This is a genomic window from Mesorhizobium metallidurans STM 2683, assembly GCF_000350085.1.
In the GTDB taxonomy this organism is placed as follows: Bacteria; Pseudomonadota; Alphaproteobacteria; order Rhizobiales; family Rhizobiaceae; genus Mesorhizobium; species Mesorhizobium metallidurans.
In genome coordinates, this window is sequence record NZ_CAUM01000005.1 from 1 (window position 1) to 53,865 (window position 53,865).

Annotated in this window: 38 protein-coding genes and 1 tRNA gene; 21 read left to right on the plus strand and 18 right to left on the minus strand. The window is 62.4% G+C overall.

Annotation, left to right across the window (positions count from 1 at the left end; genetic code table 11):
- The 5 genes from MESS2_RS30135 to MESS2_RS33180 all read right to left on the minus strand — a co-directional run.
- Nucleotides 1–674 (minus strand): hypothetical protein (locus tag MESS2_RS30135; protein WP_157357568.1); only part of this gene is annotated, 674 nt, incomplete at its 3' end.
- Entirely contained in the window at nt 671–1,117 is a 447-nt protein-coding gene (locus tag MESS2_RS00720; protein WP_040591731.1) for a hypothetical protein, read from the minus strand. The genes MESS2_RS00720 and MESS2_RS30135, both read right to left, overlap by 4 nt.
- 403 nt (nt 1,118–1,520) lie before the next feature.
- Nucleotides 1,521–4,991, minus strand: coding sequence for an ATP-binding protein (locus MESS2_RS00725; protein ID WP_008872099.1), 3,471 nt, complete (start codon nt 4,989–4,991; stop codon nt 1,521–1,523).
- The gene (locus MESS2_RS00730) at nt 4,988–6,247 is read right to left on the minus strand and encodes a metallophosphoesterase family protein (RefSeq protein WP_008872100.1); all 1,260 of its coding nucleotides are present in this window, start codon (nt 6,245–6,247) and stop codon (nt 4,988–4,990) included. Before MESS2_RS00730 ends, MESS2_RS00725 begins: the two co-directional genes overlap by 4 nt.
- A gap of 534 nt (nt 6,248–6,781) precedes the next feature.
- Complete coding sequence (locus MESS2_RS33180; RefSeq protein ID WP_244439830.1) at nt 6,782–7,015, minus strand: hypothetical protein; 234 nt, start codon at nt 7,013–7,015, stop codon at nt 6,782–6,784.
- On the opposite strand from MESS2_RS33180, the gene MESS2_RS00735 reads away from it, so the two are divergent.
- The 4 genes from MESS2_RS00735 (at nt 7,007) to MESS2_RS00750 (ending at nt 17,656) form a co-directional block, all read left to right on the plus strand.
- The gene (locus tag MESS2_RS00735; RefSeq protein ID WP_244439832.1) at nt 7,007–12,565 is read left to right on the plus strand and encodes a DUF3320 domain-containing protein; all 5,559 of its coding nucleotides are present in this window, start codon (nt 7,007–7,009) and stop codon (nt 12,563–12,565) included. The genes MESS2_RS33180 and MESS2_RS00735 overlap by 9 nt on opposite strands.
- Nucleotides 12,566–12,701: 136 nt before the next feature.
- Nucleotides 12,702–16,664: an AAA family ATPase gene (locus MESS2_RS00740; protein WP_008872103.1), complete on the plus strand. Its 3,963-nt coding sequence runs from the start codon at nt 12,702–12,704 to the stop codon at nt 16,662–16,664.
- Between the two features lie 84 nt (nt 16,665–16,748).
- Nucleotides 16,749–17,135: a hypothetical protein gene (locus MESS2_RS00745; RefSeq protein ID WP_008872104.1), complete on the plus strand. Its 387-nt coding sequence runs from the start codon at nt 16,749–16,751 to the stop codon at nt 17,133–17,135.
- Nucleotides 17,132–17,656, plus strand: coding sequence for an RES family NAD+ phosphorylase (locus tag MESS2_RS00750; RefSeq protein ID WP_008872105.1), 525 nt, complete (start codon nt 17,132–17,134; stop codon nt 17,654–17,656). The genes MESS2_RS00745 and MESS2_RS00750 overlap by 4 nt, the downstream gene beginning before the upstream one ends.
- 748 nt (nt 17,657–18,404) lie before the next feature.
- Here MESS2_RS00750 and MESS2_RS00755 read toward each other — a convergent pair.
- From MESS2_RS00755 to MESS2_RS00765, 3 genes are read right to left on the minus strand one after another with little or no spacing between them, the layout of a single operon-like run.
- Nucleotides 18,405–19,289, minus strand: a complete 885-nt coding sequence (locus MESS2_RS00755) for an alpha/beta hydrolase (protein WP_040591733.1) — start codon at nt 19,287–19,289, stop codon at nt 18,405–18,407.
- A 19-nt stretch (nt 19,290–19,308) separates the two neighbouring features.
- On the minus strand, nt 19,309–21,360 hold the full coding sequence (fhuB, locus tag MESS2_RS00760; protein ID WP_008872109.1) for a Fe(3+)-hydroxamate ABC transporter permease FhuB: 2,052 nt from the start codon (nt 21,358–21,360) through the stop codon (nt 19,309–19,311).
- Nucleotides 21,353–22,267 (minus strand): ABC transporter substrate-binding protein, encoded by a 915-nt coding sequence (locus MESS2_RS00765; RefSeq protein ID WP_008872110.1) that lies wholly within the window; start codon nt 22,265–22,267, stop codon nt 21,353–21,355. Before MESS2_RS00765 ends, fhuB begins: the two co-directional genes overlap by 8 nt.
- 160 nt (nt 22,268–22,427) lie before the next feature.
- Here MESS2_RS00765 and MESS2_RS00770 point away from each other — a divergent pair, with 160 nt between their 5' ends.
- A complete protein-coding gene (locus MESS2_RS00770) occupies nt 22,428–22,925 on the plus strand; it encodes a TonB-dependent siderophore receptor (RefSeq protein WP_008872111.1) in 498 nt (165 codons plus the stop codon).
- Nucleotides 22,926–23,254: 329 nt separating this feature from the next.
- Nucleotides 23,255–23,599, plus strand: coding sequence for a hypothetical protein (locus tag MESS2_RS33920; RefSeq protein ID WP_008872112.1), 345 nt, complete (start codon nt 23,255–23,257; stop codon nt 23,597–23,599).
- 337 nt (nt 23,600–23,936) lie between these two features.
- On the opposite strand, the gene rhaI is transcribed toward MESS2_RS33920, so the two are convergent.
- Together rhaI and MESS2_RS00785 are read right to left on the minus strand one after the other, a co-directional pair.
- Nucleotides 23,937–25,229, minus strand: a complete 1,293-nt coding sequence (gene rhaI, locus MESS2_RS00780; RefSeq protein ID WP_008872114.1) for an L-rhamnose catabolism isomerase — start codon at nt 25,227–25,229, stop codon at nt 23,937–23,939.
- Nucleotides 25,230–25,318: 89 nt separating this feature from the next.
- A complete protein-coding gene (locus MESS2_RS00785) occupies nt 25,319–27,421 on the minus strand; it encodes a bifunctional rhamnulose-1-phosphate aldolase/short-chain dehydrogenase (protein WP_008872115.1) in 2,103 nt (700 codons plus the stop codon).
- A 187-nt stretch (nt 27,422–27,608) separates the two neighbouring features.
- Here MESS2_RS00785 and MESS2_RS00790 point away from each other — a divergent pair, with 187 nt between their 5' ends.
- The 8 genes from MESS2_RS00790 (at nt 27,609) to MESS2_RS00825 (ending at nt 36,274) form a co-directional block, all read left to right on the plus strand.
- Nucleotides 27,609–28,418, plus strand: a complete 810-nt coding sequence (locus MESS2_RS00790; protein WP_008872116.1) for a DeoR/GlpR family DNA-binding transcription regulator — start codon at nt 27,609–27,611, stop codon at nt 28,416–28,418.
- A 54-nt stretch (nt 28,419–28,472) separates the two neighbouring features.
- On the plus strand, nt 28,473–29,468 hold the full coding sequence (gene rhaS / locus MESS2_RS00795; RefSeq protein ID WP_008872117.1) for a rhamnose ABC transporter substrate-binding protein: 996 nt from the start codon (nt 28,473–28,475) through the stop codon (nt 29,466–29,468).
- A gap of 116 nt (nt 29,469–29,584) precedes the next feature.
- The gene (locus tag MESS2_RS00800) at nt 29,585–31,138 is read left to right on the plus strand and encodes a sugar ABC transporter ATP-binding protein (RefSeq protein ID WP_040591746.1); all 1,554 of its coding nucleotides are present in this window, start codon (nt 29,585–29,587) and stop codon (nt 31,136–31,138) included.
- On the plus strand, nt 31,135–32,112 hold the full coding sequence (locus MESS2_RS00805) for an ABC transporter permease (RefSeq protein ID WP_008872119.1): 978 nt from the start codon (nt 31,135–31,137) through the stop codon (nt 32,110–32,112). The genes MESS2_RS00800 and MESS2_RS00805 overlap by 4 nt, the downstream gene beginning before the upstream one ends.
- Nucleotides 32,109–33,104: an ABC transporter permease gene (locus tag MESS2_RS00810; RefSeq protein ID WP_008872120.1), complete on the plus strand. Its 996-nt coding sequence runs from the start codon at nt 32,109–32,111 to the stop codon at nt 33,102–33,104. The genes MESS2_RS00805 and MESS2_RS00810 overlap by 4 nt, the downstream gene beginning before the upstream one ends.
- Nucleotides 33,104–33,421 (plus strand): L-rhamnose mutarotase, encoded by a 318-nt coding sequence (gene rhaM / locus MESS2_RS00815; RefSeq protein ID WP_008872121.1) that lies wholly within the window; start codon nt 33,104–33,106, stop codon nt 33,419–33,421. The genes MESS2_RS00810 and rhaM overlap by 1 nt, the downstream gene beginning before the upstream one ends.
- On the plus strand, nt 33,418–34,797 hold the full coding sequence (locus MESS2_RS00820) for an FGGY-family carbohydrate kinase (protein ID WP_008872122.1): 1,380 nt from the start codon (nt 33,418–33,420) through the stop codon (nt 34,795–34,797). The genes rhaM and MESS2_RS00820 overlap by 4 nt, the downstream gene beginning before the upstream one ends.
- A gap of 94 nt (nt 34,798–34,891) precedes the next feature.
- Entirely contained in the window at nt 34,892–36,274 is a 1,383-nt protein-coding gene (locus tag MESS2_RS00825; RefSeq protein ID WP_008872123.1) for an IS1380 family transposase, read from the plus strand.
- A gap of 150 nt (nt 36,275–36,424) precedes the next feature.
- On the opposite strand, the gene MESS2_RS00830 is transcribed toward MESS2_RS00825, so the two are convergent.
- Nucleotides 36,425–37,675 carry a D-amino acid dehydrogenase gene (locus MESS2_RS00830; protein WP_008872124.1) on the minus strand — a complete coding sequence of 417 codons (1,251 nt, stop codon included), beginning with the start codon at nt 37,673–37,675 and terminating at the stop codon, nt 36,425–36,427.
- 107 nt (nt 37,676–37,782) lie between these two features.
- Nucleotides 37,783–38,778: a UDP-glucose 4-epimerase GalE gene (gene galE, locus MESS2_RS00835; RefSeq protein WP_008872125.1), complete on the minus strand. Its 996-nt coding sequence runs from the start codon at nt 38,776–38,778 to the stop codon at nt 37,783–37,785.
- 275 nt (nt 38,779–39,053) lie between these two features.
- On the opposite strand from galE, the gene hemA reads away from it, so the two are divergent.
- A complete protein-coding gene (hemA, locus tag MESS2_RS00840) occupies nt 39,054–40,331 on the plus strand; it encodes a 5-aminolevulinate synthase (protein WP_008872126.1) in 1,278 nt (425 codons plus the stop codon).
- Between the two features lie 27 nt (nt 40,332–40,358).
- On the opposite strand, the gene MESS2_RS00845 is transcribed toward hemA, so the two are convergent.
- Entirely contained in the window at nt 40,359–41,525 is a 1,167-nt protein-coding gene (locus MESS2_RS00845) for a pyridoxal phosphate-dependent aminotransferase (protein WP_008872127.1), read from the minus strand.
- A gap of 108 nt (nt 41,526–41,633) precedes the next feature.
- Entirely contained in the window at nt 41,634–42,053 is a 420-nt protein-coding gene (gene mscL / locus MESS2_RS00850; protein WP_008872128.1) for a large conductance mechanosensitive channel protein MscL, read from the minus strand.
- 233 nt (nt 42,054–42,286) lie between these two features.
- Between mscL and MESS2_RS00855 the strand changes: the two genes are divergently transcribed.
- Nucleotides 42,287–45,775 (plus strand): PAS domain-containing hybrid sensor histidine kinase/response regulator, encoded by a 3,489-nt coding sequence (locus MESS2_RS00855; protein WP_008872129.1) that lies wholly within the window; start codon nt 42,287–42,289, stop codon nt 45,773–45,775.
- A 3-nt stretch (nt 45,776–45,778) separates the two neighbouring features.
- On the opposite strand, the gene MESS2_RS00860 is transcribed toward MESS2_RS00855, so the two are convergent.
- Both MESS2_RS00860 and MESS2_RS00865 read right to left on the minus strand, forming a co-directional pair.
- Nucleotides 45,779–46,438, minus strand: a complete 660-nt coding sequence (locus tag MESS2_RS00860; protein WP_008872130.1) for a response regulator transcription factor — start codon at nt 46,436–46,438, stop codon at nt 45,779–45,781.
- 127 nt (nt 46,439–46,565) lie between these two features.
- Complete coding sequence (locus MESS2_RS00865) at nt 46,566–47,003, minus strand: hypothetical protein (RefSeq protein WP_008872131.1); 438 nt, start codon at nt 47,001–47,003, stop codon at nt 46,566–46,568.
- A 103-nt stretch (nt 47,004–47,106) separates the two neighbouring features.
- Between MESS2_RS00865 and MESS2_RS00870 the strand changes: the two genes are divergently transcribed.
- Both MESS2_RS00870 and MESS2_RS00875 read left to right on the plus strand, forming a co-directional pair.
- The gene (locus MESS2_RS00870) at nt 47,107–47,457 is read left to right on the plus strand and encodes a DUF952 domain-containing protein (RefSeq protein ID WP_008872132.1); all 351 of its coding nucleotides are present in this window, start codon (nt 47,107–47,109) and stop codon (nt 47,455–47,457) included.
- The gene (locus MESS2_RS00875; RefSeq protein WP_008872133.1) at nt 47,454–48,530 is read left to right on the plus strand and encodes a quinone-dependent dihydroorotate dehydrogenase; all 1,077 of its coding nucleotides are present in this window, start codon (nt 47,454–47,456) and stop codon (nt 48,528–48,530) included. Before MESS2_RS00870 ends, MESS2_RS00875 begins: the two co-directional genes overlap by 4 nt.
- A 358-nt stretch (nt 48,531–48,888) precedes the next feature.
- Here the strand turns inward: MESS2_RS00875 and MESS2_RS00885 are convergent, their stop codons facing one another.
- A complete protein-coding gene (locus MESS2_RS00885) occupies nt 48,889–50,226 on the minus strand; it encodes an MATE family efflux transporter (RefSeq protein WP_008872135.1) in 1,338 nt (445 codons plus the stop codon).
- Between the two features lie 126 nt (nt 50,227–50,352).
- On the opposite strand from MESS2_RS00885, the gene MESS2_RS00890 reads away from it, so the two are divergent.
- The gene (locus tag MESS2_RS00890; protein WP_008872136.1) at nt 50,353–51,255 is read left to right on the plus strand and encodes a histone deacetylase family protein; all 903 of its coding nucleotides are present in this window, start codon (nt 50,353–50,355) and stop codon (nt 51,253–51,255) included.
- A 3-nt stretch (nt 51,256–51,258) separates the two neighbouring features.
- Here MESS2_RS00890 and MESS2_RS00895 read toward each other — a convergent pair whose 3' ends face one another.
- On the minus strand, nt 51,259–51,522 hold the full coding sequence (locus tag MESS2_RS00895) for a DUF6460 domain-containing protein (RefSeq protein ID WP_006335992.1): 264 nt from the start codon (nt 51,520–51,522) through the stop codon (nt 51,259–51,261).
- Between the two features lie 316 nt (nt 51,523–51,838).
- Between MESS2_RS00895 and MESS2_RS00905 the strand changes: the two genes are divergently transcribed.
- Together MESS2_RS00905 and MESS2_RS00910 are read left to right on the plus strand one after the other, a co-directional pair.
- Nucleotides 51,839–53,710, plus strand: a complete 1,872-nt coding sequence (locus MESS2_RS00905) for an acyltransferase family protein (RefSeq protein WP_008872138.1) — start codon at nt 51,839–51,841, stop codon at nt 53,708–53,710.
- A 77-nt stretch (nt 53,711–53,787) separates the two neighbouring features.
- Nucleotides 53,788–53,861: transfer RNA gene (locus MESS2_RS00910), tRNA-Gly, on the plus strand.
- Nucleotides 53,862–53,865 lie beyond the last annotated feature (4 nt).

Here is a 53,865-nt window from a genome sequence, read left to right on the forward strand (position 1 = left end):
TGACGACTGTCCTTAGCAACATAGTTGCGGAAGACCTCTTTGAATTTCGCTTCAAGATCTACTGCCTGGGCCGCAGTCGGTGACGAAAGGTCGAACTCCCAACCGGCCCTGTGATAGGCGATCATCTTTGCCGCGGAATCGGAGGTAGTGTTGGTCACCAGCAAGCGATTTTGCTTGCTGAGTTCTTCGGCGAGTCCGAGATACGCTCGAGCCAAACCCAACTGCAAGGTGCTGGCGTAAAACTTGCATTCGGCCGCGATTAGGACCTTGCTAGCACGAGGATGCACCTTTTCGCTGCGACAGACGCGCGCTTCGTGTCGGTCGATCACGGCGACATCGCATTCGTGTAGGACGCCTGAGCGCCCCGACACCTTCACGCCGATATGCGCCTCGACCGGCTGGCAGCTTGGCAAGCTTATAATTGCGTGGGTGTATTTTCTCTTAGGGCTGAAGATATCGCCCGGCGAGGTCCGGAAAATCAGGTTGGTGGTAGTCTTTCCATCGTTCGCCTCGAAAACGACGGTGGCCCCTGCGGCACGGGCGGCACTCACGACGATCGCGAGCGTATAGCCTTCGAACACGTCGTTGGCGTCCGACGCCGCGGAGTAATTCATGCCATATGCTGGACTGAGGATCGCGGCGATCTGTCCGACGAGAGTCGATGCGGTCATCATGCGGCGGTTACTCCAGCTTTCTGGCGCATTTCCCGGAAGCGGTCGCGGGCTGTCTCCTGCTGTTGACCTGCGTTGCTGAGCAAGCTGTGGCCATCATCTCCTGCTCGTTCGGAAACGAATGTCACGCTCTCTGCTTCCAAGATCTTCAGCACACCGGTTGAGAACTGCGGGAGAGCCAATATGCGCTCGATGGCATCAAGAAAAAGATCTAGGCGCTCAGTGTTAGAAAAGGGCTGAGTCGTGACGAAATCCTGCATTTGCCGTCGGCCGCGTCGCTGACCAGCGACTTGATCATCGATGAACTCGCTGGCGTCAGCTTTTCTGATGACCGTCTTCCCGAGATTGATGCTTTCCTCAACTTGCTCTAGTACCCAATTTAATCCGGCCGCTCGAAGCACATCCGAGAGTCCGTCATAAGCACTCATCGCTTCTTCTTCATTCATCGCATTTCGCCCCAAGGCTGCTGTTGTGTCACGCCGCTAGAGCAGCCGCGCTGCTTACCTCTCCTCAAGGCGGGGGAGAGATCAAGTACCCGGAGGCCTTAGTACCAGTCTGTGTGTCACTATCTTACAAATTCAATGCCGCTTGTAAGCGAGCGGCAGCATCCGGGATCCGAGCGAGGCCCCAACGCGAATCAACAATGCCTGGTCCTGCCGAAATTGCCATGGGCATGACCCACTTGGATCACGGCTTTATCCCGGCGAAGGCGCTAGGGGCTCGCCGCCGAGACCTTGGAGGAATGACCGGTTTCGGGCGAAGCGCGTCGTCCGAATGATTGAGCCGCGAAGCCGCCGTTGGCAATGCGATTTGCCTCGCGAGAGCCGACCAGCAACACTGCCGCTTGAATTACCCGAGCTCGTGGATCGCGACGTTGGGAATGACCACCCTGGCAATGTCGCATAGGTGCTGGTGATGGGTGAGATAGATCACCTGGCCTACACTGGCCATCTCGCCGAATAGGCGGAAGACTTCCTCCGACCTGAGATGGTCGAAGGTCTCCATGATGTCGTCGGCGATGAACGGAACAGCGTGCCTGAGCTTGGCAAACTCATAATATCCGGCGAGCCGCAGAGCCAGATAGAGCTGGAAACGCGCGCCTTTCGACAGAGCGTCTGCGACCTTGGACTGGCCATCCCGCTGCGTCGCTATGAGGACCTCGCCGCCCTTTACCGGCTGGGTCGTCAAGCCTGTGTACTGGCCTCGCGTGATCAGTGCGAAGGCGTCGGATGCCTCGCTCATCATTCCAGAGCGGTGACGTTCGCGATAGACCCGAAGCGCGCTTGCCGCCGACATCACCCCAAGCTTCAATTCGATATAGCGGACGGCCTTTTCCTCGATTTCCAGAAGGACGGTGCGACGATCGGCATCGATCCGGGCAACTGCGCTGTCGCCGCCGATCGCATCGAGCTTGTCGGTCGCCCGGGTTCGCCGGACGAGTTGCTGTTGCAGTGATTCATCGAGGTCGGCGAGGCGCCGCTCGACTTCAGCCTTTTCAATTGCGAGCCCATCGACATCTTGGCCTTCCAGCAACGACTGCGCCTGGATGAAGTCGTTGCTGGCGAGCTCGATCGTGAGTCGTTCTTCAAGCTTGGCCACGGCACTCTGCAGGCCGTCTCGCTCGCGAAGCTGTTCATCGCGCTCCACGACCTCCGGCAGAGTCTTCACCCCAAAGGCATCAAGCACTTCCTGCTTTGTCGTCTCGTGTGCCGCGAATTCAGCGTTCAGTGCCTCTCGAACGTCCTGCAAATTGTGAACATCAAGGAGGAGATTTGCCCTCGCCTCACAGGCACGCTCGGCTTGCTCTAGACGCTCAGTCAGCCTGACGCTCACCTGTTCTGGCGCCTCGTCGCTTGGGCGCTCGCCGGCCTGCGCACCAAGGCGGGCCACCTCTTCAGCAAATGCAGTCCTATCCGCCTCCATCTTGCGGATGCGGATGCGCATGGACTCACGATCCTGCAGGGCCTTTGACAGTTCAGATAACTGATCGAGCACGCTGCCGAGCCCAGTCCCGACGATGCCTTCTTCGAGCCAAGTGCCCTTCAGCGTTTCCTTGACCTCGGCCTGCCATGCCTCCTCTCGCCGCTCGGCGATTTCAACAGCGAGCCGCCTGGCGGCCAGCTCCTCTTCCTTGGCGGCCACGCTCCTCAGCGCCTCCGCTTGTTCTGCATCGACCTTCGCCTGCCTGTCCAGAAACCGGTCAGCGGCGACCGCCATTACTTCCAGAGTCTCCCCGGCCTCCGAGGCTATTCCAACGCTTTGAAGAGCCGAGGCCAATCCGAGATGGATCCGCTCTCCTTCGGCTGTTTCGCGTTCGATCTTGACGCGTGCGAGCACGATGGCGTCCCAGGCGGCAAGCGCGTCGGCGCGGGCGGCAATGCGTTCATCGAGAAGTCCGATCAGCAGGTCGAGCGTCTGCTCCTGGCAATCCTCAAGCAAGGCTTTTGCCGTTTCCTTGACTTCAGCTGATGCCATTTCTGCGCGCTTTTCCACCCCGGCAAGTTGACAGCTGATGCGCTCTACGGCGGCTTCCGTCTCGGCCGCCTTCTGTTTGATAGCTCGAAGATCGGCCAGCTCGCCTGCACGAGACAAACGGGCCGCGCCAACATGATCGTCCCTGGCCAGTACTGTGGCAAAGACATCGGCCGTTTCGGCCCTAAGGTCCGCCCGGTGATTTCGCCAGGCCTCGTCTCTCTCACGTCGTGTGGCTGCGGCTGTGTCATCGTCGGCGAGATCGGCCGCGTCGCGGACAGCAGCCAGGCGTGACGAAGTAGATACTCGGTTTTGTTCATGCTCGGTCAGGCGCTCGGACAGGACTGCCTTGTCTTTTTGAAGGCTCGCGGCCAGTGTTTTCCACGCAGCCATCTGCGTCAGTGACGGAACCGATATCTTCGAAAGTGCGTCGGCATCGCCCGACCATGGCTGGAGGCGCCGCATCGCACCGGCCAGCCTTGTTTGCCGCTCGTCCTCCAAGGCGCGCGCCTCTGTGATCTCCCGTGTGTGACTACTGGCCTTCGCCTGCGACACGGCTGCTATCAGCCTGGCTCTTGCGGGCTCGGGCACGGCCCTCTCCTCGCCAACGCGACCTCGTGCAGCGTTGAGCCCGTCGAGCGCGGCAGCGGCTTCGTCGCGGGCCATCCGCAGGCTCGCCGTGATCCCGGAGCGTTGTTCGACCATGTTGCGAAGCGTGCCGACCACAAAGGCAGGTAGGATGAGCCGGGATGGATCCTGTTCGGCCGACTTTCCGAGCGCGGCGAGAGAGTTCGCCACCGTCTGGTCAAGCATCTGGACTTCCATTTTGCGGGTCGGCAGATCCATCCCCGCGGACGCATATCGCGCCTTGCGATCGGCGAGTCCTCGCACCTGTTCGGAGATCGCCAGCAAAGCTTCGTCGACAGCGATTGCTTCGATCTTTGCGTTCGCCCGATCGATTTCATCGGCATTCGCCTGGAGACGGGTTCTCAGCCGCGCGTCCGGATCGATCAATTCCGCGACGCTGCCACTCCAGGTCCTGGGAGGAGACGGGATGTCGGGCAGCTCAGCTAGTCTGCTCGCCTTGCGTTTGATTTCGGCCAGGAGCGGCGCGGCGCGCACATATCGGTCGATTGTTGCCAGTCGCGCCGACAACACCGAGCGTTCAGCGAGGCTGCGATCGTACTTGTCCTGGGCTTCCACCCGTTCCGCCTCGAGCGTCTCGAATGTCGAGGCCAAGGTGTCGATCTGCTCCTTGCGTGACCTGAGTTCCGCGAACCGCTTCTTCAGCAACGCGATTTCAGTGGTCTGGGCCTGTTTTCGGTGAAGTCCATCTGCCTCCGTCTCCAGTGCGGCCAAGACATCGCTCGCATGACCAAGCCCGGCGCTGGCGGTGAAAAGGAGCTTGCCGAGATCACCACGCGATTCAAGGATCGCCTTGCCCCCTGCTTCCAGCGTCTCGTCATCCAGTGAGAACATGCTGCTGTAGGCATCGCGGGACAATCCGGTGAGGTGAGCCGAAATGGCAATCTCGCTCAGTGGCCGACCTTCGGCATCGTGCAGCGAGTTGCTGCGACTCTTGGTGCGTGAAACGGCAAGCGTCTGCGCCTCAAATTCGAGCAGCCCGCCGATGCGCATGGAGCTATATTCGTGCAGGAAATTGTAGCGACTGCGCTCTTCGATGCCGAAGAGCAGGTCGAGATAGGCAGAAAGCGCGGTCGATTTGCCGGCTTCGTTCAAGCCAAACACTATATGCAGATCAGGCCCTGAACTCGGCTTGGGTCCGAAGTCAATCGCCTTGTCGGTGAACTTGCCGTAACGGGTGAGATCGAGCCGCCGCAATCTCATCGCGTGCCGCCTGCCTTGAGGCGAGCCGTGACCAGGTCGACGCCACGTGCAAGCACGTCATCGAGGAATGCCTCCAACGCCGCCTCGTCCTTTCCTGCGAAGTCTCGCGCATCCGGCGGCAGGTCCGCGATGGTCTTCAACACCAATTCCCTGGCGTCCGAACGGAATGCGTCCGATGTTGCGTTGGCGCGCATTGACTCGGCTAGCTCCAGGGTCGGATCCGCGACGTCTTCGGACTTCCCAGTTCCGGGAGCAGAGAGATTGAGTTCGACCTTCTCCACCCAGGTGTTGCCCACCTGCTCTGCCGCCTGTTCGGCCTCGGCAAGCACCAAATCCTTATCGCGGATCATCATCCATGACAGCGCGGAAGCGCCGACCAGGCCGAGGCGGGCGATGAGGTATTGCGATCTGGCGGCAGTCCGGGATTGTTCAAGCGCAGACCGGATGCGGCCGACGGCCTGGGGCAGTTCGGATGTTCCTGCCAGGTCGACACTCACGCGCTCGAACTGCGCAACGCTGGTCAGCCTCTCCTCAATGTCGACAGACCGATCGTCGTTTATGGTCGCCAGGGTGACCGATTTCTCACCAGCCTCATTGATGTCTCTGCCCTGAGGGATTCCAGGCATCACGAGCGTGCTTGCGCCGGGATAGACCTTGCGAACGTGAATATGGCCAAGGGCCCAATATTCAAAGCCGTGACCTTGCAGGTCGGCGACGCTGCAAGGCGCATAGACGTCGTGGCCGGGCGAGCCGGCCAAGCTGGTGTGCATGATGCCGATGTTCGCGGCGCTCTCTCGGGGGCCGGCATATTTGGGCTGCAGGCTTTCGGCCGCCTGGGGGCTGGCGAAGCTCAGTCCGTGAAGCACGACGTCCAGCCCGGCGCCCGACTGGATCACGGACTGCGTTCGGCCACTGAAAATCGTCACCGTGTCCGGCAGGACGAGCTGTTTAGAGATTCGAGACATGGCGTCGTGGTTGCCGCGGATCATGTAGACCCTGACACCGGCCTGGTGCAGACGCATCATTTGCGAGGCCAGGAAGCGCGCCGTCTTCATCGATGTCTGATCGCCATCGTAAAGATCGCCCGCAATGACAAGCGCATCGACCCGCTCCGCAAGACACAGGTCCACGATCGAGATGAAAGCCTGGCGGCTGGCATCTCCCACCAGTTCGGCGAGTTCGGGATTGCGCAACGCGAGCGTGCGCAGCGGTGAATCGAGATGGATGTCGGCTGTATGAACAAATCGAAATGCCATCTGGCGCGCTCTCCCGGCCCGAACAGACGTTCAGGCAACATTGCCCATCAAGTCAAATCGCTCAAAACGTCGCAGCGAGGCGGCGAAGGCGTCCCCATCCCGGTTAGCAAAGTGCGCCGGCGTTCGGCAACGGTATCTGTGAGTTGAGGCCTCGAAGTCAGGATAGGGTGTCCTGCGACCTTCTTGTGAGGGAGCATTGACAGGCCTGACCTCCCTGTTGCGAGCCTCAACTATCGCGTGGATAAGCGAAGGTTTTGTATTCATCCGTCAGCCAAGAGCCTTTTATATCCGCAAGAAATTGCTTAATCTCCACGCGGGGGTATGGGGTCAATGCAATCTGCAGATAGTTCAGAGTTAGTAACAAATGATAGTGTTGCCGGTAGGCCACCTGGCTCGACCATAGTTGCCGACGTCGCGTCCAGCTTCACTTATGCATCCTATCAGAATGCGATTCCGGTTATCCGGTCCATCCGCCTCGATAACGACACCGCTCGCAGTTTTGAGAATTGCCGGCTGGAGCTTACGTCGTCACCGTCATTCCTGCGGCCGAAGACCTGGACGGTAGACCGCCTCATCCCAGGCGACCGGCTCCAGCTGAGTGACCGCAAGGTAGAGCTTGACGCTGGATATCTCGCCGGCCTGAACGAGGCTGAGCGAGGTGAGATTACCTTGCGCCTGTCTGCGGCCGGTGAGGTCCTGGACGAAAAGCGAGTGACGGTGAGGCTGCTTGCGCGCGACGAGTGGGGTGGCGTCGCCGACATGGCGCAACTGCTTCCGGCGTTCGTGATGCCTAATGATCCCGGCGTTGCGCCGATCCTTAAGGCAGCGGCCGAACGGCTTGCCGCGCACGGGCATCCGAGTGGCCTCGACGGCTATCAATCGCAAAGCCCGCAACGGGCATACATGCTGGCTGCCGCAATTTATTCGGCGATGGCCGGCATGGGGCTGCATTATGCCGAGCCTCCCGCAAGCTTCGAGAGCCGTGGCCAGAAGGTCAGGCGCCCCACGACGATTGCCGAGGAGCGCCTCGCGACCTGCCTGGATACCTCGCTTCTCTTCGCAGCGGCCTTGGAGGCAGCCGGTCTCCATCCCGCCGTCCTGATGTTTGATGGACATGCGGCTGCGGGGGTCTGGCTGGCCAAGCGCACTTTTGCCAATGCGGTTGAGCAGGATCAGATGGAGGTCCGTAAGGCGCTGGCCTCGCGCGAATTCATTGCATTTGAGACCACAGGCGTCACGCACCGGCCTGCGCTGACGCTAGAAGCCGCGCAGAACGCGCTCAGTGTCCGGCTTGCGGAGGCGCAGGCACATACCTTCGTCGCAGCCATAGACGTGCGGCGATCACGCAGCGGCGGCATCACACCGCTCGCCTCGCACGAGCCGGTCCGACGCGATGTCGCCGACGAAGAGTCGGCAACTGCGGTTGCGGCTCTGCCACTTCCGGCGGCGCCAGCAATCGGCGAGATGCCGGCTGAGGCCGTTGAGATCAAGCCCACCACAGCGGCAGGGCGCATCGACCGCTGGCAAAAGAAGCTGCTCGACCTGACGCTCAGGAACCGGCTGCTTAATTTCCCCGATTCGAAGAAGACAATTCCCTTCCTGTGCACCGACGTCGCCTATCTGGAAGACAGGTTGGCGAACGGCGCCGCGGTCCGTCTTATTTCGCTGCCAGAGCAAAACCCTTTGGGAGAACGCGATGCGGAGCTTTATCGGGATGTCCACGGTCGCGATCTGCAACGCGGGTTCGCGGCTGAAGCGCTGCTCAGGGATGAGCTCGCCTCCACGTTGGATGCCCGCCAGCTTGAAGCGAGGCTGATCGACCTCTACCGGCAAGTGCGCAACGACTTCGCTGAGGGCGGAGCAAATACGCTGTTCCTCGCCGTCGGTTTCCTCCGCTGGAAGAAGAAACCGGAGGATGAGCGCAGCTACCGGGCGCCGCTGCTGCTGGTGCCGGTCCGGCTTGAGCGGCGTAGCGCAAGCTCGCGCTTTACGATCCGCTTCCATGAGGACGAGCCACACTTCAATGCCACACTTCTTCAGTTCCTGGAGCGGGATTTCGAACTTCGTCTTCCTCAATTTGCCGGTGACTTGCCGCTCGACGACAGCGGGATCGACGTGCCGCGGATCCTGTCCTCGATGCGACAGGCGGTGCGCGATGTTCCTGGCATGGAGGTGATCGACGAGACCGCGCTGTCGACATTTTCCTTCGCCAAGTTCCTGATGTGGAAGGATCTTGTCGAACGCACCGACGCGCTTCGTCAAAACAGGGTCGTTCGTCACCTCATCGATACGCCCCAGCAGGCGTTCGAGAGCTCAGGCGGACAGTCGGCCTTTCGCGATGAGGCAGAGCTCGATCATGCGTATGAACCTTCAAGCATCATAAGCCTGCTTCCCCTGGATTCCTCGCAAACATCGGCAAGCATGGCAGCGGCCGAGGGACGTGACTTCGTCATCGTCGGGCCGCCCGGGACCGGAAAGAGCCAGACGATAGCCAACATGATCGCCAACTGCCTTGGGGTCGGCAAAACAATCCTTTTCGTGGCCGAAAAGACTGCCGCGCTCGATGTAGTCTACCGCCGTTTGCGCGAACACGGACTTGGAAATCACTGTATTGAGCTGCATTCGAATAAGGCCGATCGCAGGCATTTTCTCACCCAGTTGAAGGCATCATGGGAGAATGGTGGCCGGGCGGACGCCTCACAGTGGATTGCCATTAATGAGCGGCTTCGCTCGCGCCGGGACGAGTTGAACGCCTATGTCGCGGCGCTTCACAAGCGCTACCAGAACGGTTGGACGCCCTATCTGGCATTGGGTATTGCACTCAAATCGAACGACCATCCGGCACCGGAGTTCACGTGGCAGACGCCGGACTCGCATGACGCACAAACGCTGCTGGCGCTGGAGGATCTGGCCGCGCAGGTCGGCCTGGTCTTCGCGTCGGTTGAACGTCGGCCGGAGTTGGACCTGATCGATGTTGGAGAATGGAGCAGCAATTGGCAACTGAGGTTGCTTGCTGTAGCGACGTCTCTGCACTCCGCCATCGGCCAGTTGACTGCATCGATACGGGACTATCAGTCCCGTCTAGGTCTTGCCCCCAGTGAGCCATTGTCGCATGCCGAAATCCAGTCGCTCGTGGGGTTGGCGCAGGTCATGGCCCAGGCCCGCAGTCGCGATATCTCGATAGCATATGACCGGGATTTCTCGACTTTCGCGGATGCGGTCATCGCCTTGGAGCGCTCGATCGAGGGATATCGAGAGACCGAGCGTAGGCTCTCCGCCACCTATGAGATTGCGACTGTCCGTGACCTCGATCTGGATGTCATGGATCGCCAATGGCGTGATGCTCAAGCGTCGTTCTGGCCAAGATCGGCGATCGGCAAAAGCAAGATCCAGAAACTGCTTCAAAGCCGAGCACAACGTGGCACCGCCGACCCCGGCAAGGAACTTCAGCTGCTCCGTCGGATGAGAGAGTTTCTGGCTGCGGTCGACCAAAGCCCGTTGGCAGGCAAGCCACTGCCGATCGAAGGTCTGGCAACGGACGTAAAGGCCATCGCCGGCACCCTCGATCTTGCTCGACGGCTTCGCGTATCACTTCGCATTCCTGGCCGCAGCCCGGACGAATTTCGGGCCGTCGTCCGTTCTGTCGCGCCAAGTCTGCGCGGCACCCTTGAAAACGACCAGCTGCGCGAGGCCGGCGATCAGCTGCTGGCGGCGGTCAAGGAACTTGAGGCCGCGCGCCTGGCATTCGGCGAGGTTTCGGCACGGGAGGTTGCCGATACTTCGGACGGTCCTGGCCTTGAAGCGCTTAGGGCAAAGCTGATTGCGCTAGCGGATGCTCGAAACCTGTTTCGCGATTGGGCAGCCTGGTGCCAGGTGAAAAGACAGGCGATCCAACACCATCTTGCGCCTCTTGTTGGGCAAATCGAGACGGGAACGATAGCCCCCGAACAAGCACGGCCGGCCTTTCGTTCGGGTTATGCCAGATGGTGGTTGCCGAAGGTTCTCGACGGCGATCCCGTATTGCGAAGCTTCCGCAGGTTCCAGCACGAGAACGCCATTACGGAATTTCGCGAGATCGACGACCTGGTGCGCACTCATGCGACCCAGCGGGTCGTCAGCGCGCTTGCCCATGGACTTGCGCCGGTACAGAGCGTCTCACGCAACTCCGAACTCGGCTTGCTGCGACATCAAATGGAGCTTCAGCGACCGAGCCAGTCCATCCGTGACATGATCGGCAAGATGCCGCAGAGTTTTGCCAAGCTTGCCCCGTGCATGCTGATGTCACCACTTTCCATTGCGCAATACCTTCCCCCGAACCAGGCTTTGTTCGACGTGGTGATTTTCGACGAAGCCTCGCAGATCACCACCTGGGATGCAGTCGGCGCCATAGCCAGAGCGCGGCAGACAATCATCGTGGGTGATCCCAAGCAACTGCCGCCGACCAACTTCTTCGGCCGCAACGAAGACGAAGAGGCGATTGCGGATCACGAGAAGGACCTGGAGAGCATTCTCGATGAAGCAAGGGCGTCCGGGATCCCGGTGCGCGACCTCAGATGGCACTATCGCAGCCGAAGTGAATCGCTGATCGCGTTCTCCAACTATCACTACTACCACAACCGCCTGGTCACGTTCCCCTCGCCTGCTGTCGATGACCGCGCGGTTCGCCTGCACCGGGTTCCTGATGGCGTCTATGACCGTGGCAAGAGCCGCACCAACAAGGTCGAGGCCATGGCGGTCGTGCGCGAAGCAGTCACCCGGATGATGGGCTGGCTTGCCCTGCCGGAGAACGGTCGCCCGACTTTGGGCATGATCACCTTTAATGCGCAACAGCAGTCACTGATCCTGGACCTGCTCGATGCCGCACGCCGAGACCATCCGGAACTCGAATGGTTTTTTGCCGAAGACCGGGTCGAGCCGACGATCGTGAAGAACCTGGAGAACGTCCAGGGCGACGAGAGAGACGTTATCCTGTTCTCGATTACATTCTACAAGGATGTCTCCGGGAGGCCGCCAGCGATGGACTTTGGGGCGTTGAACCGAGACGGTGGCGAGCGCCGCCTCAACGTCGCGGTAACACGCGCCCGCCAGGAACTGATCGTCTTCTCCGGTTTCACCGCGGACCAGATTGATCCATCGCGAAGCAAGGCGATCGCAGTCCAGCATCTGAAGACCTTTCTCGACTATGCCGAACGCGGCCCAATTGCATTGCCCGCCCAGGATCTTGGATCGGTGGGCGGCTTCGATTCCCCGTTCGAGGAAGCAGTCGCCGATCATCTTGAGCAGCGCGGCTGGACAGTCGTTCCGCAAGTCGGGATTTCCGACTTCCGGATTGATCTGGGAATTCGCCACCCGGATCTGACTGGGGCCTATCTCGCGGGCGTCGAGTGCGATGGAGCGACCTACCACCGATCGGCGACGGCAAGGGATCGCGACAAGGTTCGCGAGCAGGTTCTGACCGGGCTCGGCTGGACCATCCTTCGTGTCTGGTCGACGGATTGGTGGTTTGACGCAAAGAGCTGCGCGGATCGCCTTCACGCAAGCCTGGAGACCCTGCTTGAGGAAAGCCGGGCGCGTCATTCAAGCGAGCAGACGGGGGAGGTGACAACGCGTTGGGAAATGGGTCAGCAGCTCGGGCCGACAGGAGAACCGGAGGCCCAGACGCCGGCCCCAATCGAGGAGCCCCTGCCCCTCCCGACCACGTCCGAGGTTGAGCTGGTTTCGGCAAGTGTTGCCACAGCACCCGAGCCCTCGGGCTTTGCAGCATTTTCAACAATGGACGGCGGGCCAACCCAAAACCAGGGCGAGCAAAGACGTTATCGTGTCACGGATCTAACGGACTTTCGGCCGGACCCCGAGCAATTCTTCGAGTTTAGCTACGGCACCACGCTGCGGGGGATGATCGAAGTCGTCGTTGACATGGAGAGCCCGTTGCGCTCCGACGTTCTCGCCCAGCGCATTGCACGGGTTCACGGTTGGCTGCGCACGGGCGGCCGCATCCGCGAGAGGATCGACCTGCACCTGCGAAATCTGGATCGCACGCAGGAATCGAGCGGCGAATTCATTTGGAAAAAGGGCGGGCTCTCGGATCTCCTTCCCTATCGTCAGCCGGTCAACGAGGAAGCGCGACGTTCAATTGCCGACATACCGTTGGCCGAGCTTGCCTCGGTCGTGATCGACAATCCCGGACTTCTCGACATGCCCGATCCTGCACACGACATGGCCCATCTTCTTGGAGTTGAGCGCCTTGCCGCGGTATCGCGCGCGCGGCTGGACGAGGCGATCGCCAGGGCGAGACAGCTCTTAATCCAGATCGAATAGCGATCAGAAAAACGTTGTTATCATCGAATCGCGCTCTGAAAGCGCCCACGCGAAGTTCGGCACTGACCGGCCAGCGAGAGCTAGAGCAGGCTCAACCAGTGTTTCAAATATTGGAAAAGCGTTTGGGGATTCTGCTATGGCGGTAAATATCGCGGACCTGTCTCTGGATGAGGTTGTTCAGCATCTGGCGACAGGCGATGTTCTGCATGTATCTGGCGGCACCGAATTTTCACTTCCCCTGGAAGACAGTCGCACCTTGCTTGCCTTCTACAACCAGAATCGGCAGGCCTATTGGAACCCCGACAAGGACACCAATATCTTGGATGGCGAGATTGAACGCCTATTGGACGCGTTGGACAAACCCTCCAAGGTGACCGCTCCGGCGACACGGCCGGCTAGCCAACGACAACGCTGGCAGTTGGTAACGATTACGGCGCATCGTTTCCGCGGACTTCACCGCCATTGCGATGACAACGGGGCGGACCCGAAGCTCTTCACGCTTGATCTTTCCCGGCATGCCACACTCTTTCGCGGTTTCAACGGCGCGGGCAAAACTTCGCTGATCAGCGCCGTTTGCTGGTGCTTGACGGGTTATGGGCATCGCTCCCAGGGCCTTCCCTCTCCCTTGCACACGCCCATCACGGTTCAGATCGCCAGCGATGAGGACAGCGCCGCCCCCAACCCCTCGTTCGAGCTGCCGCCGATTGTGCCGATTCCCACGGAAAAGGAGCTGCTGGCTGTCGGCGGACAGCCGCAGGTGGATACGTGGGTGCGCCTGAAGTTCCGATCGTTGGTCGACGGAACCGAAGCCGAGGTCGAACGCCGCCTCGAGCGAGACGGCAAGAAGGCCTTCAGTGCGACCGCCAGTGGGCTGGACAAGCTCGGATTGTCGGATCTGGCGCTCCAGGTCGGCACGTTGATGCCCGGGATAGCCGCGGCGACCCGTTTCGATGACAAGACGACGCTGTCGCAGGCGGTGTCGGCCCTGACCGGGTTGCGGCCATTGGCCCATTTTGGAACCCGAAGCGGTCGCCTCCACGAGCGTTTGACAGGGAAATATCCCAAGCAAGCCACCGAGGATAAAGAGCGGTGCGAGGGCGACGCCGCCAAGCAGGTGACCACGCTGACGGATCTTCTCAAAGATGGCGAGGAACTGCCGGACCTGAACTGCGTCGCCGCCCCCAAAGATACCGCTCCGGATGAGTGGAAGGACGGTCTCAAGCGAGCCGAGGAAATTCTGAAGGCGGCCGAGGATCAGGCTGCTGCAGATGCCCGATTGATTCTTGGAACCCTGCCGCCACTCACGAATGACAACGAAATCAAGCGCTTTGACGGAGCTGTCAAGGCGGCGGAGAATTGCTTCAGCAACGCCGCGCTCAAGGGCCTGCCCTCGATGCAGCTCGCGCAGAGGCTTGGCGAGCTGAGCGAGGAGGATCTGAGGGACGCCGAGACCGTACTACTGGACATCGAACGCGAGGCGGCGGCTCTCGTGGCGCAGCTTTCACACGCGGATCGCGCCGATCGGGTTCGCCTCTATGGCCTGGTGGCGAGGTGGCACGATGCGGCTCATCCGGGTCGTGCATTCGTCGCCTGCCCCGTTTGCGAGCGCGGCCTCCTGCAGCCCGGCGCGATTCCCACCGACGCCCTGCTAGACAAGTCGGTGGCACAGGCGTTGGAGGACGCGCGCAAGGCCGACGCCGCGATGTTGAAGACAGCGGCAGAGTGGGAGCGCGACACGAAGAAGGGTCTACGCGATCGCCTACCCGAGAAGCTGCGCCGGTTCGTCGACGACGACGTCCCTGATGATCTGGCGTCAGTATACGGCGCAGCCCTGTCGAAGGAGGTCTTCCAGCTTGCCGATTTTCCGCAGCCTCTGAAGCCAATGGCAATAGCCGTCGCCTCCCTTTGCGCTGCGGCCTGGAAGGACGCCCCCGAGCGCGAGCCGCTGCCAGGCGTCGATCTGCCGTCCGAGATTCCCGACAATGAGAACCTGCGCGCCGCGATGCGCAGCGTGCGACGGGCAATGGCGCTTTCCCGCTATCGCATCGCGCGTGCCGAGTTCGCGCAAGGCGCTGTCCTCAAAGTGGTGCGGACCGAAGCGGATGAAACGGCGCTTGCAGCCAACGAGCGGACCATCCGCGGGCAAGTCGGTATCCTGAAGGCTTACCTCGATGCGGCCACCGATTTCGCCGGCATTCGCCGCCAGTTAGGCCAGATCAAGGATACTTGCGAGAGGTGGGCCAAGGCTCGGGCGCGGATCGAGAAGCTAACGCGGGCGGCCAAAGCGGTCGAGCCGTTCAAGAGTTTCCCGGAACTCGTACATAATCAGGTCGCCGGCCTGATCACGGATCTTCAGGCGAAGGCGACCTCTTGGTCCCAACGTATGTACAGGGCCCATTTCGTCCAGGCGCCGGAATATGCGGGATTGGACGCCGCCAAGAGCGACGGCTTCACGTTCCTCGCGGCCCATGGCAAGCACCTGGTCGAGGCTCATTATGTGATGAACGCCTCGGCCCTGCGGGCCTTCCTCTCCGCCTTCGTCCTGGCGCTCTGGCAGCAGGTCTGGTCCCGGTCGGGCGGCATTTCCGCCATGCTCATGGACGACCCGCAGGATCTGCTCGATCCCGGGAACGTCGCCAATCTTGCCGCCACAGTGCCAGCGATGATCGCTGAGGGAATAAATCCGATCATCGTCAGCAATGATTTCGGATTTATTCCCACAATCGAGGCATTTGTGGCCGCCGACAAGCGCGTGGTGGGGCAGGCTCGGACTGAAACCTGGGAATTCTCCGCTATCTCAACCTCGAAGTGCACGGTGAGCCTTGCCCCGGTGGCCGACGAGGTCCGTGTTCGGTGCGAGCACTGGCAAAAGACGGACCCGAACAACACCGGGCTCGCCCGCGAATTCGTCTATCCTGTTCGCGTGCGTATCGAGATCAAGCTGTGGGATCTGCTTGCATCGGATCCAGCTGTTCTGCATGACCCGACAATGGGCGATCTGCTCGGCAAGATAGCTAACGCTCGCAACCGCGGCGAACCACCGTTCAACGAAGAACCGTTCCGCCGGCTGCTTGATCTGCCATCACTCAAACCAGGTGCCTCTTTTAGAGAGGTCATCAACAAGGCGCACCACGGGCGGGCCGATCAGATCACGCCAGTCGAGGCTGAGATCGTCAGGCAGGGGTACGAGGACGTCTTCTCGGCAATCGACGCATGCTGGCTCGCCTATGCAAGGTTCATGGGCAGGTTGCCGCCAGAGGAGGCTGTGGCGGAAGCCCAGAAAGCTACTCCGGATATTAAGCTCGTCGCGCTGCGCAGCACGCCAATCTCTGTCGTCGGCCGATTGGCCGCCCGCGCGGCCGGTGCCCCGCTCACGACGATCGACCAGGCGATGGAGCGATTAGACCTGGCGTCACTCGGTGACGTGTCACTATTCACCCTGAGGGCTCCGACGCTGGGCCTGGTCGCATTCCCGGGCCAGACCCTCATCGTATCTGCAACGGCCGAGGTGAAGAATGGTGACTTCGCGGTCGTTCGCACCCCCGGCAAGACGTACGCGAGGAGAATCGGGCTCGACAAATCGGATCGCTCGCGGATCGCGCTGGAGACTATGCCATCGACAAACCCGCGCTCCCCGCCGACTCACTTCATTCAGCGCAGCAGCGCACACCTGAGCAAAGTAATCGGGGTGCTGTTCGATGAAACCACGCTTGCGAAGTCACAGGACGAGGCCGTCGAGGCCGATCGCTCGCCGATTCTTGAGCAGGTAGTCGCTGCTGCAGGCGTTGTGGGCGATAGCGCTTTTCCCGTCGCGCTGGACGCGGGTTATGTCCTCCTAGGAGCCGCTCCGGACCTGGCGCTACTCGACGGGCGCATCTTGGCAGTCGTTACCAGAGCCGACGAGTTTTCGACCGAGCACTTTGCCTATCTCAAGCGGCTCGGAAAGGTGATGCCCGGTTCGCAGACGATCTATTATCTTGAGAATGTTGGTCAGGCTGGTGAGGGGGAATTCGTGCAGTTTCCGGTCAGTGGAGTATCGCCGAGCGCCGGCGTTCCGGTTGTCGAACAGACTTGGAAGGTTCTCGGGACGCTTTTTTAGTTATACGCCGCCGACGCACCGAAACGTCTGGGCACTTGCTGTGTGTTGAAATGTGCGTATATTGTGCGTATGAGAGGTTTTGTCATGACCCACGCACAGCTCGCACATTCCAGGGTGGTCTCAGGCTTTGTCGATAGCCTGCAGGAGCCGCGCACGCCCTATATCTCGCCGAAGCGCCTGTCGCGGGCGCTGGGCGTGAAGGTTGCCAACCTGGCGCAGTTGACCGGCGTCCACCGCAACACGCTCCGCAATCCCTCATCTGAGCGCCTGCAGGGCCGGATGCGCGAGATGGTGAAGGTGATCTCGGCCGCGACGGAGCTCACCGGCGACGTCGACAAGGCAATCTACTGGTATCGCAATGAGCCGATCGCCGACTATGGTCATCGCACGGCGGCCGAACTTGTTGCGGACGGCCAGGTCGAAGCAGTCCTGGCCTTCATCCGGGATCTCGAGAACGGGGCGCGCGGGTGAAGGTCACCCGCGTCGGGCCGGACGAGATCTTCCATCGCTATCTGACACCCAAATGGGCCTTCCAGCCCACCAGTGGTGCAGGCGCGGCGATCGACGGCGGTCGTTTCAACCGGCCAGGCGTCGAAGCACTTTATCTGTCCCGTTCGACCCAGACGGCTCTTGATGAATACAAGCAGGGCGCCAGCATCGTCCCGCCGGCAACGCTTGCCGCCTACAAGATCACGCTCGGCCAAGTGGCCGACCTTTCGCAGGGATTCGACCCGGACATCTGGGACGGCGCCTGGCAGGAGTGGGATTGTGTCTGGCGCCAGGTCGCTCGCATCGATAAGAAAATCCCGCCGTCGTGGAAGCTCGCGGACCTGATCATCACGGCCGGGCTTCGCGGCATCCTGTTCCCGTCGCTGCGTCACGCCGGTGGCACCAACCTGGTGATCTTTCCGGCCAATCTTGTCGACGGCGATCATGTCGCGGTTCACGATCCCGATAACCGGCTGCCGCACGACCAGTCGTCCTGGTCCTGAGTCATCGACTGTCTCTGTGGTCGCAACGCGACAACGCCCGCTCACGACGATCGAGAGGACTTATCTGGACCAAACTCGAGTAACGACAGCAATGGGCTTTTGAGATAAGGTTGGGACGCGATGGCATTGAGCGAATAGAGCGATATCCGGGAACCGAAACAATCCACAGAAATATTTTGTTGGTATTTTTGTTGGCTAGTCCTGCTATAGCGTGAGTCCTAACCATTTGGAAACAGAGAGAGTTTTCCATCGTTTGGATTCCGCCTCTGGCACCATCTCATCTTGGTCCATTCTCGAGCAAAAACGGCGGCTTAAGCTTCCGCCAATTGTCCAGGGCTCGCCCCCCGCTTCCCCGCAAGGCTGCCGGAATACAATAAATTTTTTCCTGCGCGAAACGTTTGGCTTAGTTGCCTCGTATTTATCTGGAGGGAGTCCAGATGGTGATTTTAAGCTGGCTTGGCGTGCTGACAATTTTGTATGCCGTGACTATCGTCCCGCTGCCGTCGACGAATGAGCTGGCGCGTGCGCCCGTTCCAAAGGACAGACATCTCCAGCGATTTGGAATTCTCCTTGCGCTGGGTAACGGGATTTTGCTTTTTCGGCCTTTTTGGCGCGGAAGGATTGTAGGCTGGCCGACCAGCAAGCGCAGGCTGTAGGGCAGCTTTGCGCGAGGCGAAGAACGGCTTGCAGGCCTCGGCAGGAGCTTGCCACCATAACCCACTCCAAATCGAGCAGCGTCAGTGGCTGGTCAGGTCGAGACGCGCGCCGCAAACGCCGCCTGCACCGCGCGGTTGACCGTGACCGGCAGGATCGACATGTGGTTTTCGCCGGCATGAAGTTCGAAGCCGGCGCTCAGGCCCGGGGTGGCGTCGAGGCGCTCGGCCATCAGGCGCGCGAATTCGTCGGTGCGCGTCACCTTTTTCTGCTCAAGGCGTTTTGCCTCGTCCGCAGCACCTATCTGGAAGGGCGCCAGCTTCTGGGTCTCGTATTCGCCGGCCGACAGGATCACCTGCGCTTTCAGCCCCTCCGGCACGGCAGCTTCGAAGCGCTGGAGAAAGCGGTCGATGGCGCGATCCTCCCAGTAGATGGCGGGGCTCGCCGCAACCCAGGTCTGGAAGGCGAGCGGGCGCGCGAACAGGGTGTAGAGCGCGAACAGGCCGCCGAAGGAGTGGCCGTACAGCGATTGCCGGCCGGTGTCGATCCTGGCGTGGCCCGCCACAAATGGCTTCAGCTCATCCTCGATGAAGGTGAGGAATTTTTCCGCCCCGCCGGTCCTGACCTCGGGGCCGCCATCATGAAAGGGCGGGTAGGTCTTGCCGGGCGGCGGGCCGAGATCCCATGAACGCCTGAGCGAATCGTAGGCGCCTGCCACGGGATAGCCGATGGCGACGATGACGCCGTCCTCGACATTGGTGCCGAGCGGATAGCCCGCTTGCGCGCGCATGGCATCGACGGCGGTGCCGATCACCGCGTTGCCGTCGGTCATGTAGAGAACCGGCCAGCCGGCCTCCGGCGCCGGCTTTGCCGGCACGTGGAGGAAAATCCGCCAAGGGTCGCCACCATGCGCCGGGACGAGGTCGTGGACCGTGGTGTCGGCGATCAGAGCGGGCGTCGAGGGTTTGGACATCGGCATTTCCTGCAAAATGAAGGGGTCAGCGGCGGCGCAGCAGCCACATCAGCACCGGGCCGCCGATCAGCGTGGCGACGAGCCCGGCGGGGATCTGGCGCGGGAAGATGGCGGTACGGCCGATCCAGTCGGCGGCGACCATGATCAGCGCTCCGGCCAGCACGGCGCCGGCCGCCTGCGGCCACGCACGGGCGAGACCGAGGCGCCGGGCAAGATGCGGCGCCATCAGGCCGATGAAGGTCAGCGGCCCGACGATCAAGGTCGATGCGGCGGTGAGCGCAGCGACCATCAGCAGCACAAGCAGCCGGGTTTTGGCCACATCCATGCCAAGGGCCTGTACCGCCGACGGGCCAAGCGGCAGCACATCCAGCCAGCGCATAAAGAGCGGAGCGAGGATGAGCAGGACAATGGCGATGGCGCCGGTCAGAAGGGCAGCGTTCGCATCGACGCCATAGGTCGAGCCGGTGAGCCAATTGAGAAGCAGCATGGCGCGCGGGTCGCCGGTGGCGGTCAGCACCAGGATCAGCGCGTCGAACAGCGCCGTCAGAGCCACGCCGGCCAGAAGCAGGCGTTCCGGCGCATAGGCGGCGCGGCGTCCGATTGCCAGCGAAACGAGCAGCGCGGCGAAAGCGCCGACGGTTGCCGCCGCGGTCTGGACCGGACGGCCCGCGTCGGACAGGGAAAACAGCGCCACCATCATGCCGAGCGCCGCACCGGCGCTGATGCCCAGCACCTCGGGGCTTGCCATCGGATTGCCGGTCAGCCGCTGCATCATCAGCCCGGCAAGCGCCAGCATGGCGCCGGCGGCGAACGCAGCCGACACCCGGGGCCACCGCCATGACAGCAGAGGCTGTAATTGATCGCCGACGGCGACTGTCCAGCCATGCGGCCCTGGCCCGCAAAGCAAGGCAAGTCCGAGCAGCAGAAGCAGGGACAGACCGAGCGCTGCCAGCACGAGGCCAGGCCGGCCTGTTCTGGGCAGGCGTTCGGTGGTGAGCGCCGGGATCTCCAGGCCGAGAGCAAGGCGGGGCAGCAGCCAGAGCAGCAGCGGGGCACCGAGAAGCGCGGTGATCGCGCCGGTGGGCAAAAGGTCGCCCTGCGGCCCGGTCGCCATTTGCACCGCCTGGTCGGCAGCCCACAGAAGGGCTGCCCCGATCAGCGGCGCCATGACCAGCCTCTGGCTAAGTCGGCGCGCGCCGCCGATGCGGGCAAGAGAAGCGGCCGCCAGGCCGACGAAGCCGACCACGCCAACGGCGGCGACGACGAAGGCGGTGAGCGCGACGGCCGCCCCAAGCCCGGCAAAACGGTAGACACCGAGGGGCACGCCAAGGCTGCGCGCGCCTTCGTCGTCAAGGCCAAGCAAGGTCAGTGGCCGCACCATCAGGCCGATCGCCAGCGCAGCGGCGCCGATGCGCGGCAACAGCCAAAGCGTCGTCGTCCAACCCTGCTGGCCGAGCGAACCGGCGCCCCAGATGAACAGGCTGGCCAGCCATTCGTGCCGCAGTACGACCAGAGCCGCGCCGATGGCGCCTGCATAGAGGCTGACGACCAGTCCCGCCAGCACGACGGAAAGCGGCGACAGCCCCCTGTGCCAGGACAGGACAAAGACTCCAGCAATAGCGATGAAGGCACCCGCAAGCGCTGCCCATTCGCGGCCAAAGGCGAGCAATGAGGGCGCCAGAAGTGTCGCCAGGGCCAGCGCCAGATAGGCACCGGCCGAAACGCCCACCGTTTCCGGTGAGGCCAGCGGGTTGCGCAAGACTTGCTGGAGGACGGTTCCAGCAAGGCCGAGTGCCGCACCACACAAAAGGCTGACGGCCAGCCGGGGCAGGAAGGCATAGTGGACGAGCACCTGCCGCATGTCCTCGATGTCGGGAGCGACGAGCGATTGGAGCCAGAGCGCCGACGGCAGTTGCACAGCGAGATTGGAGACGGTTGCCGCAATAGCGGCAGCCGAGAGCACCAGGCAGAGCAGGATCACGCCCACCGGCCGTTTGGTGAAACTTCCATGCGGCAAGGCCTGGCCAGCCGGGGCGAGTGTGCCGTCTCGTAACGTCGTCGCCGTCTCCTCAGCCACGGGCAGCTTCCGCCGTCATCGCCTTGGCCAGGACCCGCGCGAAACGACTGGCGGACGGAAGCGCTCCGAACATCAGGACGGCGGGAAGACGCATGATCGACCGGTTGCGCACGAAGGGCATCGCATTCCAGACCGGGCTTTCGGTCAGCGTACCGCCGGCGCCCTCAGGCAAGGGTTCGAGATAGGCGAGGCGCGCGTCGCTCGCTGTCGCCAATCCGTCGATGCCAACGGTCGAAAAGCCCCAATAATTGGTTTCCCCTGTCCAGGCGTTGCGGAGCCCGATGCGGTCGAACACCTCCTGAAACAGGCTTTTCCTGCCATAGACGCGCACATTGCGCGGATCCATGAAATGGACGACATAGATCGGCCGCGCCGCAAGCGGCGCCAATTCCTGGCGGATCCCCTGGAAAGACGCCTCCGTCGCTGCGATCAGCGCCTCGCCCTCCGCCTCTTTGCCGACAAGCCGGGCGACCTGCCGCGTCGCCTCGGTGGCGCGTCGAAGAGGCTGCCCTTCCTCGGTGTAGATACCGATCGTCGTCACCGGCGCGACGCGTTCGAGCAGCGGCTTGATACCGTCGAGATACGGAATGGCAAGGATGATGTCGGGTCTGAGCTGCTGCAGGAATTCGAGATTGGGTTCCAGCAGCGTGCCGACATCGGCGACCTCCGCCGGCAGCGGCGGCTCGACCACCCATTTTTCCCAGACCTCGCGATCGGCGATGGCGACCGGCCTTACCCCGAGCATCAGCAAGGTCTCGGTCAGCCCGTCGTCCAGGGAGACGATGCGCAGCGGTTTCGCCTCGACCAGCGAGGTGCCGGCAAAGGGCAAAATGAAAAGCCCGAACGCCGCGCGCCGGGTCATCCGGCTGCGGGTGCGGAAGGCCGTCTGAGTCTGGCTGTCGGGCACGGTCTTCGGTCTCTCTCCAACTTCGTACGTGTTTCCAGAAACTGGCGGATGGCGGCCTGTGCCCGGTTGACTATGAAACCTGACTTTACTAGTCAACATTGAAGTGGACTAAAAAAGTCAACAATTTGTCGCGCCGGCCGCAACGGCCTGCCTCTCGACGTTGCTTTGCGCATCGGCCTTCGCGCAGGAAACCGCGACCGAGCCCAGCCCCATTGAGGTACGCCATCGCGGCCTGGAGATCGAAGCCAATGCCGATCTCGCTTCCGGCCTGAGCATGACCGCTGCCTACACCTATCTCGACGCCGAGATAGTCAGGGACGATCCCTTGGTCATCGGCAACCGCCCGTCGCTGGTGCCGGAACACCAGGCCTCGCTGTGGGCCAATTACGAGATCGGCCACGGCATGCTCGAGGGCTTGAGCGTCGGCGCCGGCGTGCGCTATATCGGCGCAAGCTTCGGCGACAACGCGAACACGGTGAACGTGCCCGGCTATACGCTGGTTGATGCCGCGCTGCGGTACAAGAAGAACGGCTGGCAGGCCGCGCTCAACGTCTCCAACCTGTTCGACAAGACCTATTATTCGACCTGCTATCCCGGTTCCGGCTGCATCTATGGCGAAGGCCGTGTCATCAAAGGCAGCCTCAGCATGAAATTCTAGACGCAATCCGGCTCGGGAGCGGCGGACCTGTCGATTCGTACCGCCGCTCCAGCTTTTTGTCCGGGCATCGGATTTCCCCAAACCGGCACCCACTTTTGGATCTGACGCTTTGGCATCATTTTTCCTCCACGAACGCATTGCATGTTGAGCCGGCGATTCAGCCGGACAGATCGCCTGTCGCGGCAGGACGATCAGGGCACCGATCCCAAAAAACTGGTGGCAAGCCGCCACCAGAAGGTGTTGAAGACGGTGCCGATCGCATTCAGCGCGGTGCGAGCCGGTTGCGCTCGGCGAGGCTTGATGATTTGTTGCCACCACATGGAGAGCGAATGATGCGAGAGCCTGCCGGTCAAGACGAATACGGGTCGACCAACCCCTTCGACCCGGACGACTTTTCGACGTTGAACACGATGGGGCCAGCTGTGGGCAGCAACGACTTCGAGAAATACGCTGTCGCCGTGATCATCGTGTTCGGCGCCCTCATCATCGGCGGGCTGATGGCCGCGGCGATGACCTTCGGCCACCGCAACGGCTTTCTTTTCGCGCTCGGCGGCGCCACGGCGGCCTGGATATCCGGCAATGCGCTTTTACTCGACCGGCCCCGCATCTACGCCCTGTTCGTCGGCATTGCGGCCCTGATGCTGGTCGCATCCACCCTGACGCTGGTCCTCTGATTCGACTGAGAGAAATTCAGTACCCTATAGCCTCGCCGGACGCGGCGCGGCTGTCGATGGCGCCCTTCACCCGCTTGCCGTCCTTGTCGAGATACATGGTCCTGGTCGCCGCCAGCGGCGCCCGCTCGCGGAAAGTAGGAAGCGAGAAAACGCCAATCGTTGCGCTGGCGTGCCGCGCCTCGTTTGGCGTTGCACCTCTCCCCCATGCTTCACGCTTCAGCCGTTTTGTTCTTGCTTTGTGCTGGCAATTATGCTAGTGATTCTCGCATGGTGCTGATTTGCGCCGCGACCCGCCTCAGGCGGGTTTTTCGTTTCAGTCCAACTTGAAACCCTGACATCAGACAATGCCGCCGCCGCCGCTGGCGACCGCCGGCCGTTCCGCCGCGACCTTCGCCCGATAACCGGCCGCGCGGTAGGCGGCGACGGGGTCGATGGCGCCGCCAGTGTTCAGCCGTGCCATGGCCAGGATCGGCTCGACATCGGTGCGGTAGGCCACTTTCAGTGTCTGCGTCGCCATCAGTGCGTCGTTGGCGTCCTGGTAGCCTGCCAGCGCCTTGCGATCGACGAGCAGCGCCTGCGCATAGGCGCGCAGCACCTCGACCGCAGACAGCATCAGGCTCTCGATCGGATCGGTGACGTTGTGGCTTTGGTCGAGCATATGCGCGGGATCGAAGCCCTTTGCACCCGAAAGCTCGGCATCGACCAGTTCGTTGAAAACCAGGAACAGCCGGTAAGGATCGATAGACCCGGCGTCGAGATCGTCGTCGCCATATTTGGAATCGTTGAAGTGGAAGCCGCCGAGTTTCTTGAACTGGATCAGCCGCGACACGATCATCTCGATGTTGACGTTGGGCGCATGATGGCCAAGATCGACCAGGCAGAAGGCCTTGTCGCCGAGTTCCTGGGCGATCATGTAGTTGGTGCCCCAGTCCTGCACGACCGTCGAATAGAAGGCCGGCTCATACATCTTGTGCTCGGTGAACAGCTTCCAGTCGTTAGGCAGCCCAGCGTAGATCTCCTTCATGGCGTCGAGATAGCGCTCGAAGGCTCCGGCGAAATTGACCTGGCCGGGAAAATTCGAGCCGTCGCCGATCCACACCGTCAGCGCCTTGGAACCCAACGTTCTGCCGATCTCGATGCATTCGAGATTGTGCTCGACCGCCTGGCGGCGCGTTGCGGCATCGGCATGCGATAGCGAGCCGAATTTATAGGAAAGCTTCTGGTCCTTCGCGTCGGAGAAGGTGTTGGAGTTCATGGCGTCGAAGCCGAGGCCGAAGCGCGATGCGGCCTGTTTCAGCCGGTTCGGATCGGCCTTGTCCCACGGGATGTGCAGCGAGACGGTCGGCGTGGCCTGCGTCAATTGCTGGATGACGGCGCAGTCCTCGATCTTGTCGAAGATGTCGCGCGGCTCGCCGGCGCCGGGAAAGCGGGCGAAGCGGGTGCCGCCCGTGCCGACGCCCCAGGACGGGATCGCGACCGCGAATTTCTCGACCTTGTCGCGGATGGCGTCGATGGCGATGCCGCGGCGGTCGAGGCGTTCGCCGAGCGAGGCGTAGTCGCGCTCGAGGTCGGCCTTGCGCACGGCATTGTCTTTCTCGACGATGTCATCCGAAATAATCAATTCAGACAATGCAATTCCTCCCGGTACTCGTTCGGCTGGCGCCGTCCCTCATCCGCCCTTCGTGCACCTTCTCCCCGTAGAACGGGGAGAAGGAAGGCTTATCGCGTAAAGCTTTGGGCGTTGCCCGCGTCCACATTGAGGATGTTGCCGGTCGACTTGGCCGACATGTCGGAGGCGAAGAAATAGATTGCCTCGGCGATGTCTTCAGGGAAGACCGAGCGCTTCAGCATCGAGCGCGAACGGTAGTGCTCCTCCAGGTCGTCGGTCGACATCTTGTAGGCGGCGGCGCGCTGTTCCTTCCATTCGCCGGTCCAGATCTTCGAACCGCGCAGTACCGCGTCGGGATTGACGACATTGACCCTGATCTGCGCTTCCGCGCCTTCCAGCGCCAGGCACCGCGCCAGATGGATCTCGGCAGCCTTGGCCGTGCAATAGGCGGCGGCATTGGGCGATGCGGCGAGCCCGTTCTTGGAGGCGACGAAGACGACGTTGCCGCCGATCTTCTGGGCGCGGAACAGCCGGAAGGCCTCGCGCGACACCAGGAAATAGCCCGTGGACAGGATGTCCATGTTCTTGTTCCACAGCGCCAGCGTCGTTTCCTCGATCGGCGCCGCGGAGGCCAGGCCGGCATTGGAGACCAAAATGTCGATGCCGCCGAATTCGACCGAAGTCTCGGCGAAACCTGATATCACCTGGTCCTCTGATGTGACGTTGATCAGTACCGGCCGGACAAAATCCTTGCCATAGGCCTTGGCCAGCTCGTCATTGGCGCTGGCGAGCGCAGTTTCGTCGATGTCGGCCAGCACGACGCAGGCGCCTTCGCGCAAGAGCCTGTTAGCGGTGGCGCGGCCGATGCCGCCGGCGCCACCGGTGACCAGTGCGATCTGGCCGGCCAGCGCCTTCGGCTTCGGCAGGCGCTGCAGCTTTGCTTCCTCGAGCAGCCAATATTCGATGTCGAACGCCTCCTGGTCGGGCAGGCCGACATAGGACGAAACGGTCGAGGCGCCGCGCATGACATTGATGGCGTTGACGTAGAACTCGCCCGATATGCGCGCGGTCGCCTTGTCCCCAGCAAAGGTGAACATGCCGACGCCGGGCATCAGATAGACCACCGCGTTGGGATCGCGCACGGGTGGCGAATCCGCATGCTTGCACTTGTCATAATAGGCCTGATAGCCGACACGATAGGCGGCAATATCGCCGGCGAGGCGGGTAACGACCGCATCGACATCCGGCTTGGCCGGATCGAACTCGATGACCAGTGGCCGGATCTTGGTGCGCAGGAAATGATCCGGGCAGGACGTGCCAAGCGCTGCCAGCGGCCGCAGATCCCTGGAATTGACGAATTCCAGCACGGCCGGCGAATCGTCGAAGTGGCCGATCTTGTGGCTCTTTTCCGAGATCAGGCCGCGGATTCTCGGCATCAGCTTCGCGGCGACGGCGCGACGCGCCTCAGTGTCGAGCGATTTGACGACTTCGCCGCCGAAGATCGCCACGCCTTCGGAGCGCCGCTCGAACCACGCAATCGCCTGGTTGATCACCGAGATCGTCGTCTCGTAGCACTCCTTCGGCGTTTCGCCCCAGGTAAACAGGCCGTGGCTTGCCAGCACGACACCCTTGGCTCCGGGGTTTTCGAGGCAGAATCTCTCCAGCCAGAGGCCAAGCTCGAAACCCGGCCGCTTCCACGGCAGCCAGCCAATGGCGTCGCCGAAGATCTCCCTGGTCAGCGCCTTGGAATCCTTGGCCGCGGCAATGGCGATGATGGCGTCGGGATGCATATGGTCGACGCAAGGCTTGGGGACGAAAGCGTGCAGCGGCGTGTCGATCGAGGCCGCGCGCGGGTTGAGGTTGAAGGTGCAGTGCGGCAGATAGCCGACCATCTCGTCCTCATGGTCGAGGCCGCGATAGAGGCCCTTCAGCGCGCGCAATTTGTCCATGTAGAGGGTGGCGAAGCCGTCGAGCCTGATCGAGGCGCTGTCGCCGCCCGAGCCCTTGACCCAGAGCACTTCCACGCTCTCGCCGGTCAGCGGATCCTTCTGCCGGATCTTGGAGGAGGTGTTGCCGCCGCCATAGTTGGTGACGCGCTTGTCGGAACCGAGCACGTTGGAGCGATAGACGAGAAGCTCCGGGTCGCTCATCCCTTTGGCCTTGGCATCGTCCCACAGATTGGCGAGGCGCGTGCCGGAGCGCTTGTCGAGCATTTGAATATCCTCCCGTGAGACGCGCAAACGATGCGGTCGATTATGCCCAAATGTCCACGGAAGCACCGGCGTTGTCAATCACAAACGATCAATATCAATCATATTGCACTGCACAATGAAATTATCTGATCGGAAATGATTGACACTGCGCGTTTTGGGTGCCTAGATGATCAGGCAGGGAGGAACCATGCACGAGAAAGAGCGCCATAGGATCATTCTGTCCGCCGTCCAGGAAAAGCCTGTGGTGACAGTGCAGGAGATGGTCGACCTGACGGACTCCTCCGAGGCGACGATCCGGCGCGACATCGCCGCGCTTCATGTGCAAAAACGCCTTCGCCGGGTGCGTGGCGGCGCCGAAGCAATCGCGCCGCCGCAGTTCATCGGCCTTGCCGGCCGGCCCTTTTCCGTCAACGAGACTCTCAATGCTTCACAGAAGCGGGCGATCGCCAGGGAGGCGGTGGAGCTGTGCAAGGATGGTGAGCCGATCATCATCAATGGCGGCACCACCACCTTCCAGATGGTGCATTTCCTGACCGGCCGCCGCATGCCGATCTTCACCAATTCCTTCCCGATCGCCGAACATCTGCTCAAGCATTCCAAGAACACGGTGATGCTGTCGGGCGGCACCATCTACCGCGAACAGAACATCATCCTGTCGCCCTTCGACAATGACGTGACGCGCAATTTCTATGCGCGCCGCATGTTCATGGGCGCGCAGGGGCTGGGGCCGCTCGGCCTGATGGAAGGCGATCCGCTTTTGATCCAGGCCGAGCAGAAACTGATCGACCAGGCCGACGAGCTGGTGGTGCTGGTCGATTCCTCGAAGTTCCGCAAGCGGTCGAGCCTGATCCTGTGCGGCCTGTCGCGCATCGCCACCGTGATCACCGACGACGGCATCGAGGACCGCGAAGCCAAGATGCTGGAGACCGCTGGGGTGGCGCTGATCGTCGCCCGCAAGACGGCAAGCAATAAGGAAGAATCTTCACTGCAGGCCTGAGACAAACTCACGCCGCAGCGGCGATGGAATGCAACGCTCAAGGGAGGATATTCGATGAGCTTTCTTAGGAAATTGATGGTTACGGCGGCATTTTCGGCCGCCATGTTCGTGAATGCCGCCTATGCCGAGAACGTCAAGATCGCACTGGTGGTGAAGTCGCTCGGCAACGGCTTCTTCGACGCCGCCAACAAGGGCGCCGAAGAGGCGGCCAAGGAACTGGGCGATGTTGACATCATCTACACCGGCCCGACCAAGGCGACCGCCGAGGCGCAGATCGAAGTGGTCAATTCGCTGATCGCCCAGAAGGTCAACGCCATCGCCATTTCGGCCAATGACGCCGACGCACTGGTGCCGGCGCTGAAGAAGGCGATGGAACGCGGCATCACCGTCATCTCGTGGGATTCGGGCGTCGCGCCGGAAGGCCGCCAGCTTCACCTCAACCCGTCCGACACCGGCCTGATCGGCGAGACCATCATCAAGCTCGCCGCCGACTATCTGCCGGAAGGCGGCGACGTCGCCATCCTGTCGGCTTCGTCCACGGCGACCAACCAGAACGCCTGGATCGATGCTGCCAAGAAAATCCTGCCGGAGAAGTTCCCCAAGATCAATCTCGTCGCCACCGTCTATGGCGATGACGACTCGGCCAAGAGCACCGACGAGGCCAAGGGCCTGTTGAAGTCGTATCCGAACCTCAAGGCGATTATCGCGCCGACCACCGTCGGCGTCGTTGCCGCCGCCCAAGTGGTGACTGATGAGAACCTGATCGGCAAGGTGAACGTCACCGGCCTGGCGCTGCCGTCGGAGTTCAAGAAGTTCATCGACAATGGCTCTTCGCAGGCGGTGGCACTGTGGAACCCGATCGACCTCGGCTATTCGGCCGTCTACCTCGCCTACGACGTGGCGGTGAAGAAGGAAGAAGCCAAGCCGGGCGCGACGCTGTCGATCGGCCGTGTCGGCAAGGTGACGCTCGACGACACCAACTCGGCTGCGATGGCTCCGCCCTTCCAGTTCGACAAGACCAACATCGAGAAGTTCTCCAAGATCTATTGATCTCGGGCGCTCGCACCACCCTCCCCCTTGTGGGGAGGGTCGGCGAGCCGGCTTCGCGAAGCGATGCAGGCGAGACGGGGTGGGGTGGCGACATCTCCATGTGCCAGGACCTTGATATGCTAGTAGACCCCCACCCCGCTCACGTCGTTCGCGACCCTCCCCACAAGGGGGAAGGTAAGGCTCCACGCCTGACGCTGTCCGGCATCTCAAAAAGCTTTCCCGGCGTGCGCGCGCTGCACGATGTCAGCCTGTCGCTCTATCCCGGCCAGGTGACCGCGTTGATCGGCGAAAACGGCGCCGGCAAGTCGACGCTGGTCAAGATCATGACCGGCATCTACCAGCCTGACGCCGGCATCATCAGCATCGACGGCCAGCCCGTCACGCTGCCCAGCGCCCATGCCGCCTTCGGCCACGGCATCACCGCCATCCATCAGGAAACCGTGCTGTTCGACGATCTTTCGGTCGCCGAAAACATCTTCCTCGGCCATGCGCCGCGCACCCGCTTCAAGACCATCGACTGGCGCACCATGCGCAAGAACGCGAAGGAAGTGCTGGACACGATGGGCGCCGGCCATATCGACGCCGACACGCGGCTGAAGGATCTTGGCATCGCCAACAAGCATCTGGTCGCGGTTGCCCGCGCCATGTCGATCGACGCCCGGATCGTCATCATGGACGAGCCGACGGCAGCGCTTTCGATGAAGGAGATCGAGGAGTTGTTCCTGCTGATCGAATTCCTGAAGAGCGAAGGCAAGGCGATCCTGTTCATCAGCCACAAGTTTGACGAGATCTATCGCATCGCCGACCGTTATACGGTGTTCCGCGATGGCGAGATGGTCGGCGAAGGCCTGATCAGGGATGCCGGCCAGAGCCAGATCGTGCGCATGATGGTTGGCCGCGCCGTCGATCATATCTTTCCGCAGCGCAAGGCCACAATCGGCGCGCCGGTGCTCACCGTCTCCGGCCTGTCGCATCCGACCGAGTTCGACGACATCGGCTTCGAATTGCACAGGGGCGAAATCCTCGGCTTCTATGGCCTTGTCGGCGCTGGCCGCAGCGAGGTGATGCAGGCGATATCAGGCATCACCCGCACCAGCAGCGGCACGATCGCCCTGGAAGGCAAACCGATCGCGCCGAAATCGGCGGCGGATTCGATCGAGGCCGGCATCGTCTATGTGCCGGAAGAGCGCGGCAAGCAGGGCGTGGTGATCGGCCTGCCGATATTCCAGAATGTCTCGCTGCCCTCGCTCAAGCGCACATCCAAAACGGGCATATTGCGGCTGGCGGAAGAATTCGCGCTGGCCCGCGCCTTTACCGAGCGGCTCGACCTGCGCGCCTCCTCACTCAGCCAGGATGTCGGCACGTTGTCGGGGGGCAACCAGCAGAAGATCGTCATCGCCAAATGGCTGGCGACCGCACCAAAGGTGATCATCCTCGACGAGCCGACCAAGGGCATCGATATAGGCTCCAAGGCCGCCGTGCACGGCTTCATGGCCGAACTCGTCGCACAAGGCCTGTCGGTGATCATGGTGTCGTCCGAACTGCCCGAAATCCTCGGCATGTCCGACCGCGTCGTCGTCATGCGCGAGGGCCGCATCGCCTCTGTCTACGACAATAAGGAGCTCGACGCCGAAACGCTGGTCAGGACGGCAGCGGGGATCGCGGCATGAAGAATTTCCTTAGGTATCGTGAGATCTGGCTGCTGGCGGCAATCGCCGTGCTGATCGGGCTGATCTCGATGCGCTTCCCGGGTTTTTCGGATCCGGCCAATCTGCGCCAGGTGTTCAACGACACCTCGATCCTGATGATCCTGGCGCTGGGGCAGATGGTGGTGATCCTGACCCGCTCCATCGATCTGTCGATGGCTTCCAACCTCTGTTTCACCGGCATGGTGGTGGCGATGCTGAACGCCGCGCATCCGGCCATCCCGATCCCGCTGCTGATCGTCGCAGCTCTTCTTGTCGGGCTGGTGCTCGGCGCCATCAACGGGCTGCTGGTTTGGCGGCTGAACATCCCTTCGATCGTGGTGACGCTGGGCACGCTCACCATCTATCGCGGCGCCACCTTCGTCATCTCCGGCGGCGCCTGGGTCAATGCCGACCAGATGAGCCCGGCCTTTATCGGCCTGCAGCGCGCAGTCTTCCTTGGCATTCCGGTGCTCTCATGGATCGCCCTGCTGGTCATCGCGCTGTTCTTCCTGTTGATGACGCGCACGGCGCTCGGCCGCTCGATCTACGCCGTCGGCGTCAACCCGACTGGGTCGGTCTATGCCGGCATCGATGTCGGCCGCACCAAGTTCATCGTCTTCTGCATTTCCGGCATGATCGGCGGGCTCGCCGGCTACCTCTGGATCTCGCGCTACGTCATCGCTTCGGTCGAGGTCGCCAACGGCTATGAGCTCAACATCATCGCCGCCTGCGTCATCGGCGGCATTTCGATCGCCGGCGGCATCGGCTCGGTCGGCGGCGCGGTGCTTGGCGCGCTGTTCCTCGGCATCATCGCCAACGCGCTGCCGGTCATCAACATCTCGCCCTTCTGGCAGATGGCAATCTCGGGCAGCGCCATCATCCTGGCGGTGGCGCTCAATGCGCGCGGCGAACGCCGGCAGGGCCGCATCATCCTGAAGAAGGCGGAAGCGGCATGACCGACACCCCTGCCCCGCGCCACATACCGGACCGGCTGGACAAGCCGCTCTCTTCAGCGATCTTCTCGTGGGAGGCGCTGCTGGTCGTGGTCGCGGTGGCGATCTTCGCGGTCAACAGCTTCGCCTCGCCCTATTTCCTCGACCCGTGGTCGCTGTCGGACCTGACCTTCAATTTCACGGAAAAGGCGCTGATCGCTTTCGCCATGGCGCTGCTGATCATTTCCGGCGAGATCGACCTGTCGGTCGCCGCCATCATCGCGCTCGCCTCGACCATGATGGGCATGGCGGTGCAGGCCGGCGCCGGCACACCGGTGCTGGTGGCGGTCGGCATCCTCGTCGGGCTCGGCTGCGGCGCCTTCAATGGCCTGTTGGTCACAAGGCTCGGACTGCCTTCGATCGTCGTCACCATCGGCACGATGAGCCTGTTTCGCGGCGTTGCCTTCATCATCCTCGGCGACCAGGCCTACAAGGGTTATCCCGCAAGCTTCGCCTTTTTCGGCCAGGGCTATGTCTGGTGGGTGGTGTCGTTCGAACTGATGCTGTTCCTTGTCGCGGCAATCATCTACTGGTTCGTGCTGCACCGGACGAGCTTCGGCCGCCGCGTCTTTGCCATCGGCAACAACCCTATCGCGGCGCAATTCTCCGGCGTGCGCGTCGACCGCATCAAGTTCATCCTGTTTTGCCTGACCGGGCTGATGTCGGGCATCGCCTCTGTACTGATCACCTCGCGGCTCGGCTCGACGCGGCCTTCGATCGCGCAAGGCTATGAGCTGGAAGCCATCACCATGGTAGTGCTCGGCGGCGTCAGCATTCTGGGCGGCGCCGGCAGCATACTCGGCGTCGTGCTTGCCGCCTTCATCATGGGGCTGGTCACTTTCGGCCTGGGGCTGCTCAACGTGCCCGGCATCGTCATGTCGATCTTCATCGGCCTGCTGCTGATCATCGTCATCGCATTGCCGATCCTCTGGCGGCGGCTGCGCGGGGGACGCTGATGCCTGAGAAATACGCGTTCAAGATGAAGCTCAATCCCGGCATGAAGGCCGAATACAGGAAGCGCCACGACGAGATCTGGCCGGCGCTGGTCGCACTGCTCAAACAGGCCGGCGTTTCCGATTATTCGATCCATCTCGACGACGAGACCAACATTCTCTTCGGCGTGCTGTGGCGCAGCGACAGTCATGGCATGGATGATTTGCCGAAGCATCCGGTGATGCAGCGCTGGTGGGCGCATATGGACGACATCATGGAAACCAAAGCAGACAACGAGCCGGTGGCGGTGCCGCTGGAAACCATGTTCCATATGGAATGACTGCTCTTCGCCACATCGCCGTCATCGATATCGGCAAGACCAACGCCAAGGTGGCGCTGGTCGACCTCGCGACCATGCGCGAGGTCACCCTGCGCCGTGTAGCCAATGCGGCTTCCGCTGACAGTCCTTACCCGCATCATGATGTCGAGGCCCTGTGGGCTTTCATCCTGGACAGCCTCGCCACAATCCATCGCGACCAGCGCATCGACGCCATATCGATCACCACCCATGGTGCGACGGCGGTGCTGGTCGATGCCGCGGGCGGCCTGGCGTTGCCGGTGCTCGATTATGAATTCGCCGGGCCTGACACACTCGCCCAAGATTATGACGCGACGCGTCCGCCCTTTGCCGAGACGGGTACGCCGCGCCTGCCGGCCGGCCTCAACATCGGCGCGCAGCTCTTCTGGCAGCAGAAGCTGTTCCCGGCCGAATTCGCCCGGGCAGCCACGATTCTGATGTACCCGCAATATTGGGCCTTGCGGCTGACCGGTGTCGCCGCCAACGAGGTGACATCGCTCGGATGCCACACCGATCTGTGGAACCCGTGGCAAGCCGACTTTTCGTCACTGGTCGACAAGATGGACTGGCGCAGGCTGATGGCGCCGGTGCGGCCTGCGAAAGACCGCCTCGGCCCGATCCTTCCCGCTCTCGCCAGACAAACCGGGCTCGATCGGCAAACGCCGGTATTTTGCGGCCTGCACGATTCCAACGCATCGCTGCTGCCGCATCTCCTGTCTGACAGCCCGCCTTTCTCGGTGGTCTCGACCGGTACCTGGGTGGTCTCGATGGCGGTCGGCGGCACCAAGGACGCGCTCGATCCTGTGCGCGACACATTGGCCAATGTCAACGCGCTCGGCGATCCTGTGCCTTCGGCCCGCTTCATGGGCGGGCGCGAGTTTTCTCTGCTGACGGAAGGCCAGTCAGAAGACTGGACCGAACACGATATCGCGGCTGTGCTCGCGCAAAAAACATTCCTCTTGCCGTCGACCCAGCACGGGTCGGGACCGTTTCCGCATCACACCGCCGCCTGGCTCAATGCCGAGACCATCACGCCCGGTCAGCGCTTCGTCGCCATCTCGTTCTATCTGGCGCTGATGACGGCGACCTGCCTCGACCTGATCGGCGCCGCCGGCCCGACAATTGTCGAGGGGCCCTTTGCCCGCAACCGGCTCTTTACCCGCATGCTCGCGGCGGCGACGGCACGCGCCGTCGTTGCGTCCGAAGCTGCAACCGGCACCAGCATCGGCGCTGCCCTGCTGGCATCGGAGGGCGGCGCGGTCGGGGGCAAGGGGGAAAGGACCGAGCCACCTGACGACCCGGCCTGGGTGGATTATGTGCGGTCGTGGCGCGTGGCAGTCGATGCGGGCAATGTCTAGCCCGAATATCTCACAGAGTTGAGGTGCATCGGGGCTCCGAATCATGGAAAATGCTTCTGCTACAAAGACTTACCCGAGGCAGAGGTGCTCCCCGATGCAAACAGAGTGTAGCGCGGAACGGTTTGATTTTGCAGCCGTTGAAAAGCGCGCCGTTGTGGCTGGTTTCGACGGCGGAACGATCACTTCGGATGCCGGCGCGCTTCTGCTGGGGCTGACGGACCGGGCGATCGGACTGGTCGGCCGCTTTGCCCGTTGCTTCGCGGACGCGCGCAATCCGGCGTTGATCGAGCATGAGGTGAAGACACTGGTTTCGCAGCGGGTCTTCGCGCTTGCGCTCGGCTATGAGGATATCAACGACCATGACGAGCTGCGCCACGATCCGGTGATGGCGGTGCTGGCCGGCAAACTCAAGGCGCGGCGTCACAAGAAATGCGCGGCCGTGGCCGGCAAGTCGACGCTCAACCGGCTGGAGCTGAGCCGGGGTGAGCCTTCGCGCTATCACAAGATCAGCCACGATCCGGCGGCGATCGAGGCACTGTTCGTCGAGTTGTTCGTGGGTGCACACGCTGCCGCGCCCGAGGAGATCGTGCTGGATCTGGATGCCACCGACGATCCCCTGCACGGCAACCAGGAGGGGCGCTTCTTCCACGGCTACTACGGCCACTACTGCTACCTGCCGCTCTACGTCTTGTGCGGCAATCACTTGCTGTGCGCCAAGCTGCGGCCCGCCAACATCGACGCCGCCGCCGGCTCGGTTCAGGAGATCGAGCGCATCGTGCACCGGCTGCGCGGCCGCTGGCCCAAGGTCCGCATCGTGCTGCGCGCCGATTCCGGCTTCGCCCGCGAGGAGCTGATGGCCTGGTGCGAGAGCAATGCCGTCGACTACCTGTTCGGCCTGGCCCGCAATGTCCGGCTGGTCCGGCACATCGGGGCTGAGCTGGGGCAAGCCAGAGCCGAGAGTGCCTTCACCAACCGACCGGCCCGCCGCTTCAAGGACTTCCTGTGGACCACCCGCAAGAGCTGGAGCTGCCGGCGCCGGGTCGTGGCCAAGGCCGAGTGGACGCAGGGCGAGGCCAACCCGCGCTTTGTCGTCACCTCGCTCGACGCCGAGGCCTGGCCGGCACGGAGCCTTTATGAAGACCTCTACTGCGCCCGCGGCGAGATGGAGAACCGCATCAAGGAATGCCAGCTCGACCTGTTCGCCGACCGCACCTCGGCCGCCACCATGCGCGCCAACCAGCTCAGGCTGTGGTTCGCCTCCATGGCCTATGTGCTGGTCTGCGCGCTGCGCCGTATCGGCTTGGCCAACACCCGCCTCGCCAGGGCGAGTTGCGCCACCATCCGCCTCAAGCTGTTCAAGATCGGCGCCCTGGTCAGCGTCTCGGTGCGCCGCATCAAGCTGGCCATGAACTCCGCCTGCCCCTTCCAGCGCGAATGGGCACTGACCTACGCCCGACTATCGGCAGCCGCCGCCTGAGCGCCCCCATCCACCCCGCCCGTCAACTGCAAGGACATCGCCGAACCTCAACAACCGCTCCGCGCGGGCGACAGCCCTTGCCCGCAACTCATGCGCTCGCAAAAATGCCGCACACAGACCTACCCCGGAAGACAGTGTGAGATATCCGGGCTAGCCGGTATAGGTTAGTCCTTGCGGATCGATCTCCGGTTTGCGGCCGGCGACCAGATCGGCCAGGAACTTTCCCGAACCGCAGGCCATGGTCCAGCCGACATGGCCGTGGCCGGTGTCGAGATAGAGATTCTCATAGCGCGCCTGGCCGATGACCGGCACGGAGCTCGGCATCATCGGCCTGAGGCCAGCCCAGAACACAGCCTTCTTCTCGTCGAAGGCGCCTGGGAAGAGATCCTTGCCGGTATTGATGATCGTGTTGAAATCGCCGGGCTTGAAAGTACGGTCGAAGCCGGTGAATTCCGCCGTTGAGGACATCCGCAAGCGGTTGCCCAGTCTGGAATAGCCGATCAGCCGATCCTCGTCGGCACCGCCCATGGTCGGCCCCTTGCTTTCGTCCTCCAGCGGAATGGTCGCGGTATAGCCTTTCACCGGATAGACCGGCAGGTCGATGCCGTAGCGGCGGCCGAGCAGGCCGCTTTCCGGCCCCATTGAGATCACCACGGCGTCGCAGGCGACCGGGCCAGCGGAGGTGATGACCATGCGCACCCGGTCGCCGTCGATGTCGAGGCCTTCGACCGTCGTGCCGTAGAGAAATTTCACGCCGAGTTTTTCGGCGGCATGAGCAGCGAGATTCTGGGTGAACTGGCTGGAATCGCCGGTCTGGTCGATCGGCGAATAGACGCCGCCGGCAATCTTCTCCTTGACCCCGGCAAGGCCTGGTTCGAGCTCGACCAGCCGGTCGCGGCCGACGATCTCGATCGGCAGGCCGTGCTCGGCGAGATAACGGTAATTGTCGGTCCCGGTATCGAGGCTCTGCTGCGAGCGGAAGAAATAGAGAATGCCCTTCTTGCGCTCGTCATAATGGATACCGGTATCCGCCGAGATGGCGTTGATGCAGTCGCGGGAATAGAGCGCCAGGCGAAGCTTGATCCGGCTGTTTGCGCGCAACCGCGCCTGCGTGCACTGCCTGAGGAAACGCAGGCTCCAGGCGAGAAAATAGGGATCGAAGCGCAACCGCACCTTGATGCCGAGATCGTGGTTGTAGAGCCCGCGCAGGAACGTCTTCAGCGCTGCGGGTGAGGCCCAGGCGGTGGCGTCGCCGGGTGAGACCAGACCGGCATTCGACTGGCTGGTGCCCCGAGCCGCCGCCTGGTGGCGCTCGATGACGGTGACGTCGTGGCCGTCGCTGGCCAGGTAATAGGCGGCCGCCGTGCCGACCACGCCGGCCCCCAGCACCAGGATCTTCATGCCATCCCCCAAGGCTCGACGCGTGCAGCACCTTCACGCGCCGCCGCGAGCCCTTCATAGCGCGTCCATGGCGAGCTTTTCGAGCCCGCAGCCGAAGAACCGGCGTATCAGGCCCGTGCCGAATTCTTGCCGGTCAGGATGCGCTCCCAGGCGAGCGCATTGGCGACGATCAGGTCGAGATCGTCGCGCTGCGGGGTCCAGCCGAGTTCGCGGCGCGCCAGCTCCGAATTGGCGACCACCGCGGCAGCATCGCCCGGGCGGCGCTCGCCCATCCGCACATCGAAATCATGGCCAAAGACGCGGCGCACGCTGTCGATGACTTCAAGCACCGAATAACCGTGGCTGTAGCCGCAATTGGCGACGAGGCTGGTGCCGCCGGCGCGCAGCCGCTCGAGCGCCAGCCGATGCGCCGCCGCGAGGTCGCTGACATGGATATAGTCGCGCATGCAGGTGCCGTCCGGCGTCGGATAGTCGGTGCCGAACACCTGCATGAAGGGGCGCTTGCCGAGCGCCGTCTCGCAGGCGACCTTGATCAGATGCGTGGCGCCCGGCGTCGACTGGCCGGTGCGGCCCTTGGGATCGGCGCCAGCAACGTTGAAATAACGCAGCGCCGTGTAGTGCAAGCCGTAGGCGATCGCAGCGTCGCGCAGCATCCATTCGCTCATCAGCTTGGACAGGCCGTAGGGCGATTCCGGCGCCAGCCGCGCATCCTCGCGCACCGGCTCCAGCCCGGCGCCGCCATAGACGGCGGCGGTCGAGGAAAAGATGAAATGGGGCACGCCCTCGCGCACCGCGGTTTCGATCAGCGTGCGGGTCTTGCAGGTGTTGTTCTCGTAATAGCCAAGCGGGTCGGCGACCGATTCGGGAACCACGATCGAGCCGGCGAAATGGATGATCGCGTCGACATGATTATCGCGGATGATGGAGCCGACCAATTCCTTGTCGGCGACATCGCCGACGACCAGCTTCGCCTCCGGCGCCACCGCCCATTCGAAGCCGGTCGAAAGCCGATCGAGAACGACAACGCTGTCGCCGGCATCCAGCAATTCCCAGACCATGTGGCTGCCGATATAGCCGGCACCGCCTGTCACCAAAACCGTCATCCGTATCCTCACACCTTCTGATTTATCGGAAACTGTCTCAACAAGCGCCTTACTGGAAAGCCTGCCGCATGGCCAATAGAGTCCTGAGTGTTAAATCGGTAACAGTCGCTCCGCCCGCGGCATGATACCGAAACAAAATTGATCCACATCAAGGGAATAGGCCACGATCCGTGGTCGTTAGGAACAGGTCCGGGGCGTGGCATTTTGACCAAACAGGTCCGGTGGACGCAGAATGGGGCAATGATTATTATCCCGCGCAAAATTGGGAAACCGACATGAACTATCAGCGGTTCTTCGAGGAAGCGATCGACCAGCTCCATGCAGAGCGGCGCTATCGCGTCTTCGCCGATCTCGAGCGCATCGCGGGCAAGTTTCCGCGCGCCATCTGGCGCTCGAACGGCCGCGCCGAGGAAATCACCGTCTGGTGCTCCAACGACTATCTTGGCATGGGCCAGCATCCTGATGTCATCGCCGCGTTCCAGAAGGCGGCCGGCAAGATGGGCTCGGGGGCCGGCGGCACCCGCAACATTTCCGGTACCAGCAACCCGCTGGTTGCGCTGGAATTGGAGCTGGCCGACCTGCACGACAAGGAAGCCGCGCTGGTCTTCACCTCCGGCTTCGTCTCCAACGAGGCGTCGATCTCGACCATCGCAAAGCTCCTGCCCAACTGCCTGGTGCTTTCGGACGAGCTGAACCACGCCTCGATGATCGAGGGCGTGCGGCGCTCGGGCGCGGAAAAGAAGATCTTCCGCCACAACGATGTCGCACATCTGGAAAGCCTGCTGCAGGCCGCCGGCCGCGAGCGCGCCAAGCTGATCGTCTTCGAAAGCGTCTATTCGATGGATGGTGACATCGCGCCCATCAAACAGATCGTCGATCTGGCCGAACGCTACAATGCCATGACCTATATCGACGAGGTCCATGCCGTCGGCATGTATGGACCGCGCGGCGGCGGCATCACCGAGCGCGAAGGTCTGGCCGACCGTATCGACATCATCGAGGGCACGCTGGCCAAGGCGTTCGGCACGCTCGGCGGCTATATCACCGGCACAAGTGCGGTGATCGATGCCGTGCGCTCCTATGCGCCGGGTTTCATCTTCACCACGGCGCTGCCGCCGGCCATTGCCGCTGCCGCCACCACCTCGATCCGCCATCTCAAGCGCTCGCAGGCCGAGCGCGACGCGCAGTCACGCCAGGCGACGCGGACCAAGCAGGTTCTTGCCGCGGCCGGCCTGCCGGTGATGGAATCCGCCACACACATCGTGCCGGTGCTGGTCGGCGATCCCGAGCTCTGCAAGATGGCCAGCGACCGCCTGCTTGGTGTCCACGGCATCTACATCCAGCCGATCAACTACCCGACCGTGCCGCGTGGCACCGAGCGGCTGCGCATCACGCCGACGCCGTTCCACTCCGACGCGCTGATCGCGGCGCTGCAGGACGCTCTCGTCGAGACCTGGGACGCGCTGGGCATTCCCTATGGTTCGGCTGGTCGGCCATCCGTGACCAAGAGCGACCGGATTATTCCGCTGCTGGTGCCCAAATCGGGCGGATAAAGTCAGGCGGCTGAAGCCGCCGCCTGCTCAAACAGTCTTCATCCATTTCGCCAGCCGGTGCGCCGCTTCCTCGATCTGATCGAGGCGGCGGTGGAAGCACAGCCTGAGGAAGGCTTCGCCACCGGGGCCGAAGGCGGTGCCGGGCGCCAGGCCGACATTGGCCTTGTCGACTATGTCGAAAGCGGCAGTGCGTGAATCCGTGATGCCGTCGACGGTGAAGAACAGATAGAATGCGCCCTGCGGCACGGTGAACCGGGCTTTGCCGGTGGCACCAAGGATGTCGCATACCAGATCGCGCGCTGCCCGCGCCCGCTCCACCTGTTCGGCAATGAAGGCGTCGCCTTCATCAAGCGCGGCGACGGCGCCGCGCTGCATGAACTGGGCAACGCCCGAGGTCGAATACTGGATCAGGTTCTCGAACACCTGCTGCAGCGCGGGATGCGTCTTGATCCAGCCGACGCGCCAGCCGGTCATCGCCCAGTTCTTGGAGAAGCTGTTGACGAACAGGATGCGGTCCTCCCCCGTCGCGATGTCGAGGAAGGACGGGGCACGACCATGACCATAGTGGAACAGGGAATAGATCTCGTCGGCGATGATCCAAAGGTTGCTGGCGCGGGCGAGATCGAGGATCGCCCGCAAGGTCTCATGATCGGCGGTCCAGCCGGTCGGGTTCGACGGCGTGTTGATGAACAGAGCCTTGGTGCGCGGCGTGATGGCGGCGGCAATTTTCTCGACGTCGCAAGACCAGCCATTGCCGGAATGATCGAGCGAAACCGGCACCGGAACGGCTCCCGATATCGCCGCGGCAGCGTCGAAATTCGGCCAGGCCGGCGACAGATAGACAATTTCGTCGCCGGCGCCGGCGAGCGCGTCGAGCGCCAGCTGGATGGCATGCATGCCGGACCCGGTGACGATGAATTCCTCTTCGGGGAAGGTCTTGCCGAAATGCCTGGCATAGTAGCGGGCAAGCGCCCGCCTGAGATCAGGGATGCCCTTTTGCCAGGTGTAGAATGTCTCGCCGCCGGCCAGCGCCTTTGACGCGGCATCGGTAATGAATGCGGGCGTCGGCAGATCGCCCTCGCCGGCCCAGAGCGGGATCATCCCCTCGCGCAGGCGGCCGTAGTTGACGACGGCGACAATGCCGCTTTCGGGCGCCGCGCGGGCTTCGGCGCGCAGGGTCTCGATCAAGGTCATGGATGTATCCGGTTCGTTCTCTCGACTGCTAGCGTGTTTTGCGGCGGCCGAAAACAGAAAACCCCGGCCGCGGGCGGCCAGGGTTTTGGTCCAGAAATCTGCCCGGCGCTACTTCCTGGCGAGAAGATCGCGAATTTCAGTGAGCAGGGCGACATCGGCCGGCGGCGCGGCCGGGGTGGCTGGCTTTTCCTTTTCCAGCCGCCTGCGCAGATTGTTTACCGCCTTGACCATCAGGAAGATGATGAAAGCGAGGATGACGAAGTTCAGCGCCACTGTGATGAAGCTGCCATAAGCGAAGACGGCGCCCTGCTTCTTGGCATCAGCCAGCGATGTCGCGTTGACGGCAGAGGAGAGACCGAAGAAATAGTTGTTGAAGTCAAGTCCGCCGAAAATTGCGCCCACTATCGGCATGATGATGTCGTTGACCAGCGAATCGACAATCTTGCCGAAGGCAGCGCCGATGATGACGCCGACGGCCAAGTCCATCACATTGCCCCGGGAAATGAATTCCTGGAATTCTTTCAGCATTCGACCCTCCTGTCCTGACCGGCCGTGCCGCCGCCGCTCAGTCCGACGCCCGACCCGCAGGCAGCATAACAAAAACCTGCGGTTGCAACATGGGCAAAAGACCGGTTTCCACCGGCCAGGTTGTGCCCAAAACCGCTGTTATCATGCACCGAAAGCGGTGATGGACTTGCCTCTCAAGCTGTGATTGCCTCTGAGAGGCCGGAGGAAAACCGGCAAGGGAGGATTTCTGGGCCGTGCAGGGCTGGTTCATCGTCATCATCGCGATCGCCTATGTGACGTTGCTCTTCGCCATCGCCAGCCTCGGCGACCGGCGCTCGACGATGTCCAGGCCCGACCGGGCCCGACCCTTGATCTATGCGCTCAGCCTGGCGATCTACTGCACCTCGTGGACGTTCTTCGGCTCGGTCGGCCTTTCCTCCGAACGCGGCCTAGAATTCCTCGGCATCTATATCGGTCCGGTACTGGTCTTCGTGTTCGGCTTTCCGCTGCTGCAACGCATCGTCAGGCTGGCCAAAACTGAGAAAATCACCTCGATCGCCGATTTCCTCGGCGCCCGCTACGGCAAGAGCTTTGCGGTCGCGGCGATCGCCACGCTGATCGCGACGATTGGCGCAGTGCCCTACATCGCGCTGCAATTGAAGGCGATTTCCGGCTCGGTCAGCCTGATGGTCGAGCACTATACCGGCTCGCCGCCCTCGTTTGACCCCTTCGTCAGCGACATCTCGCTGGTCGTCGCCATGCTGCTGGCGCTGTTTGCGGTGCTGTTCGGCACACGCCACGCCGACGCCACCGAGCACCAGGACGGGCTGGTGCTGGCGGTCGCGGTCGAAACCGTGGTCAAGCTTGCCGCCTTCCTGGCGATCGGCCTGATGGTGACCTTCCTGATCTTCGGCAGCCCGGGCGACATGATCGACAAGCTCGCGCAGAATGAGCAAGTGCGCCAAGCGATGAGCTACAACACTTCGCTCACCACCTGGCTGGTGCTGACCGGCCTTAGCGGCTTCGCCATCATCATGCTGCCGCGCCAGTTCTACGTTACCATCGTCGAGAATCGCAGCGAAGCCGAACTGCGCACCGCGACATGGGTGTTTCCGCTCTATCTGGTGGCGATCAACCTGTTCGTGCTGCCGATCGCGCTGGCCGGCCTGTCGCTCGTCGGCAGCAGGACCAGCAGCGATCTCTACGTCTTGTCGCTGCCGCTGCTCAACGGCCATGATGTGCTGGCCATGGCAGCCTTCATCGGCGGCCTGTCGGCGGCGACCGCGATGGTGATCGTCGAAAGCGTCGCGCTGTCGATCATGATCTCCAACGACCTCGTCATCCCGCTGTTCGTGCGCCGCCTGCTCAAGACCACGACCTCCCAGAACGAGGACTGGTCGACGCTCATCCTCAATGTGCGGCGCGGCGCTATCTTCATCATGCTGTTCATCGCCTTCCTCTATTACCGCGAGAGCACCAACAGCGCGCGGCTGTCCTCCATCGGCCTGATGTCGTTTGCAGCCATTGCCCAGTTCGCGCCGGCGCTGATCGGCGGGCTGGTCTGGCGCGGCGCCAATGGCAGGGGCGCCGCACTCGGCATGGTCGCCGGCATCCTCGTCTGGAGCTATACGCTGCTGCTGCCGTCGCTCGCCGCACCCGATACCGGCATCGTTGTCCATGGCCTGCTCGGTTTCGAAGCGTTGCGGCCGCAGGCGCTGTTCGGCACCGTCGCCGAGCCGCTGAACCACGGCGTCTTGTGGAGCTTGTCGATCAATACGCTGTTTTTCGTGCTCGGCTCGCTGTCGCGCGCGTCGGTGCCGCTGGAACGCATCCAGGCGGCGATCTTCGTGCCGCGCGACGCCGGTCCGATGCCCAGCCTGCGCCGCTTCCGCACCACCGTCACCGTCAACGATCTCAAGGACACCATCGCGCGCTACCTCGGTGTCGAACGCACCGAACGCTCCTTCCAGTCGTTCGAAAACAGCAGTGGGACCTCGCTGCACGGCAACGAGCAGGCGAGCATGGACATCATCCGCTTCTCCGAGCAGCTTTTGGCGAGCGCGGTCGGCTCGTCTTCGGCGCGGTTGATCCTGTCGCTGCTTTTGCGCCGCAACGACCGCGAATCCAAGGATGCTTTCCGCCTGCTCGACGACGCCACCGAAGCGCTGCAGCACAATCGCGACCTGTTGCAGATCGCGCTCGACCAGATGGAACAGGGCATCACAGTCTTCGACCGGGATTTCCGGTTGATCTGCTGGAACCGCCAGTACCGGGCGCTGTTCGACCTGCCAGACGAGATGGGCCAGGTCGGTGTCTCGCTCGATCGCATATTGCACCACCTCGCCCAGCGCGGCGACATCCCGGCGGACCAGCGGGTGGCGATGCTCAACCGCCTGACCAGTTTCGTCAGCCCGTGGCAGATGGAGCTGAAGACCAGCGGCCGCATCCTCGAATTGCGCTCCAACCCGATGCCGGATGGCGGCATCGTCGCCACCTATGCCGACATTTCCGGACGCGTCGAGCAGGATCTGGCGCTCAAGCGCGCCAATGAATCGCTGGAACAGCGCGTCAAGGACCGTACCGTCGAACTGACCCGCGTCAACGAGGAGCTGGCGCAGGCGCAGATGCTGGCCGAGGAGGCCAATCTCGGCAAGACGCGCTTTCTTGCCGCCGCCGGCCACGACCTCCTGCAGCCGCTGAACGCCGCCCGCCTCTACTGCTCGTCGCTGATCGAAAAGGCCGGCAAGGGACCTGCCGGCAAGGCCGCGATCAATATCGAATCCTCGCTGGAATCGGTCGAGACCATTCTCGGCGCCGTGCTCGACATTTCACGCCTCGACGCCGGCGCGATGAAGCCGGAGGATACCGCCTTCAGCCTGGATGGACTGCTCGGGCAGATCGGCAACGACTTCCGGCCGCTGGCCGCAGAGAAAAAGCTCGGCCTGACGATCATGCCGTCATCGCTCAGCGTGATGACGGACCGCAATCTGTTGCGTCGCCTGATCCAGAATCTGGTGTCCAACGCCATCAAATATACCCGCCATGGCCGCATCCTGGTCGGGGTCAGGCGACGCGGCGAACTGGCCGAGATCCAGGTGATCGACACCGGCATCGGCATCGCCGGCGACAAATTGAACACGGTCTTCAATGAATTCACCCGGCTCGACGAAGGCGCGCGTGAGGCCGAGGGCCTCGGTCTGGGCCTCTCCATCGTCGACCGCATCGCCCGCGTCCTGCGGCTCGAAATCCGGATCTTCTCCGATCCGGGCAAGGGCACGCGCTTTTCCGTCATCCTGCCGGTCGCGGCGGTCGAGGCGCCACGCCGCGCCGTCGAGGCCAAGGCGCCGATCCGCGCCTCCGCTTCCCTTGCCGGGCTGCATGTGTTCTGCATCGACAACGACGCCCGCATCCTCGATGGCATGCGGCTGCTTCTCGAAGGCTGGGGCTGCGACGTCGAACTTTTTTCCGGTTCGGAGGATTTCGAGGGATCGGGCCTGCGCCGGCCGGACATCGTGCTTGCCGACTACCATCTCGACGGCAGGACCGGCCTCGATGTGATCGCGAGATTGCGCGCGATCCATGGCGAGGACATGCCCGCCGTGCTGGTCACCGCCGACCGCTCCAGCGAGGTTCGCGCGGCCGCCGCCAGTCTGGACGTGCCGGTTGTCAACAAGCCGCTGAAACCGGCGATGCTGCGTTCGATGATGGCCAGGATCAGGCCGCTGGCGTCAGCGGCGGAGTAAGAGTTAGCCGGCCGCCTGCAGCGGGTCGCTGCCGATCTTGGAGAGCTGGATCACCGCCTGGGTGCGGCTGTCGACGCCGAGCTTCTGCAGGATCGCCGAGACATGCGCCTTGATCGTTGCTTCGGAGACGCCGAGTTCGTAGGCGATCTGCTTGTTGAGCAGCCCTTCGGCCAGCATGCCGAGCACACGCGTCTGCTGCGGCGTCAGCGCCTGCAGCCGCTTGATCAGGTCGGAGATCTCGGGATCGCGCTCGACGCCGAGATCGATGCCGACGGGAGCGGCGATATCGCCGGCCAGCACCGCCTGCACGGCGCCGCGGATCTCCTCCATGCTGGCCGATTTGGAGATGAAGCCGGAAGCGCCGAGATCGAGTGCACGGCGGATCGTCACCGGGTCGTCATGCGCCGACACCACCACCAGCGGCACCGCCGGATGGATGCCGCGCAGCGAGATCAGACCGGAAAGGCCGCTGGCGCCCGGCATCGACAGGTCGAGCAGCACCAGATCGACATCTTCATTGGCCACGACCAGCGCCTTGGCACTTTCGAAATCGCCGGCCTCGTGAATGGCGGCGACATTGCCGATGCCGGCCAGCGCCTCCCGAAGGGCGCCACGGAACAACGGATGGTCGTCGGCAATGACGAACGTGTAGCCCGACGGCAAATGTCCCTCCCCGAATCCCATCGATGATTTGTCGCTTTTTCGGGACCAGTCGAACAATTATGCGGTGATGTAAGCTGTTTTCAAGCGGCAAAGACCCGGCGCGGACTTTTCCCCGAACTAATGGCGCTCAGGTCTTTTGCGAATTGAGTTTGGCGCCGTCGCCGCCATTGTCCTTGTCCATATCCTTGACGATGTCCATGAAGCCGCGCAGGAAGCGTTCCATGTAGCCCATCGTCTTGTTGAAATCCTCCTCGCTGGGCAGCTGCGATTCGAGGCGGGCTGACAGCGAATTCTCAAGCTTGGCAACGCGCTCGTCCAGCGCCTTCACCGAGCCTTGCAGCCGGTCGATCTCGTCCTGGAAGGCAGCGCGTTCGTCGGCCGCCACCTTGCATACGAGCTGGCCGGTGCGTTCCTCGCAGATCGACATCGCGCCGGTCTGGGTGTCCATACGGACATAGCCATTGGCCGACTTTTCCAGCTTGTAGCGATCGGTTTCCTCGGAAAAGGCTGATGCCGCGACGAGCGAAACGAGTGCTGCCGGGATCAAGACGTGCTGCAGACGCATGTTGTCCTCCATGGGCCAATTAGCGCAAACTATCACATGTTTGCGCCGGAAATGGGGAAGATGCGCCCTTCCCCGCCTGGTCTGTTCAGACTATAGCGCAACCATGTCTCAGATTATCTACAAGATAGTACCTGAAGCGCTTTGGCGCGAGGCCGAAAGAAACGGAAGCTTCACCGGCGCGCCGATCGATCTCGCCGATGGCTTCATCCATTTTTCTACCGCCGTGCAGGCCCGCGAAACTGCGGCAAAGCACTTTGCTGGTCAGACCGGACTGCTGCTGGTCGCCATCGATGCGGCGCGCCTGGGTGAAGCGCTGAAATACGAGGTCTCGCGCGGTGGCGCGTTGTTCCCGCATCTCTACGGTCCGCTCGACCTCAAGGCTGTCGTCCGGGTCCGACCATTGCCACTCGGCCCCGATGGCGCGCACCAGTTTCCGGTGCTGGAGGGCGAATGAGCCTGCTCGACCGGATCGGCCAGAAGCTCCTGTTCACACTCGATCCGGAAGCCGCGCATGGGCTGTCGATAACGGCGCTGAGATGCGGCCTGCCGGTTGGCAGGCGCCCTGTGCGCGACGACAGGCTGAAGGTCAGCCTTTGCGGCATCGATTTTCCCAACCCGCTCGGCATGGCCGCCGGCTACGACAAGAATGCCGAGGTACCGGACGCGCTGCTTGGCCTCGGCTTCGGCTTCGCCGAGGTCGGTACCATCACGCCGCTGCCGCAGGCGGGCAATCCGAAGCCGCGCATTTTCCGGCTGACAGCGGACGAAGCCGTGATCAACCGGCTGGGCTTCAACAATGAGGGTCACGAGGCGGCCGAGCGACGCCTTGCCGCCCGCAGGGGCCGCGCCGGCATCGTCGGCGTCAACATCGGCGCCAACAAGGACAGCGCCGACCGTATCAACGACTATGAGCGCGGCGTTGTCAGGTTTGCGCCTTACGCCAGCTATCTGACGGTCAACATCTCCTCGCCGAACACGCCTGGCCTGCGCAACATGCAGGCGCGCGAGCAGCTCGGCGAGCTTTTGTCCCGGGTCATCGCTGCGCGTTCGGCAGCCACAGCGCGGCCGCCCGTCTTCCTCAAGATCGCGCCGGATCTGGTCGAGGCCGAGCTGGAGGACATCGCCGCCGAGGTCACGGAGAAACAGATAGACGGCGTCATCGTCTCCAACACCACCATTTCGCGACTGAGCCTGCGCAGCGTCGCTGTCGCCGGCGAGACCGGCGGCCTCTCGGGAAAGCCCTTGTTCGAGCGCTCGACCATCGTGCTGGCGAGGATGCGCAAACTGCTTGGCCCGGACCGCGCCATCATCGGCGTCGGCGGTGTCGCTTCCGCCGAGAACGCATTGGAAAAAATCCGCGCCGGCGCCGATCTCGTCCAGCTCTATACCGGCATGATCTATGCCGGGCCTGCGCTGCCAGGCCGCATTGTTTCCGGAATGATCCGTTTCGTGGAAAAAGAGCGGCTTAAATCCGTCCGCGATCTACGTGACAGCCGCCTCGACTTCTGGGCCTCGAAGCGACTCTAGACCGCGCCAGAAGCGTGGTATCCCAGTTTGAAATTTCGTCCAGGTTCGAGCCGCGCGGATCGTCGACTAAAGCTTTGCCAGTATGGCCCCTGTGGCCAATAAAATAGCGGACGCAAACCACAGAGAGAGCAATACCCACCCCTCTTTCCTACGGTGAATGAAGAAGTAATTGAGGTATCGCCCTTGCCTGTCTCTCGTGAGAGGCAGGTCCTTAAGCACGATGTAGCCAACGCCAGCTATAAAAAGAAATCCAAATGCGAAGGCGCCGTATGCCGAGATATCGGTAATGATGCCACTCTTTCCAACCAGTTCCTGCATATTTTCGACCCTAAGATTGTTCATTCCAATATGACCCCGCCTAAAACGCCGTGCGCATCCGCAATCGCAGAATGGCGAGCAGGCTGAAGCCGCGCACCAGCAGGAAGACATGCAGCGCCGCCCATAGGCCGCGATTGCCAAAGACCGGCGCCAAAGTGAGCAGCGCCGCGCTGAAGAAGAGGAAAGACACGAGCATCATGTTGCGCATGTCGCGCGACCAGGTCGCGCCGATAAAGACGCCGTCCATCTGGAACGCCAGCACGCCGCTCAGCGCGGTGAAGGCGACCCAGGGCAGATAGATGTCGGCAACGGCGCGAACGTCCTCAGACGTCGTGATCAGGGCGACCAGATCGGCGCCGCCAAGCAACAGCACGAGCGTCGCCGCGCCCGCCAGCCCAAAGCCCCAGAACAGGGTCAGCCGCACCGCTTGCCGGAAGGGCGTCGCGGCGCCAGCGCCGATGGCGCGGCCGGCAAGCTGTTCGGCGGCCGTGGCGAAACCGTCGAGGAAATAGCCGGCGATCAGGAAGAAATTCATCAGCACGGCGTTGGCGGCCAGCGTCACCGTGCCGAATTGCGCGCCCTGGCGGGTGAACAGCGCGAAAGCGGCGAGCAGCGAGAACGAGCGGATCATGATGTCGCGATTGAGCGACAGCATGCGCGGGAAGGCAGCCATGTCGAGCAGGCGGTGGCGCGGCAAAGGCGGGGCCGCGCGGAAACGCCTGATGACAATCGCGAGGCCAAGCAGCACGGCGACGAATTCGCCGGTGACGGTCGCCCAGGCAACACCGGCGACGCCCCAGCCCAGCTCCAAGCCAAGCAGAATGCAGAGCGCGACGTTGATGCCGTTGAGCACCAGTTGCAGCATCAAGCCAAGCCCGCCTTCGCCGCGGCCCAGAACATAGCCGAGGATGGCGTAGTTGATCAGCGAGAAGGGTGCGGCGAGCAATCTGATCCTGATGTAGACGCCCATCGCCTCGCTGACGCGCGGGTCGGCGGCCATGAACCATTGCCCGGCAATGGCGACCAATGGCGCGAGCGCGGCAAGCACGATACCGGCGACGATCGCAATCAGCACGGCGCGCCAGAACACTGCCTGCTCTTCCAAATCATCGCCGCGCCCGAAAGCCTGGGCGACGAGGCCGGTGGTGCCGGAGCGCAGGAAATTGAAGGTGGTGAAGACAACGTCGAAAATGAGCGCACCCGCCGCCAGGCCGCCGAGAAGGGCAGCGTCACCTAACTGGCCGATCACCGCCGTGTCGACGATGCCAAGCAGCGGCGTCGTCAGATAGGCGAGCGTCATCGGCACCGCGATGGCGAGCACCGAGCGGTTGGTGACGACGAAGGTCCTGGCGGTGGCTTGGTTGGCACCCTTGTCCAAGGATTGCTGCCTTGCTGATTGCGGCTTGATCGAACAGCCGATGTGCCCCAGTTTCGCGACGCCGCGCAATCGCCATCCAACGGCGGCCAACCGAATTCCAGCACTGGCGCAGGCCGCCCTTACATCATGCCGCTGCAGATCGTCCATCACCCCGACTATGACGCCGGCTTCGCCGTCAATCACCGCTTTCCGATGAGCAAATATCCGGTGCTGATGGAAGCCCTGAGCGCGCATGGGCTGGCCGAGCCTGCCGCGCTCAACGTGCCGGACGCGGCGCCGGCGTCATGGCTGAAGCTTGCCCATGCCGCCTCCTATGTCGACCAGGTGCTGGCCTTCGAAGTGCCTGCAAAAATCGAGCGCGAGATCGGCTTTCCGGTAAACCTACGCGTTTCGCTAAGAGCGCAGCTCGCAACCGGCGGCACGGTGCTGGCGGCGCGGCTGGCGTTGCTGAGCGGCATCGCCTGCAACACCGCCGGCGGCAGCCATCACGCACGGCGCGCGCAGGGCGCTGGTTTCTGCACCTTCAACGATGTCGCCGTCGCCTCGCTGGTGCTGCTTGGCGAAGGTGCAGTCCAAAACATCCTGATCGTCGATCTCGACGTGCACCAGGGCGACGGCACGGCCGACATTCTGGGCGACGAGCCGCGCGCGTTCACCTTTTCCATGCATGGCGAGCGCAACTATCCGGTGCGCAAGATCGCCTCCGATCTCGATGTCGCCCTGCCCGACGGCACCGGCGACGCGGCCTATCTCGAAAGGCTGAGTAGCCTTCTGCCGGAATTGTCCGCCAGGGCGCGCTGGGACTTTGTCTTCTACAATGCCGGGGTCGACGTCCATGCCGAGGACCGGCTTGGCAGGCTGTCGCTGTCGAACGAGGGTCTGCGCGCCCGCGACGACATGGTGATCCGCCATTTCCGGGCGCTGGGTATCCCCGTGTGCGGCGTCATCGGCGGTGGCTACGCGACGGATGTGGCGGCACTCGCCGCGCGCCACGCCGTCCTGTTCGAAGTGGCTTCGCGCTACGCCTAACAGCTATTTCTTATAGTTGGCGATCCTGAGCAGGATGAAGGCCGGCACGACGATCGCCGCGCCCAGCAGGATATAGCCGAGGAAACGGTCGACGGCGCGGAAACCCAGGTTCCACAGATCGACGAAGAATTTCTGGATGCCGTAGAGCACATCCATCGGCGACCAGCCGAAGGCGTTCATGACGAGGCCGACGAGAAACGACACGACCAGCAGCTTCAGGAGCACCCGGAGCGGCGTATCGCCGAGAAAACGGTTCAGTGCGGACAAGGCCCGTCTCCAGAGTAGGTTGCACCGATTCGTGTACAGGTCCAGAAATACGCACTTGCCGGCCCGGCATCAAGCCAGTCGCAGAATTCTGTCAGTCGCAGAATCCAGGCCGCTTTACGATCGCCCGAACGGTGGCTTGCATGATTGCCTGCTCGCCAGCCTTGACACCTATGTTGCGGTGCAGCAAAATTAGGTGACAGAGGGTAGCCAATTGATGTCGATCAGCCAGAGTCATCGCCCGGATATTGACGGCTCGGATATTGACGGACTGCGCTGTCTCGCAGTGACCCGCGAACACCGCGAGTGGACTTCCTGAATGAAGTACAGGCGCGATATCGATGGCCTACGGGCTGTTGCGGTCCTGCCGGTCGTACTCTTCCACTTCGGAATCACGGCAATTCCCGGCGGCTTTACCGGCGTCGATATCTTCTTCGTCATCTCCGGCTACCTGATCAGCGGAAGCCTTCTGGACGACCTTGAACGCGGCCAGTTTTCGATCGTCAGCTTCTACTGGCGCCGCGCCCGGCGCATTCTGCCGGCTCTGGTCTTTGTCACACTTCTTACATGCATAGCGGCATTATTCATTCTCTTGCCGTCAGATCTGCATGAATTCAGTCTCAGCGTCATAGCGTCATCGACTTTCTGGTCGAACATCTATTTCTGGAAAACGACGAATTACTTCTCCATCGATGCCGAACTGCGACCTCTGCTGCACACTTGGTCGCTTTCGGTCGAGGAACAATACTACATCTTTGCTCCGATCCTTATGTTCCTGATCTATCGCTATTTCGGGAAGCGCTGGCTGACGATACTCCTGCCGATCATTCTTGGCAGCTTCGTGCTGGCGATCATGGCGACATCGATGGCTCCGACAGCTGGCTTCTACCTGCTGCCGACACGTATCTGGGAACTTATGCTGGGCGCCGTGCTCATGTTGAAACGGCCCCCGGCCCTGGGTAACCGGCTTGTCATGGAACTGGCCGGCCTGGCAGGGGTTGGCCTTCTCGCCATCGGATTCCTGACGGTTTCGGAGAGTGATCCGTTCCCGGGTTACAACGCCTTGTATCCATGCCTCGGAACCGCGCTGCTTATCTACGTTGGCCAGAGTACCCCGTCGACGATCGTTACCCGTATACTCGAAACCCGACCGCTGGTCTGGATCGGTCTCATCTCGTATTCGCTGTATCTCGTTCACTGGCCAATCAATTCGTTCGCTCACTATCTTTCACTGCAAAAACTCGACCCGTCGATGATCGTTGTAATGACGGTTGCAAGCTTCGCGCTGGCTGCATTTTCCTGGAAATATGTCGAGCAGCCGTTTCGGCAGAAAAGGACCTTTACCGCCCCGGTGCCCATCTTCGCCTTTTCAGCGGGCGCGATCGCTCTTCTTTGTGTTGGCGGCGCGGCCGGGGCGCTTGGCAACGGCTTTCCGCAACGGTTTCCGGACTTTGCCCAACAGCGGATTCCTGTCGGCGACTGGCGCAATGGCACCTGTTTCAACGAGGGCTCCAGCCAGATAGAAAACTGGAACCTCGGGGATTGCACCCGCACCCGCGGCTTCAAGACGGATGTCTTGTTGTGGGGCGACTCGTTCGCCGCCCACTATGTTTCAGGCCTGGACGCCAACGCAAATCAGATTCAAGCCAATGTCGTAGAATACACCTATGCGGGCTGTCCACCGATTCTCTCCTACTTCTCCTATGCACGTCCAAATTGCACGCGATTCAATCAGCAAGCCCTGAAAATAATCGGGGATGCCGGTATCCGGACGGCCATACTCAGCGGCCGGTGGACCGACTATGCGGCGAGAAGCTTCGACGGTCTCCAGCAAACGATCGATACGCTTCGTGGCCTGGGCGTGCGGGTGTTTGTCATCGGCCAGTCTCCGGAGTTCATAACCGACGTCCGGAAAATCGCGTTCTTCGCAAAGCGCAGGAATCTGGATGATACATCCTGGCCAATGGCCATGGATCCCGGCATCAACGACCGCGTGCGCTCATTTACCAAAGGCGCCACTTTCATCGATCCGCTAAAATTCCTGTGCAGCGCGGGACGCTGCTCCTTCGCCGACGCAGGCCAGTTTCTCTATTTCGATTATGGGCATTTCTCGACAATTGGGGCCACGCTGGCAATCTCGAAATACTGGCCGAACTTTGCCGCGAACAATACCCTTGCCACGACGAAGTAACGGTGGGCGGCCAGCAAGGCACGAGCGCGAGCTTAACGATTGCCCGAATGCCGGCTTGCGTGGTAACGAGGGCTCACGCGGGTATGATGTAATGGTAGCTTGTCAGCTTCCCAAGCTGAACGCGCGGGTTCGATTCCCGCTACCCGCTCCAGCTT

What these genes read in the sequence shown, in the direction of transcription:
- mscL (WP_008872128.1), bottom strand. Translation starts at nt 42,053, where the DNA reads ATGCTGAAAGAATTCCAGGAATTCATTTCCCGGGGCAATGTGATGGAC.
- MESS2_RS00830 (WP_008872124.1), bottom strand. Translation starts at nt 37,675, where the DNA reads ATGAAGATCCTGGTGCTGGGGGCCGGCGTGGTCGGCACGGCGGCCGCC.
- MESS2_RS00720 (WP_040591731.1), bottom strand. Translation starts at nt 1,117, where the DNA reads ATGAATGAAGAAGAAGCGATGAGTGCTTATGACGGACTCTCGGATGTG.
- MESS2_RS00730 (WP_008872100.1), bottom strand. Translation starts at nt 6,247, where the DNA reads ATGGCATTTCGATTTGTTCATACAGCCGACATCCATCTCGATTCACCG.
- MESS2_RS00800 (WP_040591746.1), top strand. Translation starts at nt 29,585, where the DNA reads ATGCTAGTAGACCCCCACCCCGCTCACGTCGTTCGCGACCCTCCCCAC.
- MESS2_RS00755 (WP_040591733.1), bottom strand. Translation starts at nt 19,289, where the DNA reads ATGCCGATGTCCAAACCCTCGACGCCCGCTCTGATCGCCGACACCACG.
- MESS2_RS00875 (WP_008872133.1), top strand. Translation starts at nt 47,454, where the DNA reads ATGAGCCTGCTCGACCGGATCGGCCAGAAGCTCCTGTTCACACTCGAT.
- MESS2_RS00735 (WP_244439832.1), top strand. Translation starts at nt 7,007, where the DNA reads ATGGCGCAACTGCTTCCGGCGTTCGTGATGCCTAATGATCCCGGCGTT.
- MESS2_RS00865 (WP_008872131.1), bottom strand. Translation starts at nt 47,003, where the DNA reads ATGCGTCTGCAGCACGTCTTGATCCCGGCAGCACTCGTTTCGCTCGTC.
- MESS2_RS00905 (WP_008872138.1), top strand. Translation starts at nt 51,839, where the DNA reads ATGAAGTACAGGCGCGATATCGATGGCCTACGGGCTGTTGCGGTCCTG.
- rhaM (WP_008872121.1), top strand. Translation starts at nt 33,104, where the DNA reads ATGCCTGAGAAATACGCGTTCAAGATGAAGCTCAATCCCGGCATGAAG.
- MESS2_RS00845 (WP_008872127.1), bottom strand. Translation starts at nt 41,525, where the DNA reads ATGACCTTGATCGAGACCCTGCGCGCCGAAGCCCGCGCGGCGCCCGAA.
- rhaS (WP_008872117.1), top strand. Translation starts at nt 28,473, where the DNA reads ATGAGCTTTCTTAGGAAATTGATGGTTACGGCGGCATTTTCGGCCGCC.
- galE (WP_008872125.1), bottom strand. Translation starts at nt 38,778, where the DNA reads ATGACGGTTTTGGTGACAGGCGGTGCCGGCTATATCGGCAGCCACATG.
- hemA (WP_008872126.1), top strand. Translation starts at nt 39,054, where the DNA reads ATGAACTATCAGCGGTTCTTCGAGGAAGCGATCGACCAGCTCCATGCA.
- MESS2_RS00890 (WP_008872136.1), top strand. Translation starts at nt 50,353, where the DNA reads ATGCCGCTGCAGATCGTCCATCACCCCGACTATGACGCCGGCTTCGCC.
- MESS2_RS00740 (WP_008872103.1), top strand. Translation starts at nt 12,702, where the DNA reads ATGGCGGTAAATATCGCGGACCTGTCTCTGGATGAGGTTGTTCAGCAT.
- MESS2_RS00820 (WP_008872122.1), top strand. Translation starts at nt 33,418, where the DNA reads ATGACTGCTCTTCGCCACATCGCCGTCATCGATATCGGCAAGACCAAC.
- MESS2_RS33920 (WP_008872112.1), top strand. Translation starts at nt 23,255, where the DNA reads ATGATGCGAGAGCCTGCCGGTCAAGACGAATACGGGTCGACCAACCCC.
- MESS2_RS00810 (WP_008872120.1), top strand. Translation starts at nt 32,109, where the DNA reads ATGACCGACACCCCTGCCCCGCGCCACATACCGGACCGGCTGGACAAG.
- MESS2_RS00725 (WP_008872099.1), bottom strand. Translation starts at nt 4,991, where the DNA reads ATGAGATTGCGGCGGCTCGATCTCACCCGTTACGGCAAGTTCACCGAC.
- MESS2_RS00745 (WP_008872104.1), top strand. Translation starts at nt 16,749, where the DNA reads ATGACCCACGCACAGCTCGCACATTCCAGGGTGGTCTCAGGCTTTGTC.
- MESS2_RS00785 (WP_008872115.1), bottom strand. Translation starts at nt 27,421, where the DNA reads ATGCTCGACAAGCGCTCCGGCACGCGCCTCGCCAATCTGTGGGACGAT.
- MESS2_RS00790 (WP_008872116.1), top strand. Translation starts at nt 27,609, where the DNA reads ATGCACGAGAAAGAGCGCCATAGGATCATTCTGTCCGCCGTCCAGGAA.
- MESS2_RS00805 (WP_008872119.1), top strand. Translation starts at nt 31,135, where the DNA reads ATGAAGAATTTCCTTAGGTATCGTGAGATCTGGCTGCTGGCGGCAATC.
- MESS2_RS00870 (WP_008872132.1), top strand. Translation starts at nt 47,107, where the DNA reads ATGTCTCAGATTATCTACAAGATAGTACCTGAAGCGCTTTGGCGCGAG.
- MESS2_RS00825 (WP_008872123.1), top strand. Translation starts at nt 34,892, where the DNA reads ATGCAAACAGAGTGTAGCGCGGAACGGTTTGATTTTGCAGCCGTTGAA.